Source organism: Nonomuraea sp. NPDC049714 (assembly GCF_044465295.1).
GTDB lineage: Bacteria > Actinomycetota > Actinomycetes > Streptosporangiales > Streptosporangiaceae > Nonomuraea.
In genome coordinates this window covers 552848-609171 of the sequence record NZ_JBITLM010000004.1, presented here as the reverse complement: position 1 = coordinate 609171, position 56324 = coordinate 552848, and the positions used below count along the sequence as shown (strand labels likewise).

The 56324-nt window shown below is 70.3% G+C and carries 48 protein-coding genes (2 of these 48 running past the window's edge); 21 read left to right on the top strand and 27 right to left on the bottom strand.

The annotated features are described in order from the left end of the window. A protein-coding gene (locus ACIBQX_RS20500) for a hypothetical protein (protein ID WP_397006650.1) crosses the window boundary here: on the top strand, nucleotides 1-174 show its 3' end. The gene continues 294 nt to the left of window position 1, outside the view; the window shows 174 of its 468 coding nt (coding positions 295-468); its start codon lies off the left edge, out of view; it ends in the stop codon at nucleotides 172-174. On the opposite strand, the gene ACIBQX_RS20495 is transcribed toward ACIBQX_RS20500, so the two are convergent. Together ACIBQX_RS20495 and ACIBQX_RS20490 are read right to left on the bottom strand one after the other, a co-directional pair. Then, nucleotides 175-387 (bottom strand): hypothetical protein, encoded by a 213-nt coding sequence (locus tag ACIBQX_RS20495; protein ID WP_397006648.1) that lies wholly within the window; start codon nucleotides 385-387, stop codon nucleotides 175-177. A gap of 157 nt (nucleotides 388-544) precedes the next feature. Beyond that, on the bottom strand, nucleotides 545-790 hold the full coding sequence (locus ACIBQX_RS20490) for a hypothetical protein (RefSeq protein ID WP_397006646.1): 246 nt from the start codon (nucleotides 788-790) through the stop codon (nucleotides 545-547). Between the two features lie 222 nt (nucleotides 791-1012). Between ACIBQX_RS20490 and ACIBQX_RS20485 the strand changes: the two genes are divergently transcribed. Beyond that, on the top strand, nucleotides 1013-1201 hold the full coding sequence (locus ACIBQX_RS20485; RefSeq protein WP_397006644.1) for a hypothetical protein: 189 nt from the start codon (nucleotides 1013-1015) through the stop codon (nucleotides 1199-1201). Between the two features lie 2 nt (nucleotides 1202-1203). Here ACIBQX_RS20485 and ACIBQX_RS20480 read toward each other — a convergent pair whose 3' ends face one another. Then, nucleotides 1204-2415, bottom strand: a complete 1212-nt coding sequence (locus ACIBQX_RS20480) for a saccharopine dehydrogenase family protein (RefSeq protein ID WP_397006642.1) — start codon at nucleotides 2413-2415, stop codon at nucleotides 1204-1206. A 93-nt stretch (nucleotides 2416-2508) separates the two neighbouring features. Here ACIBQX_RS20480 and ACIBQX_RS20475 point away from each other — a divergent pair, with 93 nt between their 5' ends. The 4 genes from ACIBQX_RS20475 to ACIBQX_RS20460 are packed head-to-tail and all read left to right on the top strand — an operon-like array spanning nucleotide 2509 to nucleotide 6892. After that, complete coding sequence (locus tag ACIBQX_RS20475) at nucleotides 2509-3237, top strand: TetR/AcrR family transcriptional regulator (RefSeq protein WP_397006640.1); 729 nt, start codon at nucleotides 2509-2511, stop codon at nucleotides 3235-3237. 42 nt (nucleotides 3238-3279) lie between these two features. Continuing rightward, nucleotides 3280-3930 (top strand): DUF998 domain-containing protein, encoded by a 651-nt coding sequence (locus ACIBQX_RS20470; RefSeq protein ID WP_397006638.1) that lies wholly within the window; start codon nucleotides 3280-3282, stop codon nucleotides 3928-3930. Nucleotides 3931-3986: 56 nt separating this feature from the next. Continuing rightward, nucleotides 3987-6518, top strand: coding sequence for a nitrate- and nitrite sensing domain-containing protein (locus ACIBQX_RS20465; protein ID WP_397006636.1), 2532 nt, complete (start codon nucleotides 3987-3989; stop codon nucleotides 6516-6518). After that, nucleotides 6515-6892: a DUF742 domain-containing protein gene (locus ACIBQX_RS20460; RefSeq protein WP_397006634.1), complete on the top strand. Its 378-nt coding sequence runs from the start codon at nucleotides 6515-6517 to the stop codon at nucleotides 6890-6892. Before ACIBQX_RS20465 ends, ACIBQX_RS20460 begins: the two co-directional genes overlap by 4 nt. On the opposite strand, the gene ACIBQX_RS20455 is transcribed toward ACIBQX_RS20460, so the two are convergent. The 5 genes from ACIBQX_RS20455 to ACIBQX_RS20435 all read right to left on the bottom strand — a co-directional run bounded on the left by ACIBQX_RS20455 (nucleotide 6889) and on the right by ACIBQX_RS20435 (nucleotide 12346). Further along, nucleotides 6889-7461 (bottom strand): ATP/GTP-binding protein, encoded by a 573-nt coding sequence (locus ACIBQX_RS20455; RefSeq protein WP_189142783.1) that lies wholly within the window; start codon nucleotides 7459-7461, stop codon nucleotides 6889-6891. The two genes, ACIBQX_RS20460 and ACIBQX_RS20455, sit on opposite strands and share 4 nt — an antisense overlap. Next, nucleotides 7442-7801: a DUF742 domain-containing protein gene (locus ACIBQX_RS20450; RefSeq protein WP_397006632.1), complete on the bottom strand. Its 360-nt coding sequence runs from the start codon at nucleotides 7799-7801 to the stop codon at nucleotides 7442-7444. Before ACIBQX_RS20450 ends, ACIBQX_RS20455 begins: the two co-directional genes overlap by 20 nt. Beyond that, nucleotides 7798-8202 (bottom strand): roadblock/LC7 domain-containing protein, encoded by a 405-nt coding sequence (locus ACIBQX_RS20445; RefSeq protein WP_397006630.1) that lies wholly within the window; start codon nucleotides 8200-8202, stop codon nucleotides 7798-7800. The genes ACIBQX_RS20450 and ACIBQX_RS20445 overlap by 4 nt, the downstream gene beginning before the upstream one ends. Further along, nucleotides 8199-10343 carry a nitrate- and nitrite sensing domain-containing protein gene (locus tag ACIBQX_RS20440; protein WP_397006628.1) on the bottom strand — a complete coding sequence of 715 codons (2145 nt, stop codon included), beginning with the start codon at nucleotides 10341-10343 and terminating at the stop codon, nucleotides 8199-8201. Before ACIBQX_RS20440 ends, ACIBQX_RS20445 begins: the two co-directional genes overlap by 4 nt. Before the next feature lie 197 nt (nucleotides 10344-10540). After that, entirely contained in the window at nucleotides 10541-12346 is a 1806-nt protein-coding gene (locus tag ACIBQX_RS20435; protein ID WP_397006626.1) for an NAD(P)-binding protein, read from the bottom strand. A 335-nt stretch (nucleotides 12347-12681) separates the two neighbouring features. On the opposite strand from ACIBQX_RS20435, the gene ACIBQX_RS20430 reads away from it, so the two are divergent. Continuing rightward, nucleotides 12682-13326 (top strand): hypothetical protein, encoded by a 645-nt coding sequence (locus ACIBQX_RS20430; RefSeq protein WP_397006624.1) that lies wholly within the window; start codon nucleotides 12682-12684, stop codon nucleotides 13324-13326. Between the two features lie 25 nt (nucleotides 13327-13351). Here ACIBQX_RS20430 and ACIBQX_RS20425 read toward each other — a convergent pair whose 3' ends face one another. Beyond that, entirely contained in the window at nucleotides 13352-15388 is a 2037-nt protein-coding gene (locus ACIBQX_RS20425) for a glycosyltransferase (RefSeq protein WP_397006622.1), read from the bottom strand. Nucleotides 15389-15453: 65 nt separating this feature from the next. Beyond that, complete coding sequence (wecB, locus tag ACIBQX_RS20420) at nucleotides 15454-16584, bottom strand: non-hydrolyzing UDP-N-acetylglucosamine 2-epimerase (protein WP_397006620.1); 1131 nt, start codon at nucleotides 16582-16584, stop codon at nucleotides 15454-15456. Between the two features lie 56 nt (nucleotides 16585-16640). Between wecB and ACIBQX_RS20415 the strand changes: the two genes are divergently transcribed. The 5 genes from ACIBQX_RS20415 to ACIBQX_RS20395 all read left to right on the top strand — a co-directional run bounded on the left by ACIBQX_RS20415 (nucleotide 16641) and on the right by ACIBQX_RS20395 (nucleotide 23345). Beyond that, the gene (locus ACIBQX_RS20415; protein ID WP_397006618.1) at nucleotides 16641-18326 is read left to right on the top strand and encodes a glycosyltransferase; all 1686 of its coding nucleotides are present in this window, start codon (nucleotides 16641-16643) and stop codon (nucleotides 18324-18326) included. 130 nt (nucleotides 18327-18456) lie between these two features. Further along, on the top strand, nucleotides 18457-19704 hold the full coding sequence (locus ACIBQX_RS20410) for a nucleotide sugar dehydrogenase (protein WP_397006616.1): 1248 nt from the start codon (nucleotides 18457-18459) through the stop codon (nucleotides 19702-19704). A gap of 19 nt (nucleotides 19705-19723) precedes the next feature. Continuing rightward, nucleotides 19724-20812: a glycosyltransferase gene (locus ACIBQX_RS20405; protein ID WP_397006816.1), complete on the top strand. Its 1089-nt coding sequence runs from the start codon at nucleotides 19724-19726 to the stop codon at nucleotides 20810-20812. 43 nt (nucleotides 20813-20855) lie between these two features. Beyond that, nucleotides 20856-22643: a DUF4434 domain-containing protein gene (locus tag ACIBQX_RS20400; RefSeq protein WP_397006614.1), complete on the top strand. Its 1788-nt coding sequence runs from the start codon at nucleotides 20856-20858 to the stop codon at nucleotides 22641-22643. Between the two features lie 36 nt (nucleotides 22644-22679). Then, nucleotides 22680-23345 (top strand): NUDIX hydrolase, encoded by a 666-nt coding sequence (locus ACIBQX_RS20395; protein WP_397006612.1) that lies wholly within the window; start codon nucleotides 22680-22682, stop codon nucleotides 23343-23345. 43 nt (nucleotides 23346-23388) lie between these two features. Here the strand turns inward: ACIBQX_RS20395 and ACIBQX_RS20390 are convergent, their stop codons facing one another. After that, on the bottom strand, nucleotides 23389-24801 hold the full coding sequence (locus tag ACIBQX_RS20390; protein ID WP_397006610.1) for an ATP-binding protein: 1413 nt from the start codon (nucleotides 24799-24801) through the stop codon (nucleotides 23389-23391). Nucleotides 24802-24915: 114 nt separating this feature from the next. Between ACIBQX_RS20390 and hisC the strand changes: the two genes are divergently transcribed. Then, a complete protein-coding gene (hisC, locus tag ACIBQX_RS20385) occupies nucleotides 24916-25977 on the top strand; it encodes a histidinol-phosphate transaminase (RefSeq protein WP_397006608.1) in 1062 nt (353 codons plus the stop codon). Here hisC and ACIBQX_RS20380 read toward each other — a convergent pair. The 5 genes from ACIBQX_RS20380 to purD all read right to left on the bottom strand — a co-directional run bounded on the left by ACIBQX_RS20380 (nucleotide 25964) and on the right by purD (nucleotide 32153). Beyond that, nucleotides 25964-26902, bottom strand: coding sequence for an EamA family transporter (locus tag ACIBQX_RS20380; RefSeq protein ID WP_397006606.1), 939 nt, complete (start codon nucleotides 26900-26902; stop codon nucleotides 25964-25966). The two genes, hisC and ACIBQX_RS20380, sit on opposite strands and share 14 nt — an antisense overlap. 354 nt (nucleotides 26903-27256) lie before the next feature. Beyond that, nucleotides 27257-28546 carry a GTP cyclohydrolase IIa gene (locus ACIBQX_RS20375; protein WP_397006604.1) on the bottom strand — a complete coding sequence of 430 codons (1290 nt, stop codon included), beginning with the start codon at nucleotides 28544-28546 and terminating at the stop codon, nucleotides 27257-27259. A 201-nt stretch (nucleotides 28547-28747) separates the two neighbouring features. Beyond that, complete coding sequence (murA, locus tag ACIBQX_RS20370) at nucleotides 28748-30013, bottom strand: UDP-N-acetylglucosamine 1-carboxyvinyltransferase (RefSeq protein ID WP_397006602.1); 1266 nt, start codon at nucleotides 30011-30013, stop codon at nucleotides 28748-28750. 92 nt (nucleotides 30014-30105) lie between these two features. Continuing rightward, complete coding sequence (locus ACIBQX_RS20365; RefSeq protein WP_397006600.1) at nucleotides 30106-30942, bottom strand: phosphoribosylaminoimidazolesuccinocarboxamide synthase; 837 nt, start codon at nucleotides 30940-30942, stop codon at nucleotides 30106-30108. Next, nucleotides 30939-32153, bottom strand: coding sequence for a phosphoribosylamine--glycine ligase (purD, locus tag ACIBQX_RS20360; RefSeq protein WP_397006598.1), 1215 nt, complete (start codon nucleotides 32151-32153; stop codon nucleotides 30939-30941). The genes ACIBQX_RS20365 and purD overlap by 4 nt, the downstream gene beginning before the upstream one ends. Nucleotides 32154-32466: 313 nt before the next feature. Here purD and corA point away from each other — a divergent pair, with 313 nt between their 5' ends. Beyond that, on the top strand, nucleotides 32467-33576 hold the full coding sequence (gene corA / locus ACIBQX_RS20355) for a magnesium/cobalt transporter CorA (RefSeq protein ID WP_397006596.1): 1110 nt from the start codon (nucleotides 32467-32469) through the stop codon (nucleotides 33574-33576). Between the two features lie 39 nt (nucleotides 33577-33615). On the opposite strand, the gene ACIBQX_RS20350 is transcribed toward corA, so the two are convergent. Then, on the bottom strand, nucleotides 33616-34521 hold the full coding sequence (locus ACIBQX_RS20350; RefSeq protein WP_397006594.1) for a glycerophosphodiester phosphodiesterase family protein: 906 nt from the start codon (nucleotides 34519-34521) through the stop codon (nucleotides 33616-33618). A gap of 212 nt (nucleotides 34522-34733) precedes the next feature. Here ACIBQX_RS20350 and ACIBQX_RS20345 point away from each other — a divergent pair, with 212 nt between their 5' ends. Further along, nucleotides 34734-35351 carry a GNAT family N-acetyltransferase gene (locus ACIBQX_RS20345; RefSeq protein ID WP_397006592.1) on the top strand — a complete coding sequence of 206 codons (618 nt, stop codon included), beginning with the start codon at nucleotides 34734-34736 and terminating at the stop codon, nucleotides 35349-35351. A 3-nt stretch (nucleotides 35352-35354) separates the two neighbouring features. Here ACIBQX_RS20345 and ACIBQX_RS20340 read toward each other — a convergent pair whose 3' ends face one another. From ACIBQX_RS20340 to fbaA, 3 genes are all read right to left on the bottom strand, one after another. Then, nucleotides 35355-36638 (bottom strand): adenylosuccinate synthase, encoded by a 1284-nt coding sequence (locus ACIBQX_RS20340; protein WP_397006590.1) that lies wholly within the window; start codon nucleotides 36636-36638, stop codon nucleotides 35355-35357. Between the two features lie 97 nt (nucleotides 36639-36735). Then, on the bottom strand, nucleotides 36736-37146 hold the full coding sequence (locus ACIBQX_RS20335) for a DUF3151 domain-containing protein (protein WP_397006588.1): 411 nt from the start codon (nucleotides 37144-37146) through the stop codon (nucleotides 36736-36738). 34 nt (nucleotides 37147-37180) lie between these two features. After that, entirely contained in the window at nucleotides 37181-38203 is a 1023-nt protein-coding gene (gene fbaA / locus ACIBQX_RS20330) for a class II fructose-bisphosphate aldolase (RefSeq protein ID WP_397006586.1), read from the bottom strand. A gap of 160 nt (nucleotides 38204-38363) precedes the next feature. On the opposite strand from fbaA, the gene ACIBQX_RS20325 reads away from it, so the two are divergent. Continuing rightward, nucleotides 38364-38786, top strand: a complete 423-nt coding sequence (locus ACIBQX_RS20325; RefSeq protein WP_397006584.1) for a hypothetical protein — start codon at nucleotides 38364-38366, stop codon at nucleotides 38784-38786. On the opposite strand, the gene pyrE is transcribed toward ACIBQX_RS20325, so the two are convergent. Beyond that, entirely contained in the window at nucleotides 38761-39294 is a 534-nt protein-coding gene (pyrE, locus tag ACIBQX_RS20320) for an orotate phosphoribosyltransferase (RefSeq protein ID WP_397006582.1), read from the bottom strand. The two genes, ACIBQX_RS20325 and pyrE, sit on opposite strands and share 26 nt — an antisense overlap. A gap of 129 nt (nucleotides 39295-39423) precedes the next feature. Here pyrE and ACIBQX_RS20315 point away from each other — a divergent pair, with 129 nt between their 5' ends. Beyond that, complete coding sequence (locus ACIBQX_RS20315) at nucleotides 39424-42090, top strand: sigma factor (RefSeq protein WP_397006580.1); 2667 nt, start codon at nucleotides 39424-39426, stop codon at nucleotides 42088-42090. A 178-nt stretch (nucleotides 42091-42268) separates the two neighbouring features. Continuing rightward, complete coding sequence (locus ACIBQX_RS20310; RefSeq protein ID WP_397006578.1) at nucleotides 42269-43546, top strand: NYN domain-containing protein; 1278 nt, start codon at nucleotides 42269-42271, stop codon at nucleotides 43544-43546. A 194-nt stretch (nucleotides 43547-43740) separates the two neighbouring features. On the opposite strand, the gene ACIBQX_RS20305 is transcribed toward ACIBQX_RS20310, so the two are convergent. Then, nucleotides 43741-44370, bottom strand: coding sequence for a two-component system response regulator (locus tag ACIBQX_RS20305; RefSeq protein ID WP_397006576.1), 630 nt, complete (start codon nucleotides 44368-44370; stop codon nucleotides 43741-43743). 3 nt (nucleotides 44371-44373) lie between these two features. Then, nucleotides 44374-48540, bottom strand: coding sequence for a HAMP domain-containing protein (locus tag ACIBQX_RS20300; RefSeq protein ID WP_397006574.1), 4167 nt, complete (start codon nucleotides 48538-48540; stop codon nucleotides 44374-44376). A 471-nt stretch (nucleotides 48541-49011) separates the two neighbouring features. On the opposite strand from ACIBQX_RS20300, the gene ACIBQX_RS20295 reads away from it, so the two are divergent. Next, nucleotides 49012-50205 carry a PP2C family protein-serine/threonine phosphatase gene (locus ACIBQX_RS20295; protein WP_397006572.1) on the top strand — a complete coding sequence of 398 codons (1194 nt, stop codon included), beginning with the start codon at nucleotides 49012-49014 and terminating at the stop codon, nucleotides 50203-50205. 63 nt (nucleotides 50206-50268) lie between these two features. Here the strand turns inward: ACIBQX_RS20295 and ACIBQX_RS20290 are convergent, their stop codons facing one another. The 3 genes from ACIBQX_RS20290 to rho form a co-directional block, all read right to left on the bottom strand. Next, nucleotides 50269-52035 carry a prolyl oligopeptidase family serine peptidase gene (locus tag ACIBQX_RS20290; RefSeq protein WP_397006570.1) on the bottom strand — a complete coding sequence of 589 codons (1767 nt, stop codon included), beginning with the start codon at nucleotides 52033-52035 and terminating at the stop codon, nucleotides 50269-50271. 146 nt (nucleotides 52036-52181) lie between these two features. Beyond that, nucleotides 52182-53189 carry a putative RNA methyltransferase gene (locus tag ACIBQX_RS20285; protein ID WP_397006568.1) on the bottom strand — a complete coding sequence of 336 codons (1008 nt, stop codon included), beginning with the start codon at nucleotides 53187-53189 and terminating at the stop codon, nucleotides 52182-52184. Beyond that, the gene (rho, locus tag ACIBQX_RS20280) at nucleotides 53186-54292 is read right to left on the bottom strand and encodes a transcription termination factor Rho (protein ID WP_397006567.1); all 1107 of its coding nucleotides are present in this window, start codon (nucleotides 54290-54292) and stop codon (nucleotides 53186-53188) included. Before rho ends, ACIBQX_RS20285 begins: the two co-directional genes overlap by 4 nt. Before the next feature lie 358 nt (nucleotides 54293-54650). Here rho and ACIBQX_RS20275 point away from each other — a divergent pair, with 358 nt between their 5' ends. After that, nucleotides 54651-54791, top strand: a complete 141-nt coding sequence (locus tag ACIBQX_RS20275; protein WP_397006565.1) for a hypothetical protein — start codon at nucleotides 54651-54653, stop codon at nucleotides 54789-54791. 9 nt (nucleotides 54792-54800) lie between these two features. After that, a complete protein-coding gene (locus ACIBQX_RS20270; RefSeq protein ID WP_397006563.1) occupies nucleotides 54801-55541 on the top strand; it encodes an MBL fold metallo-hydrolase in 741 nt (246 codons plus the stop codon). Here ACIBQX_RS20270 and ACIBQX_RS20265 read toward each other — a convergent pair. Beyond that, nucleotides 55538-56324, bottom strand: partial view of a nitrate- and nitrite sensing domain-containing protein gene (locus ACIBQX_RS20265; RefSeq protein WP_397006561.1) — the 3' portion only. It continues 1115 nt past the right edge of the window; only the last 787 of its 1902 coding nucleotides appear in the window; its start codon lies beyond the right edge, outside the window; it ends in the stop codon at nucleotides 55538-55540. The two genes, ACIBQX_RS20270 and ACIBQX_RS20265, sit on opposite strands and share 4 nt — an antisense overlap.

Genomic DNA, 56324 nt, shown 5'->3' with positions numbered 1-56324 from the left:
GTCGAGTTCGAGAACGGGGAGCCGGACGACTACGCCCCCTTCGACCTGCGGGCCCGCGACGCCCACTGGCGGACGCGGGTGCACGCCAAGTTCGGAAAGTATGATCATGGGCCCGACGTCCCCGCCGAGACCTATGACGTGGATTTCTATCGGGTGTGGCTGTGGCCGGAGTGACTAGGCCAGGCAGAGCTCGGTGAGGGATGGGGCCTGGTCCCCGTCGAGGCTGTCGAGGCCGTCGCTGCTGTCGAGGCCGTCGAGCAGGATGGCGGCCAACTGGCGGCGCTGGGCGCTGGTCAGCGTCATGGGCAGCACGATCGGCATGAGCTCGATCGCGTCGCCGGGCAGCTGCCGGACATGGCAGGGCAGGAGGGAGAAGGTGTGAACCACTCCCTCACTATCGCAGGCGCCACCGACAAGATCAGGCGGTTTTTCTAGAAGGACGGCCAGGTGGCGCCCAGCGACGTGATGACCGCCGCGGCCGACGCCATGCCGGCCGAGCCGGCCAAGCTCACGGGCGCGCGCTGCGGCCGATGCGCCTGGCCGGTTAGCGGTCGTCCTCCTCGTCGTCGACCAGGTTGTCCAGGACACGGGTGACGGCGTCGCCCAAGGGGCGGAAGGCCTGGGTGAGCGCGTTGGCGAGCGGGCCGAAGATGTCGGTCACCTCGCGCAGCAGGTCGTTGTCGCGCTTGCTCTCCGGAGGCGCCCAGCGCATGGCGTCGGCGCTCAACGTCTCCCACTCCTCGACGACGCCGTCGATGGCGTCGAGCACGTGATCAGGATCCCTCGGCATGACCGTTCTCCCAGAGAGGAATCGGATATTTCCACGGTAACCCGACGGGACCCCATGACGCCTTCCTCAACAGGGATGGAAATCCCAACGCCCGCCGCGCCGTTCAGGCTCGTGACCACCTCGAAGCCGAGCACCCCGCGGCGGAACACGCTCACGTCCTGGCGGGAAACTGTCGGTGGCAGGCCGTAGCGTTGCGCGGGTAACCGAAGCGAGGAGACGGGGATGCGCGACACCGAAGAGGCGCTGTTCATGACGGTCCACGGCATCGCGGAGCGGCTGGCCGGCCAGCCGGTGCCCGTGGTCATGGACGCGTTGACGAGACAGCTCCCTCCGGCGCCCGGCATCGCGGTGGCCGAGCTCCGCCGGATCGCCGAGGAGATCAGCGTCGGGCGCGACCCATCGGGCCTGTGAGGTCAATGCTCCCGCAGCCCCCATGGCGAGCCGTAGTCCCGCAGCAGGTCGAGGAAGGGGCGCGGCGCGAAGGCCTCGGGCCCGAGCACGCCGCTGCCCTTCCACCGGCCGGTGGCCAGCAGTTCCAGCGCCACCACCGGGTTGACGGCGGTCTGCCAGACCACCGCCTGGGAGCCGTACTCCCGCATCGACCACTGGTTGTCGACCACGTGGTAGAGGTAGACCTCGCGGGGCTCGCCGTCCTTGGTGCCCTTCACCCAGGTGCCGGCGCAGGTCTTGCCGTGCATCCGGTCGCCGAGGCCGGCCGGGTCGGGCAGGAGCGCGGCGACCAGGTCACGGGGTGAGACCCGGGCCGGCCCGTCCTCGGTGCGCACGGTGACCGGCTCGGTGCGGTCCAGGCCGAGCTCGTGCAGGGTCCTGAGCTTGGCGATGAAGTCCTCGCCGAGCCCGTACTTGAAGGTGACCCGGCCGGCGTCGATCCAGCGGGGCACCAGCAGCACCTCCTCGTGCTCGACGTTCACGCACTCGACCGGGCCGATCCCCTCGGGGAAGTCGAAGATCTCGGGCTCGCTGAACGGCTCGGTGGTGAACCAGCCGCGCTCCTGCTCGTAGATCAGCGGCGGGTTGAGGCACTCCTCGATGGTGGTCCAGATGGAGAACGACGGCGCGAAGTCGTAGCCGTCGACGGTGAGGTCGCCGCCGTCGCGTACGCCGATCTCCTCGATCTCGTCGAAGAGCTCGTCGGCGGCGTAGCGGGCGAACACGTCCGACAGGCCGGGCTCCACGCCCATCCCCACCAGGGCCAGCCGCCCGGCGTCCGCCCACGCGCCGGACCTGGCGAACTGCTCGTCGCCCAGCTTGACCCCGGTCTGCTCGTACGGCCGATCGGGGTGCGGGCTCGACATGGACATCGCCATGTCGAGGTAGTCGGCCCCGGCCGTGAGCGCGGCCTCGAACAGCGGCATCACGAAGCGCGGGTCGGTGGCGTTCAGCAGCACGTCGCAGCGGTGCTCGGTCAGCAGGCCGATGACGGCGGCCCGGTCGGAGGCGTCGACCCGGGCCGCGGTGAAGCGGGGCCCGAGGGTGGCGACCGCGGCCTCGGCGCGGGAGGGATCGTAGTCGGCGACCACCATGTGGTCGAAGAACGGCCGCCGGGTGGCGATCCGGGTGACGGCGGTCCCCACACCACCGGCGCCCACGAGAAGAATGCGCATGATCGTGGACCATCTCCTGATTTCTGGGGGATGCGTTCCCCAGCAAAGCCGCTACGCTCCATCAACGTCAATGGCGTTGGCATAAGGACGAGCATGGCCAAGCGAGTAGTGCCCGACGCGGCCAGGAAGCGTCGGCGCCCGACCCGGCAGGGGCAGGTCCTCACCCACGAGCTCATCGTCGAGACGGCCCTGCGGATGCTCCGCGAGCACGGCGCGGCCGGGCTCACCGCCCGCCGCCTGGGCCTGGCGCTGGGCGCCGACGCCAGCGCGATCTACCGTTACTTCCGCGGCATGGACGACCTCACCCTGGCCATCGCCGACGAGCTGTTCGCGCACGCGCTCGCGGACTGGCGCCCCATCGGCCACTGGCGGGCCGACCTGCGCGCCCTCGGGCTGAGCGTCCACGCCGCCTACCTGGCCCACCCGCAGGCGGCGGTCCTGACGGCCAGCCGGGTGGCCGGCCGCCCGCACGAGGTCACGGTGGACGAGACGATCCTGGCCATCCTGCGTACGGCCGGCTTCCCCGGCCCCGACGCGGTCCGGATCTACCACGCCTTCATCGACCAGAGCCTCGCCTTCGCCGTCCTGGACGCCGCCTCCCTGGCGCTGCCCACCGCCACCAGGCAGGCCGACGAGCAGGTGTGGCAGGCCACCTACGCCCGCCTGCCGGCGCGCACCCACCCGCACATCGCCGCCACGGCCGGCCTGCTGGTGGCCCACATGAACGACAGCGCCTACCCCACCGCCCTGGACATGCTGCTGGACAGCGCCGCCGCCCAGCTGGCCGGACTCAGGGACGGGTCAGGGTCGCCTCGGGGATGAGGCCCGATGCGGGGAAGACGAACCGTCTTCAAACTGTTGCACATGACCGCAGTGAAGAGGCTGTATCCGCTCATCGCGCTCGCCGCGATCACGTTCGCCGTGGCAGGGGTCCTGGCCGGGCCAGGCGCCTCGATGAACGTGACCGTGAGCGAGTACGCCGTGGCCGACCGCGGGGGCGTCACGGAGCTGGCGATGGCGGTCATGGCCTTGGGGTCTGTGGCCCTGCTGGCGGGGCTGCGGGGGGCGGGGGCGCCGGTCCGGGGGATGCCGGCGGGGTTGTTCATGGTGTGGTCGGGGGCGCTCGCCGTCGCGGCGGTCGTCCCGGCCACACCACTGGGCATGGAGTCGGCCGTACAGGTGCACAGGTGGGCGCTGGTCGCGGCGTTCGTGAGCCTCCCGGTTGCGGCGGCGCTGCTGGTGCCGAGGCTCGCGGCCGACGAGGGCTGGAAGCCGGTGGCCAGGGTGGTGGAGTGGCTGGCCCTGGCGGGTGGCCTCGGGGTGCTGGCGATGACGTACGTGGCGCTGCCCGGCGGCGGAGTGCTGATCGGTCTGGTCGAGTGGGCGCTGCTGGGGGCGGAGGTGGCGCTGCTCACCGTGCTCGCGGGATGGCTGGTCCGGGTGGTCTGGCTGGGCAGCGTGCGGCGTACCGCCAATTTCCCGACATATCACAGAATAATCGCTAGTCGATCTTAAAAGCGCCTCGTTCGATGCTATTCTCTCCGGCGATCTTCTATCCGGGAGCGGGTGTCATGGCATCGGGCAGATCCATTAGATTCAAGATCTCGACGCTGCTCGTCATCCCCCTGATCTCCCTGGTCGTGCTCTGGGGGTTCGCGGCGAGCACCACGTCGAAAGAGGCGCTGAGCCTGCTGAAGGTCGAGGCCATCTGGAGAGGGGTCATCGACCACACCGAGAGGCTCACCCTGCGCCTCCAGGAAGAGCGCCTGGCCTCCGCCGAGCTCATCGGCGGCGCCACCGACGCCGCCGCGCTCGCCGCCGCCCGCGACCGGGTCGACGAGGCCGAGAAGACGCTCACGGCGTCGGCCAAGTCCGACGGCACCCAGTCGGCGCTGACGCCCGAGATGCGGACCCAGCTCAGCGCCATGCTCAAGGCCGTCGCCCGGCTGCCGGAGATCAGGCGCCAGGCCGACAGCGGCCAGCTCACCCCGCACACCCTGATCACCGAGTACGCCACCATCCCCGACGCCATCGACGACCTCTACTCGGCGTTCACGGTCAGCACCGACGTCGAGCTGGCCAGGCAGGCGAACGGGCTGATCGTCGCCCAGCAGGTGCGCGAGCTGCTGAGCCGCGAGCACGCGCTGATCGTGGCGGGCAACGCCGCCCCCGGCGCGGACAAGTGGACCATGGACGAGGTGCACCTGCTCGCGGGCATCGACGGCGCCAGGACCTACCTGTTCCCCAAGGCCATGGCCAATCTCGACGACGAGCTCCGCGCCCCGCTGGAGGCCATGCGAGCCACCCCGCGCTACGCCACGATGGAGCGCTCCCTGGAGGGCTACGTCACCGGCAAGCCGATCGACATGCAGCTCTGGCGCGGCACGGTCGACCCGGTGCTGACGGAGTTCTCCCAGGCGCTCGGCGGCTCCGGTGACGTCCTGCTGGCGCGCATGGAGCCGGCCGGCATGGTCATCATCGTGCGGGCCGTGGTCACGGGCGCGCTGGGCCTCATCGCGGTCGTCTTCTCCATCTTCATCTCGATCCGGGTCGCCAGGCGGGTCTCCGGCGAGCTGACGGTGCTCCGCCACAGCGCCCTCGACCTGGCCGAGAACCGGCTGCCCACCGTCGTGACGAAGCTGCGTCAGGGCGAGGACGTGGACATCGAGGCGGAGGCGCCGCGCATCGAGGTCCGCTCCGACGCCACCCGCGAGGTCGCCGACCTGGCGACCGCCTTCGACAGCGTCCAGCGCACCGCTGTCGACGCGGCCGTCGAGCAGGCCCGGCTGCGTGAGGGCATCTCCGAGGCGCTGCGCAACCTGGCCAGGCGGACCCAGTCGCTGGTCCAGCGGCAGATCAAGCAGCTCGACGAGATGCAGCGCCAGACCGAGGAACCGGAGGCGCTGGAGCGGCTGTTCAAGCTCGACCACCTCACCACCCGCATGCGCCGGCACGCGGAGGGCCTGGTGCTGCTGGCGGGCGGTTCGGCCGGGCGCAGGTGGCGCGGCGTCATCCCCATGGAGGACGTGCTCAGCGGCGCGGCCGGGCAGGTCGAGGAGTACACCCGTGTCCGGGTCTACCCGATGCCGGAGGCGGGCGTCACGGGCGCCGCCGTGGCCGACCTCATGCACCTGTTCGCCGAGCTGATCGAGAACGCCGCCACCTTCTCCTCGCCGGGCAACGAGGTGTCGGTCCGGGGTGACCTGGTGGGCAAGGGGTTCGCGGTCGAGATCGAGGACCGCGGCCTCGGCATGTCGCAGGAGGCCCGCGACGCCATCAACCGCCGGCTGGCCCGCCCGGCCGAGTTCGACCCCGCGCAGAGCGAGCGCCTGGGCTTCTCCGTCGTCGCCATGCTGGCGGCCAGGCACGGCATCGGGGTGACGCTCAAGCCGTCCCCGTACGGCGGCACCACGGCCATCGTGCTGGTGCCCGCGGGCCTGGTGCAGCAACTGCCGGCCATGCAGCCCTCGCAGATGCCGGAGCTGGAGTCGATCTCGGTGTCGGTCGTCGGCGGCGACCCGGGACCGGGTGAGCTGCCCCGCCGTATCCGGACGCACAAGCGCGGCGTGGAAACGGCCTCGCCCCAGGCCCTGGCATCAGCACCCCCGGCCCAGGGGGACCTGCCCACCCGAACACGCACACAGCCCCCGGCGCAGGACGAGATCCCGGCGCGGCGACCCGTACAGTCCGTCGGCCCGGACGAGCTTCCGGCGCGGCGACCCGCACCGTCCTCTGACCACGGAGAACTCCCGGCGCGGACGCGCGCTCAGTCGCCGGCGGCGGGTGACCTTCCGGTGCGCGCAGGCGCACAGTCCTCTGGCGAGGCGGAGCTGGCGCCCGCGCCCGCGCCCGCGCCCGCGCCCGCGCCCGCGCCCGCGCCGGCGCCGGCGACCGCGCAGGCGCAGGCGGCGGGGGCCGGGCTGCCCCGGCGGGTCCGGCAGGCCAATCTGCCGCCGAAGCTGCAGAAGCCGCCGCCCGCCCCGGCCGGCCCTGTGGAGAGCCGCTCGCCCGAGGAGGCCAGGGCCCTGCTGTCCTCGCTCCAGTCCGGCTGGCAGCGCGGACGCCAGGACACCGAACAGAACGGCGGGGGATCGCGATCGTGAGCCATGAGCGGGAATGGGTGGACGACGAAGCAGGACCCGTCGTCCGCCCGTACGCGGTGGCTCGCGGACGCACGAAATCCACGTCCACCGCGCTCGACCTGCTGGCCACGGTGGCGCTGACGGGACAACCGGCGCCGGTCCAGGCGGACCTGGGCTCCCAGCATCGGCGGCTGCTCACCTGCGTCGCCGGTCATGCCAGGCCGATCGCCGAGGTGGCCTCCGAGCTGAACCTTCCGGTCCAGGTGGTCAGGGTGCTGCTCGGAGATCTGCTCGGCTACGGCCTGGTCACGGTGCGCCCGCCGCGTTCCAAAGAGGCGTCGTCTCCCACGGAGAGCCTGCTCCGCGAGGTCATCAACGGCCTGCGGGCGCTCTAACCGGCGGCGGTCAGCGTCCGGAGCGAGTGCTCGACGAGCGTGATCATGACTTCCTTGGCGGACGTGCGCCGCCGTACGTCGCACAGCATCACGGGCACGTCGTGGTCCAGGTCCAGCGCGATCCGCACGTCGTCGACGGTGTGCCGGTCGGCCCCGTCGAAGCAGTTGACGGCCACCACGAACGGCGTGCCACGCTGCTCGAAGTAGTCGACGGAGGGGAAGCAGTCGGTCAGCCGGCGGGTGTCGGCGATCACGACCGCGCCCAGCGCGCCGTAGGAAAGCTCGTCCCACATGAACCAGAACCGCTCCTGGCCGGGCGTGCCGAACAGGTAGACGACCAGGCCCTCGCGGATGGTGATCCGGCCGAAGTCCATGGCCACGGTCGTGGTGGTCTTGGTCTCGACGCCGTCGATGTCGTCGACGCCGATGCCGCGGTCGGAGAGCACCTCTTCCGTGCGCAGCGGCCTGATCTCGCTGATCGCCCCGACCAGGGTGGTCTTGCCCACGCCGAAGCCGCCGGCGATGAGGATCTTCAGTGCGACTGGGTCCTCAGAGAGCACGGAGTCCATTGATCACTTCCTTGAGAATGCCCTCATTCGGGCGCGACCCGGTGGCTGAGGGGGACGTCACCTTGATCAGGTCGTGGTCACGCAGGTCGCCGAGCATCACTCGGACGACCCCGACGGGCAGGTCGAGCTCGACGGCCAGGTCGGCCACCGAGATCGGGCTGCGCGCCGCGCGGTAGATCAGCAACTGCTCGGGGCCGAGGTCCGAAGTCGGCTCCCCGATCGTGCTGACGGTCGCGATGAGGTCGAACGTGTCCCCCGAGGACCTCGTGCGTCCGCGAATGAGGGCGTAGGGCCGGACGATGGGCCCCGCCTCGTCGTCTAACCACTGGCTCCCGCTCATGGGGCGGTTCGCGGGTTGGTGGTGATGTGCTGCCCCACCCGCTTCACCAGCATCGCCATCTCGTAGGCGATGTGGCCCACGTCGACGTTGGCGTCGGCGAGCACCGCCAGGCAGGTGCCCTGGCCCGCCGCCGTCACGAAGAGGAACGCCGACTCCATCTCGACGATGGTCTGGCGCACGTCTCCGCCGCCGAAGTGGCGTCCCGTGCCGCGGGCCAGACTCTGGAACCCGGACGCCACGGCCGACAGATGCTCGGCGTCCTCGCGTACCAGGCCCTTGGAGTGCCCGACCGCGAGCCCGTCGGTCGACAGGATCACAGCCTGCCTGACCGCGGCCACCCGCGTCGTCAGGTCGTCAAGGAGCCAGTTCAGTTCACCGGTGTTGGTCGTCGGCACACTCATGCCTCCCCCTCCTCGTTAGCTTCTTCTCGGGCGCGTTGCGTTCCCCGCTGGAACGCGGAGAACATGTCGCGTACCTCATCGGGAGAGCGTTCGTTGGTCCGCTCAGGCTCCGGCTCGGGCGGCGGGCCGTCCTTGAGCCGGGATGACAGGTTGGCCTGCCGCACGCGCCTTGGCAAGCCCGCGTGCGTGCCGCCGCTCACGACCGCGAGCGCTTTCTTTCTCGTACGGGCCGGCAGCGCGGCCGATTCCTCGGGCACGGCGGGAAGTTCGGCCTGGTCGGTGATGAGCGAGGCGGGCATGAACACGATGGCCGTGGTGCCGCCGAAGGGGGAGCGGCGCAGCAACACGTTGATGCCATGCCGCTCGGCCAGCTTCGCCACCACGAACAGGCCGAGCCGGTCGCTGTCGGCGAGGTCGAACTCGGGCGGGTTCGACAGGACCGCGTTGTAGGCCGCGTACTCCTCGGCCGATTGGCCGAGCCCCCGGTCCTCGACCTCGATCGTGTAGCCGTTGCTCACCCGGTCGCCGCGCACCTGGACGGTGGACTGCGGCGGGGAGTAGAGCGTGGCGTTCTCGACCAGTTCGGCGACCAGGTGGGTGAGGTCCGCCGCGGCGCCGCCGTCGACGGCGCTGCCGGGCATGTTCTGGACGTCGACCCTGGTGTAGTCCTCGACCTCGGCGACCGAGGCCCGGACGATGTCCATCACGGGCACCGGCTTGCGCCAGGCCCGGCCGGGCGCGGAGCCGGACAGGATGATCAGGCTCTCCGCGTGCCGGCGCATGCGGGTGGTCAGGTGGTCCAGCCGGAAGAGCTCTTCCAGCTGGTCGGGGTCGTGGGTGCGGCGCTGCATGGCGTCCAGCAGCGCGAGCTGGCGGTGCAGCAGCCCCTGCTTGCGCCTGGCGAGGTTGAGGAAGACCTGGCCGACACCGCGTCGCAGCGCGGCCTGGCCCACCGCGGCGAGCACGGCGGTGCGCTGCACGGATCCGAACGCCTTGGCCACGTCGGTGATCTCGGCGGAGCCGATGACCTTGATCGGTTTGGTGGCCTTCTCGACGTCCACCTCTTCGCCGCTGCTCAGCCGGGCCACCAGGGTGGGCAGGCGCTGCTCCGACAGCTCGACGGCCACGGACCGCAGGCCGGCCAGCTCGGCGGCCAGGCGGCGGCCGAAGCGCACCGAGATGATGATCGAGGCGAGCACGGCGACCAGCCCGACGCCGCCCGCGACGCCGATCTGCAGCTTGATGGAGTTGGCCCCGTCCGCCGCGCGGGCGGCGAGCGATTCGGCCGCCTCGGCGCCGAGCTTGTCCAGCTGGGTCGTCAGGTGGTCGATCGCGGAGTTCCAGGCCTGCACGTCCGGTGGCGGCGCGCCCGTCCTGATGATCCGCGCCTCCATCGTGGCGAAGCTCAGGAACGGCTCGCTCTGGAAGAGCTGCTCGTACGGTTTGCGGAGCTGGATGTCGAGCCCCGCCTGGCCGCCGGCGTGCAGGTACCTGCGGGAGGAGACGTATTCGGCGAAGGCGGCGGCCTCGGGCCCGGTCAGCCGCTTGTCGATGAGCACGGCCCTGATCAGCGCGTGCTCCCTGGCGACGAACTCGCGGGCGTTGCCCATCGTCTGCAGGGAGGAGGCCTGCTGGTAGACCGACAGGTCGGGCACGGGGGTCAGGTGGTCGTAGAACCTGAAGACCGCGTCCAGCACCTGGTTGTACCTCTCGAGCCCGGCCAGCCGGGAGCTCTGGCCGTCGTCGATGTCGGTGCGGATGAACTCGAGCCGGGACAGCTCGATGCGGAGCATGGCGAGGGGCACCCGCATGTCTTCGGTGATCTCGTCCTCGGCCTCGACGGTGGCCCGCTGGAAGGCCGCCACCGCACTGTCCGTGCGGGCGCGCTGATCGCCGAGGTCCTCGGTGAGCTCACGCGTGGTGACCGCGACGACCGAGCCCTCGCGCTCGGCCTGAAGTTGTAGTCCCAGGTCGGTCGAGGTGACGCCGACCGTCCGGTAAAGCGTGTCGCCACGCAGCAGTGACTGACCGTCGCTCACAGTGAGGTTGAGCACGAAGCCCCAGAGCGCGCTCAGGGACAGGAGGGGTAGCAGCAGTAATAAGAAGATCTTGAACCGAATTGACCGGTTTTGCGAGCCCATGTCCCAACCTCAGGAGTCGAGGGCATTTCCACACCTGGTGTAAATACACCTCCGGAAGATCGCACAGGAGACTAGCACCGATTATGCGTCTGGCGCAGGAGGGAGGAACAGGATGTTCCACGTTGTTACCGGGGCAACTCTCTGGCCCTTACCCACCCACGCCGGACACGGTCACAAAGGCGTCTTCTAAGGACGGTTCATCGGGACAGTTCCGCCACCGCTCGGCGTGCCGCGGCGACGGCGCCGTCGGTCCGGCCCACGGCGGTGTCGGAGCCGGCGATCGCGATCCGGCCGAACCGCCTGCGCGCCACCTCGGCCGGGAACGGGCCGTCAGGGTAGAACGCGTTCCAGGGCCGGCAGTACTCCGCCGCGCGCCCATGGCCCCACCTGCGGATCTCGATCCCCTCGATGTCCCTGGCGGGGTCGAACCCGCCCGGCCCGAGCAGCCGGGCGAGCTGATCGCGGGCGCTGTGCTCCAGGAAGCGGTACGGCGTCCTGTACAGCGCCCGCCGCCCGGCGACCGCGCCCTCGGCGGGCCCCAGCTCCGAACGGCAGGGCGCGGCCACCAGCCGCGCGGTGACCGGCCCCCCGCCTTCCGGCCCGTCCGGCTCGTCCAGCTCCGTCGTGCACCAGTAAGCCCCGGTCCAGCGGGTGCGGGTGACGCCGACCCGCTGCCACGCCCGCCCGTCGCGCAGCCGCACCACGGCCTCCACCAGCGGCAGCCGCACCGCGGCGGCCAGTGCCTCGCGCTGATCGGCGGGCAGGTCCGGCGCGAGGTAGGGGATGACCATGCTCCAGCAGGCCAGGATCACCGCCTCGGCGGCGACGGTCCTGACCTCGTGGCCGTCGAAGTAGCCGACGCTCGCGCCGCCCCTCGGGCCCTCGTCGCGCACGGAGACGACCGGGCTGGACAGCCGCAGCCGGACCGGGTCGCCGGGCCGGTCCAGCGAGGCGGTGGCGAGCAGGCCCGTCGGCGCCCCGGCCGGGCCCGGGATCAGCGGGTCCGCCGAGTCGCTCAGGTCACCGGGCCGGCGCCGCCAGTCCCGCTGCACACTGGGCGAGTTGAACCGCGACGGTTTCCCGGCGTCCAGCCCCAGACCGTCGAGCCCGGGATACTCCCAGCCCCCGTCCCGGCCCTGGTCCCGCCCTTGGTCCCGGCTCCGGCCCCGCCCTCGATCTCCCCCGTGGTCCCGGCCGTGAGCGCGGCGGTCGGCGCAACCCCAGGCGTCGATCGCGCCGAGGGCGCGGGTGTCGTAGGCCCACTCGGCGCTGGACATGGTCCGGCAGAACCGCTCGACGTCCGGGTGCGCCCGGCAGACCTTCAGCAGGAAGTCCGAGTACGTCGACCCGGCCAGCCGCTCCTCCTTCTCCTCGGGCGTCAGCCGGGGGAACCAGTCGGGCGCGTCCAGGTAGAGCCGCAGCAGGTCCTTCCTGGCCTGGTCGGCGACCGGCAGCCGGGAGATCCACCGCTCGGCGGGGCTCCCGGGCCGGTGCCGGATCAGCGTCTCCACGGGGAAGCTCTCCCGGTCGCACATCACGCTGTCGTACGGCGCGCGGCCGGGCTTGCGACGGCGCTCGCCGAGTTGTTCGTGGTTGTCCAGGATGAGCACCCGCGCGTCCGGGTCGGCCCGCAGCCACTCGGCCGCCGCGCTCAGCCCGCTGGCACCCGCGCCGACCACCACGAGGTCGTAGCGCTCCCCGGTGGGCACGGCGGGTCCCGCGTGCTCCCAGAACCGCCCGTCCCGCAGCGCGTGGGGCACGCTGAGAGCGTGTGCGGTGTCCCCGTGCCACCCTGTGCGGCCCGGGGTGGCCGTGGCCCCATGGGCCGTACCAGAGGCGGCCGTGCCCAGGGGCGTCTCCAGGGCCGGCGTGCCGCCGTCCCCTGAGCCGACGGCGGCCAGACCCGCGGTCATGGCGATCCCGTCGAGGAAGTCGCGGCGCGAAAGAGGCCGCTCCGGTCCGGGGGCGCGGGTCTGGCCTTCTGATGCCGAGATGTCGCTCATGCCGCGAGCATCATCACCGTGGCCGGATACCGTGGGGGGACGCGCAATGCTTCGAGCAACATTTAGCGCCACCTGGTGCCGAAATTATCCGGCGGATGTGACGTACGGAAATTTCTGGATAAATCCGAGTATGAGATGGTAAAGGGTGAAGCCGCTGCTCGGTAGGGATGGGGACGTACGAGTCCTCACCGCCGCCGCTGCCATGAAGCCGCCGAATTCCGCGAATAGCGACGTTGCCCGTCCTCGGGTTGGCCGTTTCCTCTAGCGTCTATTCACGGTCGCTGAAGTGAAATGGAGAACTCATGCTTAAGGCCTTTACGGGGATATGTCTGAGCATGACGGTCATAGCGGGATGTTCCGCGAGTGAGGTCGCCGAGCAGCCGGTCAGGACGGCCCAGGCGCCCTCGCCGTCCTCGGCCATGGCGGGCAAGCTGCGCGCCGCCCTGCTGCCCGTGCCCAAGGGGATGCGCGTGGTGCACGGCCCGGAGGTCGGCCCCTACGGCACGCTCAAGGCCACCAAACAGGGCCTGGAGGCCGTACGGCAGGCCAAGCTGAACCGGCCGGAGTGCGCGGGCGCGCCCCAGCTCGACCCGGCCAGGCCGGAGGTCGCGCGGGCGCCCGCGGCCGTGATCGCCTTCGCCTCCGACAGGGGCTCCATCAGCCAGGCCGTGGTGGCGCTCCCGCCGGCCGCGTTCCCGGGCCCGCTGCCCGGCCAGTGCGGCGCCTACTCGGCCGACGTGCACGGCACCGAGGTCACCTACCGCACCCGGGACCTGGACATGCCCAGGCAGGGCGACGAGTCGCGCGCCTACCTGACCACCGCGTCGGGCGGCGACAGGAACGCGCAGATCGGCTCGGTGGTGATCCGCCGGGGCAACGTCGTGATGAGCCTCATGGTGGTGGGCAAGGAGGTCAAGCGCGCCGGGCTGCTGGAGCTGGGGCGACTCGCGGACCAGAACCTCTCCCGCGTCGCCACCTGACTCAGATCAGCACCCGGATCAGCGCTTAGATCAGCACGTGGTCGTCGGGGCGGCCCGCGAAGGAGAACTGGGCGTTCCTGGTCAGCTTGATGTGGTCGGCCTGCCAGGTGTGCATGGCGGCGTCGGCGCTGCGCCAGTAGACGAAGTTGAACCGGTCCGCCGAGTAGATCTTCACCCCGTCCTCCTTCAGCCTGCGGACCAGGTGGGTGTCCTCGCCGCGGGTCAGGTCGGGGAAGCCGTAGGAGCGGAACATCTCCGCCGTGCCGAGGAACGTGCCGCCCTGCACCAGGAAGGAGTAGCGGTGCTCCAGGCCGGGCAGGCGCAGCATCGTGGTATTGCGGCCCTCGAAGTAGGCGTAGTGGGCGCCCTTGCCGACCAGCTCGGCGTCGGAGTAGTCGAAGGCGCGGACCAGGTCCGACAGGTAGTGCTCGCCGTACAGGTTGTCGTCGTCCATCTTGGCGATCAGCTCGCCCTCGGCGGCTGCGATGCCCAGGTTCATGCACGCCCCGAGCGACAGCTCGGGGGCGGCGGGCAGCACCGTGACGTCAGTGATGCCGGCCATGCGCGCCTTGTCGGCCACCACGACGGGGTCGATGTCGAGGCCGTGCAGCACCATGATCAGCTGCAGCGGCCGGTGGATCTGCTTGGCCACCGAGGAGATCGCGTGCTCGATCTGCGAGGCGCGGTTGGTGGGCAGCACCACGGAGATCGAGCGTGAGCGGAGCTGCGTGGGCCGGCCGAGCATCTGGAGGATCTGGTCCACGCGGTGGGAGAACAGGTGCTTGTCGAAGACCTCGCGCATCGCCAGGTGTCCCATCCTGGCGCGCAGCTCGGGGCTGTTGATCAGGTGCAGGACCTGGTTGTACGACTCGACCGGCTCGCGGGCGATGGGCACCAGGTCGCCGAATGTCTCCTCGATGGCCCTGGACCAGCCGGACACGACCGGGGTGGCGCAGGCCGACAGCTCGAAGACGCGGCGCGCGCACATGGTGGGCGAGTCCAGCACCGAGTTGACGTTGAGGAAGACCTTGTACATGCGGTAGGCGGCGAGCATCTGGTCGTAGGGGAGCTCGCCGACGATGTGCGGGCGGTACTTCTCCGGCCAGCCGTACTTGTCGTCCACCTCGCCGTTGCGGGCGAAGATGTGCAGGCCGAGCTCGCGCACGGGGTCGAGGACGGTCTCCATCTGCTCGCGGCGCTCGGGATGCTTGTCCCGGAAGTACATGCCGGCGAAGACCACGTCGTGCAGGCGGCCCTGCTTCTGCTGGATCGGGTTGTGCACGCGGGGCTGGGCCGCGAACTGCAGCACGTCCACCCGATCATGTCCCAGAACTTCGCGATATTTCGGCACCATGTCGCCGTCGCAGGTGAACACGTAGTCGAACAGCTTGGCCGTGTCGATGAAGAAGTCGAAGTTCGGCGGGTCCTCCTTGTTCCAGAAGACCGTCGGGATCCCCTCGGCCCGGCACCAGGCGACCAGGTCGCGCAGCGGCTCCTTGGGCGCGTTGGTGCCGGTCATCTGGTAGCGCCAGCGACCCTGGTTGCCGTGCCAGGCCGACTCGCAGAACAGCAGGTCGGGCCGCTTGTCGGCGAAGATCTCCGGCCAGTCCTTGAGCCCGAACTCGATCTGGTCCCACTCGTACTTGAACGCCATCCTGGAGAAGTCGTCCAGGATGACCGCCACCCGCAGGTCCGGCCGGTTCACCGGCCCGAGCGGCCACTTGGCCTTGGGCACCTCCACCAGCGGCGGCCGGTGGTTGGCCAGCTCGACCGCCTCGGTGACCGGCATCGGCGCCTTGGGGGCGCGGGACTTGGACCTGACCGCCTCCAGCACCTTGCCGGGGCTCTTGGACCCGATCGCCTCGCCCAGCTTGAAGGTCCGCTTGGCCTGGGTGGCCTCCAGCTTCCAGCCGGCGTAGGCGGCCTTGGCCTCGGCTATCTCCAGCCGCCTGCGCAGCTCCACGATCTCCGTCTCGTACCGTTCGACGAGCTTGCGCTCTTCGGGCAGCCAGTTGACGGGGCCGAGTCGCTGGAACGTGGGCTCTTCGGGGGATTCGGCCATGGGTACTCGCCTAACGCTCTGCGGGGTATGTCATGTTACGGCGGGAGCCGTACGAAATGTGGGGGTTATTCGGAACGCGTCCCCTGCGCGGCAGGCGAGAGGTTGTCCCCCTTGAGCCAGGCGGAGATCACCCTGGCGATGCGCGGTCCCGCGGCGCCGTCCCAGAGCGGGGGCAGCGCGCCGGAAGGGGTCACCGCCCCGTCGGCCAGCGCCTTCTCCGCCGCGGCGGGCAGCAGCGCGGGCGTGACCAGGCGGTTGGTGCCGTGGGTGATCGTGATCGGCCGCTCGGTGTTGGGCCGCACGGTCAGGCAGGGCACGCTCAGCATGGTCGTCTCCTCCTGCACGCCGCCCGAGTCGGTGACGACCAGCGCGGCGCCGCGTACGAGGGAGAGGAAGTCCACGTAGCCGAGCGGGTCCACGACCCGGACCGACGGGCCGTCCACCAGCCCCGCCTCGGCCAGCCGGGTGCGGCCGCGCGGGTGGATCGGCACCACGATCGGGATCTGCCGCGACACCTCCAGCACGGCCGAGACCAGCTCCTGCGCGGCCTCCGGGGTGTCGACGTTGGCGGGGCGGTGCAGCGTCGCCACGGCGTAGCGCTCCGGCAGGCCCAGCCGGGCCACCACCGGCGCCGGATCGAGCGAGGGCAGCGCCGAGAACAGGCTGTCGATCATGGGGTTGCCCACCAGGTGCACCTTCGAGGCGGGCACGCCCTCGGCCGCCAGGTGCGACAGCGCCTCCGGGGAGGTGGCGAAGAGCAGGTCGGACAGCGAGTCGGTGACGATCCGGTTGACCTCCTCCGGCATGCCGCGGTCGAACGAGCGCAGCCCCGCCTCGACGTGCGCGCTGGGGATGCCGAGCTTGGCGCAGACCAGGATGGCGGCCAGCGTGGAGTTCACGTCTCCGTAGACGACCACGAGGTCCGGGTCCTGCTCCTGGAAGGTGTCCTCCAGGCCGACGAGCAGCGCGGCGGTCTGCCTGGCGTGCGTGCCGGACCCGACGGCCAGGTTCGCCACCGGCTCGGGCAGGCCCAGGTCGGCGAAGAAGACGTCCGACATGAGCGTGTCGTAGTGCTGACCGGTGTGGATGATGCCCTGCCGCACACCGAGCTCGCCGAGTGCTCGCACCACCGGGGCCGCTTTCACGAAATTGGGACGAGCACCCAAAACGTGCAGGACCAGGGGGTTCTCCCTCATTGACCTCGCCTTTCATAGCGGAAGGGAAAAAACGCTGCCTATGGTACGGTCACCGCGTGGCATCCGACGCCAGTCGTCAAGACTCCTCCAAGGTTCCCGCTGGAGTTTCCGCGAAGTCTGCCCGTGCCGGCGTCGGTGGACTTCTCAAGGGTTTCATCCAGCATCCGATCATCGTCACCCGCGTCGTCTCGACGAAGGTGCGAGCCGACCCGGTCCGCGCCGCCCAGGCGGCGGCCGACGCCATGCCTCCCCGGTTGCGCCCGGTCGTCGGCAAGGTGGCCTGGCCGGCCGCGCGCCGCGCCAGGCGCATGGTGCGCAAGTTCGGCATGCGCCTGATCCGAGCGCCGTGGAACGACGCCAAGGAGCACTGGAACACCGGCCGTGTCACCCAGGCCGCCGAGGTGCTCGAACCCTTCGTCAAATACCCGTTCGTCAAGCGCAGGGCGGCCTACTACCGCGGCGAGCTGGCCGCGATCAGCCCCGACCCGATCCCGCCGGGGCCCAAGGTGGCCATCCTGGAGCGGGTGGCCGGTCGCGTGGTCCACCTGGTCACCAACGCGCTGCCCTACACCCAGGCCGGCTACACGGTCAGGACCCACCGCATCGTCACGGCGCAGAAGGCGGCCGGGCTCGATCCGCACGTGGTGACCAGCTGGGGCTGGCCCATGCTCCAGGGGCACGCCGACGCGTCGCCGTACGAGGAGCTGGAGGGGATCCCCTACTACCGGCTGATCCCCGACGGGCGCGGCGAGGTGCCGTTCGAGATGCACGGCCGCATGGTCAAGGGCGCGGACGCCGTCACCACGCTCGTCACGCAGCTGCGCCCGCAGGTGGTCCACGCGGCCACCGACCACCGCAACGGCTCGGTGGCGCACGCCGTCCGCGACCGGACGGGCACCCCCTTCGTCTACGAGGTGCGCGGCTTCCTTGAGGAGACGTGGGCCTCGCGTGACCCGGTGCGCATCGGCAGCGAGCGGCATCTGCTCCAGCGGGAGCGCGAGGCGTTCCTGATGCGCGAGGCCGACGCGGTCGTCACCCTGGCCGAGACGATGGCCACGGAGATCGTCGAGCGCGGCGTGCCGAGGGACAAGATCTATCTCGCCCCCAACGCGGTCGACGACACGCTGCTGACCGCCCACTACGACGGCGCGTCGTTCCGGCGCGAGATGGGGATCGACGACAAGGAGATCGTCGTCGGCTCGGTCTCCAGCCTGGTCGGCTACGAGGGTTTCGCGACCCTGCTGCGGGCGGCGGCGCTGCTGCGCGACGAGGGCACGCCGGTGCGGGTGCTCCTGGTGGGCGACGGCACCGAGCGGCCCAACCTCCTGGAGCTGGTCGAGGAGCTGGGGCTGGCCACGGCGATCCTGCCCGGCCGGGTGGGGCCCGAGGAGGCCCTGCAGGCCCAGGACGCCATCGACATCTTCGTCTGCCCCCGCGACGACCTCCGGGTGACCCGGCTGGTCACGCCGCTGAAGCCGGTCGAGGCGATGGCGCTGGGCAAGCCCGTGGTGCTCAGCGACCTGCCGGCCCTGTCGGAGCTGGTCGGCTCCGAGGGCGCGGGCCTGCTCGTGCCACCGGAGGATCCGGCCGCACTGGCCCAGGCGCTGGCCGCGCTCAGCCTCGATCCCGCCAGGCGGGCCGAGATGGGCGAGGCCGGGCGCGCGGAGGTCGCGGCCAAGCGCACGTGGAGCCGCGTTGCCGAGACTTACCGCACTGTCTACCGAACGCTTACCGAGTCATGACCTACCGATTGGCTGTCTGTTCTGACAGGTTCACTCGCATTAGGCGTGAGCTAGGTGGACTTGAGATAACCTTTGCGACCATGAAGTGTTGTTTCCGGCTCTCCAGGGCACAGCTGTGACAGAAATAGACTTGGCTGTCATCGGTCTGGGCTACGTCGGTATGCCGCTCGCCAAGGAGGCGGTGGCCGCCGGGCTCCGGGTCGTCGGCGTCGACGTCGACCCCGTCAAGGTCGAGGCGCTCAACGCCGGCCGGTCCTACATCGACGACCTGACCGACGCGGACCTCGATCACATGCTGGCCAACGGTTTCAGCGCCACGCTGGACGAGACCGTGCTGGCCAGAAGCGACACCGTCGTCATCTGCGTGCCGACCCCGCTGGACGAGGACCACCGCCCGGACCTGTCCTCCGTCGAGGGCGCCACCATGACCGTGGCCCGCAACCTGACCAAGGGGACGCTGGTCGTGCTGGAGTCCACCACGTGGCCCGGCACCACCGACGAGGTGGCCCGCCCGCTGCTCGAAGCCTCGGGCCTGGTCGCGGGCGAGGACTTCCACCTGGCCTTCTCGCCCGAGCGCATCGACCCGGGAAACCCCAAGTACGGCCTGCGCAACACGCCCAAGGTCGTCGGCGGGTTCACCCCCGGCTGCCGGGACCGGGCGACCGCCTTCTACGGGCAGTTCATCGAGCAGGTGGTGACCGTCAGCGGCACCCGCGAGGCCGAGATGGCCAAGCTGCTGGAGAACACCTACCGGCACGTCAACATCGCCCTCGTCAACGAGATGGCGATCTTCTGTGACGAGCTCGGCGTCGACCTGTGGGAAGCGATCGAGGCCGCGGCGACCAAGCCGTTCGGCTTCCACAAGTTCCTGCCGGGACCGGGCGTCGGGGGTCACTGCATCCCCGTGGACCCGTCCTACCTGTCCTACACGGTACGCAAGCTCGGCTACCCGTTCAGGTTCGTCGAGCTGGCGCAGGAGATCAACGAGCGGATGCCGTCCTATGTGGTGGCCCGCGTCCAGCGCTTGCTCAACAGGTACAAGAAGCCAGTGAACGGCGCCAGAGTCGTTATGCTCGGCGTCACCTACAAGCCGGACATCGCCGATGAGCGCGAGACCCCGGCCCTGCCAGTGGCGCGTGCGCTGCTGGAGCTGGGGGCCGAGCTCACGTTCGCGGATCCGTACGTCAAGGAGTGGTCGGTTGACGGCACCCCCGTGCCGCGAGAGGAAGATCTGGCCGAGGCCGTGGCCAATGCAGACGTGACGCTGCTGTTGCAGCAGCACGCCGCGTTCGACCTCGGCATGGTCGAGGCCAAAGCCAAGCTCGTGCTCGACACCCGCGGTGTTCTCACCGAGGGTGAACGCGTCGAGCGGCTGTAGCGACGGAGGGTTGCGCGCAGTGCACGTGCTCGTCATGACGGTGGTGCATAACCCCGAGGACGCGAGAATCCTGCATAGGCAGATCCGCGCCCTTGTGGACGCCGGTCATGAGGTCACGTACGCCGCCTCTTTCTCGGCTCACGGTGTCGTACCGCGACCTTGGGTGAACGGCGTGGATCTGCCCCGGGCCGCTCAGCGTAAACGGATCTCGGCCGTGTGGGCGGCCCGCAAGCTGTTCAAGCGCATGCGGCGCAAGGTCGACCTGGTGCTCATCCACGACCCCGAGCTGCTGTTCGCGGTCTGGGGGCTGCGCAACAGGCCGCCCGTGGTGTGGGACGTGCACGAGGACACCCCGGCGACGCTGTCGCTCAAGCCGTGGCTGCCCTCCTTGCTGCGCCCGCCGGTGCGGTTCCTGGCCCGCATGCTGGAGAGCATCGCCGAGAACCACCTCAACCTGCTGCTGGCGGAGACGGCCTACGCGGGCCGGTTCAAGCACGCCCACCTCATCGTGCCGAACGAGACGTGGGTGCCCGACGCGGTCACCCCGCCGGGCGACGACCGGGTGGTCTACCTCGGCTGGCTGTCCAGGGCCAGAGGGGTGCTGGAGGCCGTGGAGGTCGCCAAGCTGCTGCAGCCGTACCGGGTCGCGGTGGAGCTGATCGGCTACGCCGACCCGCAGAGCCGCCCGGTGCTCAACCAGGCGGTCACCGACGGCCTGCTGGAGTGGCGCGACTTCATGCCCAACGACGAGGCTCTCAAGCGCCTGGACGGCGCACTGGCGGGCCTGTCGCTGCTGCACGACGAGCCGAACTACCGGCACTCGATGCCCACCAAGATCGTCGAGTACATGGCGCACGGCATCCCCGTCATCACCACCCCGTCCCCCCGGGCGGTGGAGCTGGTGGAGCGCTACGGCAGCGGCGTCGTGGTGCCCTGGGAGGACCCCAAGGCCGTGGCGCAGGCGGTGCTGACCCTGCGGGACGACGTGCGCGAGCGGCGGGCGCAGGGCGCGCGCGGCTACACGGCCGCCCGGACGAACCACCACTGGCCCAACTCGGCCAAGCGGTTCGTGACCCAGCTCGAGGCGTGGGCCGGTGTCAAGCGTTAGCGGTTTATCTCCGGCAGATCACTAAGGCGGTAGGTTTCCCAACGTGCGCTGGCTCTTTGTACTCCTGGGCGCAGTGATCTTGACCGCGGTGGCCGTCGTGATCGTGGTCATGCCCGGGGACGACCCCGTCAGGACGGCCGCCCAGGAGCCGAACCCCACCCCGGCCCGCACCCAGCCGACGCCGAAGGTGAGCGAGTTCACCGACCCGTGTGGAACGTTCGAGACCCAGCAGAAGGCGCCGTACGCCATCACCGGCTACTGGATCACGCCCCGGTCCAACCCGTGCACCTGGCGCCGCCAGCTCCAGGAGATCCACGACGTCGGCGGCGACACCATCATCAGGATCGGCTACGGCCTGCAGTTCCGCTTCGTCGACGACGAGGGCTTCGTCAAGGCCAAGGACGGCGAGCTCGACCCGCTCTACGCCAAGTGCGTCGAGGACGGCCTCTCCTGCCACGACGCCGCCGAGCGCGACCTCAAGGAGGCGCACCCGGACAACCGCATCGGGCGCACGTACGTCTACCGCACCGACGAGTCGTTCGGCCCGAACCTCTTCAGGTGCGCCCCGATGGAGCGCGCGGTCCCCGGCGGCAAGCGCCTCTACTTCCGCATGCTGGCGCCTCCCGACGGCTCCGACGACGCCAGCTGCGACTTCAGCAAGGGCCGGACGTACGACCTGATCCTGGTCGCCGGCGCGCCCGAGGACAGCCTCACCAAGCTGCTCGACCTCGGCGACCAGTTCGGCATGCGGGTCTTCCCCGCCCTGCCGCTGGCCCCGCGTGACCCGAAGACGCCGACCAGGGCCAACCCGAAGCACATCGACGTCCTCACCACGCTGACCCGGCGCATCCTGCAGGACTACGGTGTCCGCTTCGCCGGCAGGGAGTCGCTCGGCGGCGTCTACCAGCCGTTCGAGGTGCAGATGAGCGACACGCTGGCCGACAACCGCACCCTTGAGGTGTACGCGGGCCAGCACCAGATCGTCGACCAGGAGTTACCGGACAAACCCATCCTGATCAGCCCCTACCTGGACGGGCGCAAACGCGTCGCCTTCGGCCAGACCCCTGAGCAGGTGGCCGAGGCGTTCAAGGCGCTGGCCAGGACCGGCGTCGGCATCATCGCGCCGCAGGACAGCCGGGGCACCGGCAAGGTGGGCCTGTTCTGGCCGGACGAGCGTGACGACGAGGTGGACGCGCGGCTGCGCCCGGTCGTCGGCGAGGCGACCTACGACACCGCCTACCACGGCTCCACCCGCGACTACTACCGCGAGATGGCCAAGGCCCGCGAAGAGATGCTCCAGGGCAACTACCAGGTGGAGCTGTGGGCGAACGTGGAGGCCTTCGAGCCGTCCGGCGACAAGCCCTGCGCCCCCCACGGCACCCGCGGCAAGACCGACAAGGAGCGCCTGGACCAGGCCGTCACCATGGCCGGCCGGTACGTGCAGAAGATCGTCTCCTACATGTGGAGCGACTTCATGACCTGTGGCGCCCCGTCGCCGGAGACCGAGATCACCAAGGACTGGCAGCGCCCCATCGCGGTGGACGCCATCAGGCGCGCCCGCGACCCCCAGGACGGCCTGGAGGTACGCGGCTACAACCTGGAGAACGGGACCGTCTCCATCACCTGGTCGGGCGGCACCGTGGATCTCGTGGTCGCCGAGGTGGGCTGGCTGGACAAGGACCCGCTGGAGGAGCTGCCCGAGCACATGCAGACCGCCTGGGTGCCGTTCGACTGGAGCAAGGTGACGCCCGGGGAGTGGCTCAAGGTGAACGTGAAGATCCCCTCGGGCCAGTCCACGACCGAGCCGCTGCACGTCCGGATCATCACCTGACCCTCGGTGATACCGCGAACGTGTAACGTGCCTGCCATGGTTCCGAGCATCCCGGTCAGCGTCGACCTGGTCGTGCTCACCGTGCGCTGCCAGGCCCTCAGCGCGCTCGTCTGGCGTCGCGACAACCCGCCGTTCCTGCGGCGCTGGTCGCTGCCCGGCGGCTTCATCCAGCTCGACGAGGACCTCCCACAGGCGGCCCAGCGCATCCTCGCCGAACGGGCCGGCCTCCCCGGCGCCCCCGTCCACCTGGAGCAGCTCCAGACCTACGGCTACCCCGACCGCGACCCCCGCCAGCGCGTCCTCAGCGTCGCCTACCTCGGCCTCGCCCCCGACCTGCCCGCCTCGGAGAAGGCCCACATGAGCTGGCAGCCGATCGACGCGCTGACCGCCATGGCCTTCGACCACCGCCGCATCATGCTCGACGGCGTCGAGCGAGCCAGGGCCAAGCTCGAATACACCTCGCTCGGCGTCGCGTTCTGCCCGCCGGAGTTCACGGTCGCGGACCTGCGCCGGGTGTACGAGATCGTCTGGGGCCGCCCGCTCGACCCGCGCAACTTCCACCGCAAGGTCACCAAGGCCGAAGGCTTCCTGGTGGAGACGGGCGCCACCACCACCCGGGACGGCGGCCGCCCGGCCAAGCTCTACCGCCGCGGCCCCTCCGAGCTCCTCCACCCCCCGATGCTCCGCTCCCTGAAGGAGTGACCCGTCAGCGAGCCGATCCTGCGGATCGCCCGCCGAGAAGTCGTCACTTCGTCCGGCTTGGGGTCGTCAGATCGACTGCATGGCCCCCAGGATCTGGGAAGATGTCAGCGGCGGTCACGCAGAGCGTGCCGGGGGGCGCGTGGCTGATCTCGTCGCGGGCGCACACCGCGAATCGGAGATCTCCGGCCTCTGACGTCAGATGGGCGGCCTTCGCCGCGAGCCCCGAGATGATGCGGGACGCGTTCACCTTCCTGCTCCATTTCGCCTCTCCCACCAGGACCGGCCGCCGGGAGCGCCCGGTCAGCACGGCCGCGTCGATCTGGTGCTGACCGTCAGCCTGCCACCAGGGCCCGATGGCGACGACCTGTGGGTGGATGTCGGCGGCCCGTAGCCGCAGATGATCGCGGAACGCCTCCTCCCAGGCGTCGCCCAGATGGTCATTGAGGGAGTCGACGAGCACCGGAAGCACGGTCTCGCCGAGACCGCGGTCGATCTCAGGGAGCACACGGGAAAGCGTGCCGAGATAGAAAGCGAGAAAGTTGTCCGCGATGCGGTAGATCTTCCGGCGGCTGCGACCGGTATCGGTCACGGGCTGGATGCGTTCGACCAGCCGGAGTGCCAGCAGGTCGTTCAGGGTTCGGCTCGGATCGGCCCGAATCGCGTCCGCGATCTCATTGTGCTTGGTGTAGCCCTCGGCGATGGCCTGGAGAGCCGCGGCCAAGTGGACACCTTTGCCGGCCTCTGTCGCTAGGACCAGATCTCCTTCCCTGATCATCTTGGCGTCGGGATGGCAGGCCAGGCGCGCGAGATTGCGTTCGATGGACAACTCGGAGCGCCACCAGGAGAGGTAGAGCGGCATGCCGCCGAGCAGGCCGTGGACCAGCGCCCGATCGGCAGGTGTGAGATCGGGCAGCATCTCCGCCGCCTCGTGCGGACGGAAGGGGTGAAGCTGCATGGTCAGGTCGAATCGCCCGTACAGGGGAGCTCGGTACTCCTGAACGGCCCTCATGGTCCGCACCGCCGAGCCGCACACGACGATCCGCAAGCGGGATCGGCCGTGGGCGTGGTCGAGGAAGGCACGGAGCACACCTTCGAGCTCAGGAGCCGAGGTGATCAGCTCGGGGAACTCGTCGAGGATGAGCAGGAGCGGCTCGCCCCCTGCTTCTCTGCTGAGGTTGTCCAGTGCCTCGTCCCACGTCTCATAGGGCCTATTGGCCAGGTCTCGAGTGGACGAGGTGACCGTTGAGGCGGCCCTGTTGGACAACTCCCGCAACTCCCGGGCAGGAGTGCGTCCGCCACCCGTGTGGAAGATCACCCGCTTGTCACGCGCGAAGTGCTGGAGCAGCGCAGTCTTGCCGACACGCCGTCGACCCCAGATCAGTGCCGGGCGCGGATTTCGCTCCTCCCACCAGTCCTGAAGCGTGCGAAGCTCGGCTTTCCTGCCGACGAAATCCATGACATCACCGTAACCGACATCTTTGTCAGTGACAGAGATGTCACCGACAAAGATGTCGCCAACGCTCGCGACCCATGGGTGTGGCGCTTCGGTCTGCTGCCTTATGGTGTGGCCATGCCTCGTTTCCGTCCGATTCTGGACACGATGCCCGCCTACAAGCCGGGCAAGGCCGTGATGACCCCCGACGGCCGGTCGTACAAGCTCTCCTCCAACGAGTCGCCCTACGGTCCGCTGCCTTCGGTGGTGGAGGCGATCGCGGAGGGGGCGCTGCAGGTCAACCGCTATCCCGACCCGGCCGCGGTCAAGCTGACCGAGGCCGTCGCGGAGCGGTTCGGCGTGCCGGTCGAGCACATCGCGCTCGGCGCGGGCTCGGTCACCGTGGCGCAGCAGCTCTTCGAGACCGTGGGCGAGCCCGGCGCCGAGGTGATCTACGCTTGGCGCTCGTTCGAGGCCTATCCGCTGCTGGCCGACCTGGCCGGGGTGCGGTCCGTACAGGTGCCGCTGGCAGGTGAGGACCACGACCTGGACGCCATGGCTGAGGCGATCACCCCCGACACCCGCATGATCTTCGTCTGCAACCCCAACAACCCGACGGGCACGGCCGTCAGGAGCCGGGAGCTGGTGGCGTTCCTCGACCGGGTGCCGGCGAACGTGCTGGTCGTGCTGGACGAGGCCTACCGCGAGTATGTGCGCGACGAGTCCGTGCCCGACGGCCTGGTCCTCTACCGCGACCGGCCCAACGTGTGCGTGCTGCGCACCTTCTCCAAGGCGTACGGCCTGGCGGGGCTGCGCGTGGGCTATCTGATCGGGCACGAGCCGGTGGCCACGGCCGTGCGCAAGACGATCATCCCGTTCGCCGTCAACCACCTGGCCCAGGTGGCGGCCGTCGCGTCGCTGAAGGCCGAGGACGAGCTGCTCGAACGGGTGGACACCGTGGTCAAGGAGCGCACCCGGGTGCGTGAGGCGCTCATCGCGCAGGGCTGGACGGTGCCGCCCTCGGAGGCGAACTTCGTCTGGCTCAGACTGGGCGAGCGCACCATGGACTTCGCCGCGGCGTGCGCGGTCGAGGGCGTGGCGGTGCGCCCGTTCGCCGGGGAGGGGGCCCGGGTCTCCATCGGCGACCCGGAGGCCAACGACGCGTTCCTGACGGCCGCGGCCGCCTTCAGGCGACCCTGACCTCCTCCGGCTCGGGCTCGGGCGTCTTGGGGCGCCGCTCGGTGGACACCACCAGGGCGACGCCCACCAGGATGATCAGGCCGCCGGCCAGGATTTGCCAGGTGACCTGCTCGCTCAGGATGAGCACGCCGAGGAGCACCGCGACGACCGGGTTGACGTAGGCGTAGGTGGACACCAGCGAGATGGGCGCGTTGCCGAGCAGCCAGCTGTAGGCGGTGAAGCCGATCAGGGAGCCCACCAGCACCAGGTAGGCGAGCGCCGCCCAGGACCGGCCGGAGACCGCGGCGATGTCGAGGTGCTCGCCCGCGGTCAGGCCCACCACGACCATCCCGGCGCCGCCGACGAGCATCTCGACGGTGCTGGCGGCGAGCGCGTTGGCGGGCATCGCGATCCGCGACGACAGGAACGAGCCGACCGACCACGACCCGGCGGCGAGCAGGATCACCACGATCCCGGCCGAACTGCCCGAGGTGCCGCCGCTCAGCGACACCGCAGCCACGCCACCGAAGCCGACCAGCACCCCGGCCAGGGTGAGCACCTGCGGCCGGTCCCGGAACGCGATCCTCAGCACCACCAGCCACAGCGGCACGGACGCGACGAGCAGGGCGGCCAGGCCGCTGGAGATGTGCTGCTCGGCCACGGCCACCATGCCGTTGCCGCCGGTCAGCAGCAGCAGTCCGACGACCGCCGCGCCGCCGAGCTGCCGCGCCGTCATCCTGAACGGGGCCAGCCCCTTCCTGATGACCAGGAATCCACCGAGCAGCACCGCCGCGGACACGAACCGCAGGGCGCCGCTGAGCATGGGCGGCATGGTCTCGATGACGATGGCGATGCCGAGATAGGTCGAACCCCACACCACGTAGACGACGCCCAAGGCTCCCCAGACGAGGAGCCGGCGCCGCTTGTCATCAGTGTCAACTGTCATGACTCATGACAATAGTCCCCGGCTCCGACATTTCGCGCGCGGATATCAGACGCTGAGATGGTGGCAGGCGGCCCTCGCACCAGTGGGGAAGGCTTCGCGGTCGACTCCGCCGCAGGCGGGTCGGCCGGTCGAAGGACCCGGTGCCGGCCGCGACGTCCGCCTGCAGGCGGAGGACCAGATAACGATTGGTGCCCCCGTCCGAATCCCGTCGATCGGGGGCGTCGAAAACATACCCCTCAATCAGTGCGGTCAATCGCTGAAATCAGAAGTGTCAACCCCCGATCCGCAAAAGTCCGTACACGAAGCTGGAGGCCCGCCGCCGTCTAGGGGGAAGGCAGACGGCGGGCCCCGGTATCAGCGCGGCCCCAGCTTCTCCACGATGAGCCGGTAGAGCTGCCTGGGGCGTCCCGGCTGCGGCGTGCGGTTCGGCGGAAGCGGCCACGCGAGTCCCTCGTCGACCAGCGTGCGCAGCAACCGCCGAGCCGTGCGCGGCGTCACCCCCAGCATTTTCCCCGCGCCCTCGGCGTCCACCACGGTGTCGCCGCCTTCGAGCTTGGCCGCCAGCCGGGCCAGCACCTCGACCCCCTTGGGCTTGAGCGCGGTGGTCCCCGTCGGCGGCATCCGGGGCGCCGGGATCAGCGCCCTCCCCTCCCGGTCGACGGCGAACCCCTGCGCCTGTTTACCCGTCTGGGTGCGTGCCAGCGCGGCCCGTGCGTGCGACTCGGCGTCGTGCGTCGTACGGCCCATGCCCACGCCCACCTCGACCGCCAGCCCCAGCTCGTCGCGGATCCTGCCGGCGAACGGCAGCACCCGGAACCCGTCGGTGGCCGCCGCCACCGAGCCCCTGGTCGCGGTGACCAGGTAGCTGTGATCGTCGATCGGCCAGACGGTGGCGTTGATCCGGTTCGCCTCCTGGACGAGCAGCCGGTGCAGCGACAGCCGCAGCTCGTCGCGCCAGTAGCGCGGCGCCGCGCGGCGCACGGGCTCGCGCAGCGTCGGCACCTCCACCAGCACGACGGTGAGCTGTGACTCCTCCAACCGGTGGTGCGCGCCCAGCAGCGCGGCGGTGTGCAGCGCGGTGCGCACGGCCGCCGACGTCGGCCTGATCCTGATCACGGGCACGCCCGAGGTCTGCAGGCGCTCCGCCACGGCGGGCAGACACGTCAGCGCTCCCGTGGTGATCCCCTGCCGGGACAGCCGCTCGTGGTAGGCGGCGATGGTTCCCGTCGCCCCCGGCTCGTCGCGGCTGTGCACGTCCGTCGCCGGAATGCCCAGATCGGTGTACGCCTCCTCGACGTCGGCGCGGCTGACCACGTCGACGCTGACCCGTTGTGGATCGACGCGTGGATCAAGCGCCGCCTTGGCCAGCGCCGCCACCAGTGCCGCCCCGCCGAGCTGGACGTAGGTGGCGGGCATCGTCAGCACGCCGGAACGCCTCGCCAGGTCGTACGGGACCGGACTGGCGAACAGGCACGCGTCCACGCCGGGACCGAGCCGGGTCACCTTGTCAGGCGCTTCCTGCTCGTCGCGGTACGCGGCTGCCACCAGCCGGCAAGGCAGCGGCGCTGCGGCGTGACCCATCAGCATGACGCGCTCGACCAGATCATGGGGTCCGACCACGCCAATAGTGAGGTCCGGTGTCATGGCGCCCGGGCGTGACACTCGGGGTGTTTCTTCGGCCCTCTCGACCAATGTTCGTCCCATCCTGCGGTCCGTTGCAGTGCTCTCTTTTGGAACGATCGCTCGCGGGGGCCGTAATGTCACGCCCGACTTTTCCGGAAAGCCGTTCTGGTTGACCACCCGAGAAGGCGTCTCAGCAGCTCAACGCGCCATTCCCCACGATTTTCAACCCTCGGAAATCTCTCGTGTAATGTCCGCTCCCAGTGCCCGCATTCGCGTGGCGAGATCTGCGTGGCCGCGATCGATGAGGTATCCCGAGTCGATGACGGTCTCGCCTTTGGCGGCCAGTCCGGCGAGCACCAGGGCTATACCCGAACGCAGATCGTGAGCCGTTACGCGAGTGCCGGTCAGCGGAGTGGCGCCGCGCACGACCGCCCGGCTGCCGTCCACCTCCACGTTGGCGCCCATCTTGTTCAGCTCGCCGGCGAGCGCGAAGCGGCCGTCGAAGATGCGCTCGTGGATGTAGCTGGTGCCGTCGGCGAGAGCCGCCACGGTCATCATCGGCGACTGCAGGTCGGTGGCGAAGCCCGGGTAGGTGTCGGTGATGATGTTGATCGGCCGCAGCGGGCCGTCGCAGCGGACGTGCAGCACCGCGCCCTGGCGGGCGAAGTCGACGCCCATCTGCTCCAGTTTGTAGCGCACCACGCCCAGGTCGAGGCCGGTGCCGACAAGGCTCAGCTCGCCCTGCGTGATGGCCGCGGCCATGGCGAACACGCCCGCGTCGAGGCGGTCCGGCATCACGGTGTGCTCGACGGCGTGGAGCTCGTCCACACCCTCGACGGTGATGAACCCGGTGCCGCCGCCGCTGATGCGCGCACCCATCTTGGCGAGCATGTCGATGACGTCGAGCACCTCCGGCTCCAGCGCCGCGTTCTCGATCACGGTGGTGCCCTTGGCCAGGGCGGCGGCCATGATCAGGTTCTCGGTGCCGGTGTGGGAGGGGGTGTCGAGGTAGAGGGTGGCGCCGGTCAGGCCGGAGGCCTTGACGTGGATGACGGTCTCGCCCTCGTCCACGATCGCGCCGAGCCGCTTGTAGCCGAGGTAGTGGAAGTCGAGGTTGCGGCTGCCGAGGTTGCAGCCGCCGACCCCCTCCACGATGGCCTCGCCCAGCCGGTGGAGCAGGGCCGGGGTGAACAGGACCGAGCCGCGGAAGCGCCGGGCGATCTCGGCGGGGAGCACCGGGCTGGTCAGGCGCGAGGCGTCGATCACCAGCGTGCGCTCGGACTCGTGCAGCTCGACGTACGCGCCGACGGCCTCGGCCAGCTCGACCGCGCGGCGTACGTCCTCGATCAGCGGGACGTTGCGCAGCACGGTGCGGCCCTTGGCGGCCAGCAGAGCCGCACCGATCATCGGCAGCACGGCGTTCTTCGCGCCCTGGATGAAGGCGGTTCCACGCAGTGCGTTGCCACCGCGCACGCGGTAACGGACCATTCGTGCTGCTCCTCGGGAAATTATCGATCGGGAAAGAGGGTGAGGGTCGATCCGGCCAACAGTAGCCGCTCACAACACCTGGCCCAGCCGAATCATCCGGTAAAGGAAGCCCCAGTGATGCGCTCGTATGCCTCCAGGTATCGCTGCCTGGTGCGCATGACCACTTCGTCCGGTAGGCGAGGTGGGGGATTTGTGGAGTTTTTGTCCCATCCGGATTCGGGCGACGTTAGCCAATCACGGACATACTGCTTATCGAATGACGGTTGCGGTCGCCCCGGCTGCCACTCATCGGCCGGCCAGAATCGCGACGAGTCGGGGGTGAGCACCTCGTCCCCCAGGGTCAGCACCCCGTCGGCGTCCCAGCCGAGCTCGATCTTGGTGTCTGCCAGGATGATGCCCCGCTCGCGGGCGATCTCCGCGCCGCGCGTGTAAACGGCGAGCGTGACGCGCCGCAGCTCCGCCGCCGTCTCCGCGCCGACCTGGTCCACCACCTGCGCGTAGGAGATGGGCTCGTCGTGCTCGCCCTGGGGCGCCTTCGACGACGGCGTGAAGATCGGCTCGGGCAGCCGGGACCCGTCGACGAGCCCCTCGGGCAGCCGTACGCCGGAGACCGTCCCGTCACGGTGGTACTCGCTCAGCCCACCCCCGGCCAGATAGCCGCGCGCCACGCACTCCACCTGCACCATCGTCAGCGGCTTGACCAGCACGCTGCGCGGGGCGTCGCCCGGCGCCACGACGTGGTTGGGCACCAGGTCGCGGAGCTGGTCGAACCACCACAGCGACATCTGGGTGAGAATCGCGCCCTTGTCCGGGATGTCGGGCTCAAGCACATGGTCGAAGGCCGAGATGCGGTCGGAGGCGACCATCAGCAGCAGACCGTCGTCGGTCTGGTAGAGGTCGCGGACCTTGCCGGAGTGGAGGTGCTTCATCGGGCGATGTCCGTCCTGTGGAAGGAGCCGCGCATCTCGATCCGCGACACCAGGTCGTAGGCGTTGCGGCGCGCGCTCTCCTGGTCGGGCCCGCTGCCCACCACGCTCAGCACCCGCCCGCCCGCGGAGACGATCTCGCCGTCCACCCGCGAGGTCCCGGCGTGCAGCACATAGGCGTGCTCGGCCGGCTCCAGCCCCTTGATCACGTCGCCCTTGACCGGGGCACCCGGATAGCCTTCCGCCGCGATGACCACCGTCACGGCGGCCCCGCCCGCGAACACCGGATCCGGCCCCAGCTCGCCCGTGGCGCACGCCATCAGCAGCCCGCCCAGCGGCGTCTCCAGCCGGTCGAGGATCACCTGGGTCTCCGGGTCGCCGAACCGCGCGTTGAACTCGATCACCTTCGGCCCCTTGGCGGTCAGGGCCAGCCCGACGTACAGCACGCCCTGGTAGGGGAGCCCGCGTCGGCTCAGCTCGCCGATCGTGGGGTGCACGACCTCCCGCATGACCTGCTCGGTCAGCCCCTCCGGCGCCCACGGCAGCGGCGTGTAGGCGCCCATGCCGCCGGTGTTGGGCCCCTGGTCGCCGTCGTGGGCCCGCTTGAAGTCCTGCGCCGGCTGCAGGGGCACCGCGGTGCTGCCGTCGCAGAGCGCGAACAGCGACACCTCAGGCCCGTCCAGGAACTCCTCGATGACGACCCGCTCGCAGGCCGCCGCATGGGCCAGCGCCACCTCGCGGTCGTCGGTGACCACCACGCCCTTCCCGGCCGCCAGCCCGTCGTCCTTGACGACGTACGGCGTCCCGAACTCCGCCAGCGCGGCCGCGGTCTCCTCGGCCGTCCGGCACACCCGCGCCTGCGCGGTGGGCACTCCGGCGGCCCGCATGATGTCCTTGGCGAAGGCCTTGGAGCCCTCGATCATCGCCGCCTGGCCGGACGGCCCGAAGCAGGCGATGCCCGCCTCGCGCACCGCGTCGGCCACCCCGGCCACCAGCGGCGCCTCGGGGCCCACGACCACGAGGTCGACCCGCAGCCGCCGGGCCAGCCCGGCGACCTCCACCGGATCGACGGGGTCGACGGGGTGCAGCCTCGCGACCTCCTCGATCCCGGGATTCCCCGGAGCACAGTGAAGCTCGCTGACCTGGGGATCGAGTTTGAGCGAACGACACAGGGCGTGCTCACGCCCACCGGAACCTACGACTAGAACGCGCACCCGCCCATTCTCGCAGCCCACCGTCCCTGCCCGTCCCCGCCCCGGCCACTCCCCGCCACGCGAATGCGGGCGAGTACCGTCGTGCCGTTACCTCTCTGTGGTAACTTGAGGCGGCTCTGTGGTCTCTTGTGTGATTGGAGGTGGTCCGGGATGAAACCTGGTGATCCCAGCAGTACGTGCTCGTACACGTACACCCCAGATACCCCCGACCACTCCAATCCGGCAGCCTGATCGTGCCTCCACGCATTCTTTTCGATTGAGGTGACATTTCATCGCGCGTGGAGCGTGCCAGGTCGGGCGGAAAGAGACTGCCATGCGCTCCTCGACACTCTTCCGTCGCATCAACCGTCACCCCGTACAGCGTCACCAGCCGCGCCAGCACGCGCAGCCGGTGCTTGAGGTCCGCGTGCCGCCCGTCGACTCCATCGTCGAGTACGCCGCCTACATCGACGGCCGCAAGACCACCGCCTCCGGCATCGTCGAGTGCCTGGACCTGGTCCGCAGCCACAACAAGGACTCCGGCGGCCCGAAGGCCTTCGTCTGGGTCGGGCTGCACGAGCCCGCGGCTCCCGAGGTGGAGTGGCTCGCCGAGGTCTTCGACCTGCACCCGCTGTCGGTGGAGGACGCCGTCAAGGCGCACCAGCGGCCCAAGGTCGAGCGCTACGGCGACTCCCTGTTCATGGTCCTCAAGACCATCGCCTACCTGGACCACGACGAGCTGACCGCGACCAGTGAGATCATCGCCACCGGCGAGATCATGGTGTTCCTCGGCGTGGACTTCGTGGTGACCGTGCGCCACGGCCGGCACTGCCCGCTCACGGAGGTGCGCGAGCGCATCGAGGACCGCCCCGAGTTGCTGGACCGCGGCCCGTCGGGCGTGCTGCACGCGATCTCCGACCATGTCGTGGACCGCTACCTTCAGGTGGCCGACCTGATGCAGATGGAGCTGGAAGAGGTCGAGGCCACCGTGTTCGCGGACGTCAGCTCCCGCGACATCAACCGGATCTACCAGCTCAAGCGGGAGATGCTGGAGCTCAAGCGGGCGGTCACCCCGTTGCAGGCGCCGCTGGCCGCCCTGCCCCAGCGCCGGGTGATCCCGTCGGAGATGCGCGAGTACTTCCGTGACGTCGGCGACCACCTGTCCCGGGTCTGCGAGCAGGTGGAGTCCTCCAACGAGCTGTGCAGCTCGATCCTGCAGGCGGCCCTGGCCCGCTCGAACGCGCTGGCCAACGAGGACATGCGCAAGATCTCGTCCTGGGTGGCGATCCTGGCCGTGCCCACGATGATCGCCGGCGTCTACGGCATGAACTTCGACTTCATGCCCGAGACCAAGCAGGTCTGGGGCTATCCGGCCGTCCTGGCCGTGATGATCACCGCCTGCGTCGTGCTGCATCGCGGCTTCCGCCGCAACGGCTGGTTGTAATCAGAGGCTGTAGTCGAATGTTGTAGCCAGACGCTGTAGTCAGACCCCGACCGGCTTGAGCGGGCCGACCGGCTCGGGCAGCTCGAGCCCGCGCTCCTGCCACACCTCACGCATGCGGTCCGGGTAGTCGGTGACGATGCCGGACACCCCGAGGTCGAGCATGCGCGCGGCGAGCGCGTGGTCGTTGACCGTCCAGACCGCCACGTCCAGGCCCGCCGCCGCGGCCTGGGACATCAGCCGCTCGTCCACCATGGCGTGCTCGGGCGAGAGCGTGGTGGCCCCCGCGTCGCGGGCGGCGGCGGGCACGTCGTCGCCCAGCGGGCCGTTCCAGTCCAGCGTGTCGAGCTCGATCAGCGCGAAACGCCGCGTGTCGGGAGCCAGCTCGGCCGCGCAGCCGAGGATCCGCCAGTCGAAGCTCAGGATCGCGGCGTTGCGCAGCCTGCCGTGCCGGTCGAGCTCGTCGATCACCATCTCGGTGAACAGCTCGGGGTCGGCGGTGAGCGCGGGCCTGGTCGGGTCGGACTTCAGCTCGACGTGCAGGCGTACGCCCTCGGCGGCGTAGGCGCCGGCCAGTCCGAGCACCGCGCCGAGCGTGGGCATCCTGGTGTCGGGCATCGCCACCTGCGTCACCGCGAACACGTCGTCGGGGTGCCGGGGCAGCCGCACGCCGACGTCCAGGGTGCGCAACTGCGCGAGGCTCAGCGAGTTGATGGGCTTGCCGACGTACGGGAAGGCGGGGTCGTCCGGTGTGACCGGTCGTGTGTCAGCGCTGGTCACGGCCGAGACCGTGAGGTCGTGCGTCAGCACGAGCCGCCGATCGGCGGTGAGCGCGACGTCGAGCTCGAGCGCGTGCACTCCGAGCTCCAGCGTACGGCTCATGCCGGGCAGCGTGTTCTCGGGCCAGAGGCCTCTCGCTCCCCGATGACCATGTATCTCAACGCGCACACCGGGGACACTACCGGGCGCGGGTCACCTCCACGCGCCGCCACGCCGTGTCCTTTTTGCGGTGATACGCGGAGTCCCTACCGCTGGTCGAGCGGCCAAGAGGCGACAACCTTCGCTTAACTTTCCGTACCCGATATTGAATCGATAAGTGCAACATCGTTGCAATAAGCTGGGGAACCATGACGGAGGCTCTCGTAACTACCCAACTCGACATGGTTCGGGCATGGGTGGACGGCTGGGTCATCTCTCGCAACACCCCGCCACCGGTGCCCGAGCCCTGGGGCTTCCGCGTCGACGTCGGCCTGCCCGGCCACGTGGCACGGCACATCCTGCCCACGCCGACGCCCGCCCTCGTCCAGCACCTGACGGCGGCCATCACCACCCCCGGCACCTGGCTGAAGCTCTGCGCCCCGGCGGAGCTGATCGCCCCATGGCTCCCGCCCACCTGGTCGATCGACCCGCCGGAGTTCATGATGACCAGCCCGCTGACACGCGAACGCGCAGAACCGCCCGCCGGCTACACGACGGCGATCACCACCCGCTCCGACGTCACCGCCGCCCGCCTGCTGACGGAGGCCGGCGAGATAGCCGCCCGCGGCCAGCTCGCCGTCGCCGGCCGGGTGGCGGTGGTGGACCGGGTCGAGACCGCCCCCGAGCACCGCCGCCGCGGCCTCGGCGGCGCCGTCATCCGGACGCTGATCGCCACCGCCGTCGCCAGAGGCGCGACCACCGGCGTCCTGGTGGCCACCCCCGAGGGCAGAGCGCTGTACGAGAGCCTCGGCTGGCGGCTGGTGACACCGGTGACCGCGGCGGTCCTGTCACCCCGTTAGGGGTCAGATCAGCGAGCGGATGACCAGCGTCTGGTCGCGGCCCGGCCCCACGCCGATGGCCGAGATCGGCGCGCCGCTCATCTCCTCCAGCGTGCGCACGTACGACTGCGCGTTCGGCGGGAGGTCGTCGAACGTCTTTGCGCCCGTGATGTCCTCCTGCCAGCCGGGGAACTCCTCGTAGATCGGCTTGGCGTGGTGGAAGTCCGTCTGCGTCATCGGGATCTCGTCGTGCCGGACCCCGTCCACGTCGTAGGCCACGCACACCGGGATCCGCTCCAGCCCGGACAGCACGTCCAGCTTGGTGAGGAAGAAGTCGGTGACCCCGTTGATGCGGGTCGCGTAACGGGCGATGACCGCGTCGAACCAGCCGCAGCGCCGGTTGCGCCCGGTGGTGACGCCGTACTCGCCGCCCGTCTGCCGCAGCCACTCGCCCATCTCGTCCTCCAGCTCCGTGGGGAACGGTCCGGAGCCGACGCGGGTGGTGTACGCCTTCAGGATGCCGATGATCCGGGTCAGCCGCGTCGGCGGGATGCCGGAGCCGGCGCAGGCGCCGCCCGAGGTGGGCGAGGAGGAGGTGACGAACGGGTAGGTGCCGTGGTCGATGTCCAGCAGCGTGCCCTGCCCGCCTTCGAGCAGCACGAACTTGCCCTCGTCCAGGGCGTTGCTCAGCACCAGCGAGGTGTCGGCGATGTGCGGCTTGAGCCGCTCGGCGTAGGCGAGGTACTCCTCCACGACCGCGTCCGGCTCGATGCCGCGGCGGTTGTAGAGCTTGGTGAGCACCTGGTTCTTCTCCGCCAGCGCCACCTCGATCTTCTTGGCCAGGATGCCCGGGTCGAGCAGGTCCTGGACCCGCACGCCCACGCGGTAGATCTTGTCGCCGTAGGCGGGGCCGATGCCGCGGCCGGTCGTGCCGATCCTGGCCTTGCCGAGGTAGCGCTCGGTGACCTTGTCCAGCGACTTGTGGTGCGGCATGATCAGATGCGCGTTGGCCGAGATGAGCAGCCGCTCGGCCGAGATGCCGCGCGCGGCCAGGCCGTCGATCTCGCCCAGCAGCACGCCGGGATCGATCACCACGCCGTTGCCGATCACGGGCACCACGTCCGGCGACAGGATGCCCGTCGGCAGCAGGTGCAGCGCGTATTTCTGGTCACCGATGACCACAGTGTGACCCGCGTTGTTACCGCCCTGGTAACGGACGACGTAGTCGACGTCGCCACCGAGAAGGTCGGTGGCCTTGCCCTTGCCCTCATCGCCCCATTGGGCTCCTACGAGAACGGCAGCCGGCATTGTGAGTCTCCCGAACACAAAACGAAACCCCTGGCGCAAGCACGACAGGGGCTCTTGCGTACAGAGACTACCCGAGTGGGCCCATTCGTCCCAAGCGCTAGCTCTTGGCCAGCGCGTCGTAGGCCTCCTGACTGCTGTCCTTGAGGAACTGGGTGCAGCGCTCGGCCTCGTCCTTCTCACCGATGGACTGGGCGGCCTTGGCCAGTGCGGCCAGGCAGCGCAGGAACCCCCGGTTCGGCTCGTGGTCCCAGGGGATGGGCCCGTGCCCCTTCCAGCCACTGCGGCGCAACTGGTCCAGGCCCCGGTGGTAGCCGGTGCGGGCGAAAGCGTAGGAGGTGACCGCGTGGCCCTGCGCGAAGTACTCCTCCGCGAGCTGGGCCCAGGCCGCGGGATATGCGGGGAACCGGGCGGCCACGTCAGCGGCCTTGGCGCCTGCTTCGAGCGCCTCCCTGGCCTCGGGCAGATCCGGCAGATGCGTCGGGGGCGGCCCGGCGAGAAGGTTATCCATAGGACAAGTCATACCCGCCGGGCCGTCAATGTGGCTAGGAGATCTTCGTCCCACTGCTCTTGAGGTGCTCACAGGCCTCGACGACACGGGCGGCCATGCCGGCCTCCGCGGCCTTGCCATAGGCGCGCGGGTCGTAGGCCTTCTTGTTGCCGACGTCGCCGTCGACCTTGAGCACGCCGTCGTAGTTGCGGAACATGTGGTCCGCCACCGGGCGGGTGAAGGCGTACTGCGTGTCGGTGTCCACGTTCATCTTGACCACCCCGTAGGAGATGGCCTCGTGGATCTCCTCCATCAGCGAGCCGGAGCCGCCGTGGAAGACCAGGTCGAACGGCTTCTCCTTGCCGTACTTGGCGCCGACCGCCTCCTGGATGTCCTTGAGCACGCTGGGCCGCAGCTTGACGTGACCGGGCTTGTAGACGCCGTGCACATTGCCGAACGTGGCGGCCAGCATGTAGCGGCCCCGCTCGCCCAGCCCGACGGCCTCGGCGGTGGCCAGGGCGTCACCCGGGGTGGTGTAGAGCTTCTCGTTGATCTCGCCGACGACGCCGTCCTCCTCGCCGCCGACCACGCCGATCTCCATCTCCATGATGATCCTGGCGCGGGCGCACTTGTCGAGGAGTTCCTCGGCGATCTGCAGGTTCTCCTCCAGGGGTACGGCCGAGCCGTCCCACATGTGCGACTGGAAGAGCGGGTCGAGCCCCTTGGCCACCCGCTCCAGCGAGATGTCGATCAGCGGCCGCATGAAGCCGTCGAGCTTGTTCTTCGGGCAGTGGTCGGTGTGCAGGGCCACGGTCACCGGATACTTGGCGGCCACCACGCGGGCGTACTCGGCCAGCGCGGTCGCGCCCACCACCATGTCCTTGACCGTGGCGCCCGACAGGAACTCGGCGCCGCCGGTGGACACCTGGACGATGCCGTCGCTCTCCGCCTCGGCGAAGCCGCGCAGCGCGGCGTTCAGCGTCTGGGAGGAGGTCACGTTGATCGCTGGGTAGGCGAACCCGCCAGCCTTGGCACGGTCGAGCATCTCGGCGTAGACCTCTGGGGTCGCTATAGGCATGAGTCATCTCCCTGAGAAGTACGGCTTCGCGGTGCCAGTATCCCGGTCTGCTACCCGCCGTGGTAGAGACAACGCCCGCTCGGCTTTCGCGGCTGCTCAGGAGGGGACGCCACCGGCGGGCAACGGGAAAGCCGCCTTACCACCAGGTACGCTCCCCACTGTGGGACGCCACAGGTCAGCCCCGATGGGCCTCGCCCGCCTGATGCTCGCCGTGCTCGCGGCCGTGGCGGTGGTGACGCTCCTGGTGATCGGCGGGCGGGCGCTGTTCGCCTCGGCCGGCGGCGAGCGGGTGCCCGTGCGCGAGCCCGCCTCCGGCAGTCCCTCCAGCAGCGCCCCGGTGCCGACCGTGCGCATCGAGTGCGTGGCCGACACCTGCCCCCTGGTGACCGTACGGGTGCCCGGCGGCGACGTGCTGCAGCACCGCGACATGAGCAGGGGCGAAGAGGTCAGCTACTTCGAGCCGGAGCTGGACGTGGTGCTGTCCGACGCCGGCACGGTCCGCGTCACCGAGAACGGCGAGCGGCGGCCTCAGGGAGAGCCGGGGGAGCGGGAGGCCTTCACAGCCCGAGGTCCTGGAGAGTGAAGGCCGTGCGGTAGTCCAGGCCCTCCTCCGCCATCCGGGCGCTCGCCCCCCTGTCGACGATCGTGGCGACCGCCACCACCTCGGCGCCCGCCTCGCGCAACGCCTCGACGGCGGTCAGCGGGGAGGAGCCGGTCGTGGAGGTGTCCTCGACCGCCAGCACCCGCCGGCCCTTCACCTCCGGTCCCTCGATCCTGCGCTGCATGCCGTGCGCCTTCTGCGCCTTGCGCACCACGAACGCGTCCAGCGTGCGGCCCCGCGCCGCCGCGGCGTGCAGCATGGCCGTCGCCACCGGGTCCGCGCCGAGCGTGAGCCCGCCCACCGCGTCGAACTCCAGATCCGCGGTGAGGTCGAGCATGACCCGCCCGACCAGGGGCGCGGCCACCCCGTCGAGAGTGATGCGGCGCAGGTCGAGATAGAAGTCGGCCTCCTTGCCGGAGGAGAGCACCACGCGGCCGTGCACGACGGCCTTCTTCTTGATCTCGGCCAGCAGGCTGTCGCGGTCTGTCATGGAACCAAGCTTAGAGTCCGAATCAGGTGATCCAAGCCCCTCCCATAGGCAAAGAGGCGCGTTCGGTTTAACCATGGGGGTGGGTGCGGAATGACTGTGCGGGCAACGGTTCGTAACCGCGAGGTCACTATGAGTGTGGAATCACCGCAGAGCGACACAGAGCTCCTTCATGCCGTCAGAGCGGGCAATGCCCCCGCCTACGGCCGGCTCTACGAGCGCCACGTCGCGGCCGCCCGCGCCCTGGCCCGCCAGCTCGTCCACGGTGAGGACGAGGTCGAGGACGTGGTCGCCGAGTCCTTCACCAAGATCCTGGACCTGGTGGGCCGCGGCGGCGGGCCGGACACCGCCTTCAGGACCTACCTGCTGACCGTGGTCCGCCGGACCGTCCACGACCGCTCCCGGGTCCAGATCCACCAGGTGACGAGCGGCGAGGTCGAGCTGTTCGACCCCGGCATGCCCTTCACCGACCCGGCGCTGACCGGGCTCGAAGGCTCGCTGATCGCCAAGGCCTACCTGTCGCTGCCCGAGCGGTGGCGCGCCGTCCTCTGGCACACCGAGGTCGAGCGCGCCCGGCCCGCCGACGTCGCGCCCCTGCTGGGCCTGTCGACCAACGGGGTGGCCGCGCTCGCCTACCGGGCCCGCGAAGGCCTGCGCCAGGCCTACCTGCAGGCCCACCTCGCGAGTTCGCCGCCGCCCGAGTGCAGGCCGGTGCTCGGCAGGCTCGGCGCGTACGTCAGGGGAGGGCTGACCCGGCGCGACGCCAAGGCCGTGGACGAGCACGTGAGCGACTGCTCCGGCTGCCACACCGTCCTGCGGGAGCTGACCGAGGTCAACCGGAGCCTGCGCGCCGTCGTCGGCCCTCTCGTCCTCGGCACGGCCGCCGCCGGCTACGCCACCGCGATGACCGAGCCCGGCTTCGCCCACGGCTGGCTGATGACGAGCGGCCTGCCACGCGCCCTCGGCCTGATGCGGCGGCTGCCCGGCCGGCAGTGGCTCGTCGTGGCCGGCGGGGCCGCCACGGTGCTGGCCGTGGCCGCCTCCTTCGCCCTGGTCCCCGCCGACCCGCCGGCCCCGGTCACCCGATCCGCGGGGTCCGTCCAGCCGTCACCCCTCCAGGCGCCGCCCCTGACCCCCTCCCACGTCCTGCCCACGCCCCTTCCCGAACGCGTCCCCGCCCGCGAACCCGCCGCGCCTCCCGCCCACGACCGCCCCGAACCGGCCGGAGCGGGCCTGCGCGCCACGATCGCCGTCATGGGCTCGCTGGTACGCGCCCAGCGCGGGATCGTCGCCATGCGCCTCCACAACGACGGCGACGCACCCAGCGAGGGGATCTACACGGCCATCGAACTGCCACCGGGCGTCACCCTGGTGACCCCCCGCCCCGACAGCGTCACCCCGATCACCCAGCCTGCGCCCGCCGATGGCCTGCGAGAAGCAGGAGCGCCCCCCGAGACCCACTCGGCCCGGCCGGGCCGTGTCGGCAGGGTGGCGCAGGTCGCGTCAGGTGGTCGTACCGGGAGTGGGGTGGCGGTCGCGGCGGGCGGCTGGGGCGCTCCCGTACGGCCGGTGGGGATCGCGGACGGCTGGTCGTGCCGTCCGGCCGGGAGCGGAGCGAGGTGTGCCAGGAGGCCGCTGGCTCCGGGGCGCAGGACGGCGGTGTTCCTGCGGGTGCAGGTGGCCGCCGAGGCGCCGGTGGGTAAGAGGCCTGCCCTGCGGGTCGAGGCCGGCTCCGTCAAGCTCACCGCGAGGGCCGCCACGGGGGTGCGGCCCTCCGGTGTCCCCGCCAGATTCGCCGCCGACGGCAAGGTCACCGTCAGGGCGGTCGGCAACTCGTTCCTGACCTGCCCGGCCGAGCGCGAGGACTGCCTGGAGGCCCGGCTCCGCAGGGGAGACCAGCGTGACAACGACCTGTGGCCGATGCGCCTGCTCGACGAGGACAGGGCGGCCGGCACCCACGCCTCCAGCGGAGCCGAACTCGCCCTGCCCAAGGGGGGCCGCGTCGTCTGGGCGGGCCTCTACTGGTCCGCGACCGCCACAGAAGCCGGCCCCATCAAGCTCAGGCCCCCGGGCCGCAAGCGCTACGTGACCATCCTCCCCAGCCAGGTGGCCCACCGCGACCTGCCCGCAGGACCCGCCTACCAGGCGTACGCGGACGTCACCGGCCTGGTCGGCGGCGTCCGCCGCCAGGGAACCTGGTGGGCGGCGGACGCACCGATGGGCGCCCTGCCATCCGACTACGAATCCGACTACGAATCCGATCCGTCATCCGACGAGGCGGCTGCGCCGATGGGCGACCCGCAGTCCGACCCTGGGACACGCCCGCCGGCGGAAGCCGTCGCGCCGGTGGGGGTGGCTGTTCGTGCTGGGCTCGGGGGGCACGCGGGGTGGAGTCTCGTGGTGGTCGTCACCGACCCGCGCAGGCCGTACAGCCAGGCTGTCGTGCTCGACGGCGCCGCCGTGATCGGCGGCGGGACGGGGCCGGTACGGATGCCGCTCGGTGGGCTGGAGCCCGCCGGCTCGCCCGCGAGGGCGGAGCTGGTGACCTGGGAGGGCGACGCCGACCTCGGCGGTGACAAGGTGTCGCTCGGCTCCGGCCCACTGGAGCCGGCCGGGGGCGACCGGGATCCGGCGAACGTGTTCGACGGCTCCTCCAACGGTGTGGCGGAGATGACGTTCGGTGTCGACGTCGATACGGTCAGCGCCGAACTCAGGGCCCGCCCGGGGCTGGCGATCGTCGCGGAGAAGGACGTCGTGCTGTTCGGAGTCGCCGCCGTGAGTGTGCGAGCACGACCGTGACCGATATCAGGACAAACTGGTACGGTTCGCCTAATTGGCGAGGCACCGCGCAGGTCCAGGGGCGAATCGTCGGGATTAACCCTCGCACGATCACCAGCTTTCATTACCCTGAGACAGGGCCGCCGAGTCCGGCTCTGACGGTGCAGAGCCAGCAAGTCGGACCACCAAGAAAGGGGCGGTGTCAGTGGATCGCTGCGCGCTGTTCGTGGACGCTGGCTATCTGCTGGCCGACGGCGCGATGGCCGTACATGGGACCCGCCATCGCGAATCCGTCTCCTGGGACTACCCAGGTCTGCTGCAGCTCCTGTCGGGCCTGTCAGGTGAGCGTACCGGCCTGCCGCTGCTGCGCTGCTACTGGTACGAAGCGACGGTCGAAGGCCGCCGCACCCCCGAGCACGACGTGCTCGCCGACATCCCCGGCCTCAAGCTGCGCCTGTCGCGCATCCGGCCGGGCCGCCGCGAGGGCGTCGACGCGCAGGTCCACCGCGACCTGATGACCCTGGCCCGCAACAGCGCCATTTGCGACGCGGTCGTGGTCAGCGGCGACGAGGACCTGGCCCAGGTGGTCTGCGATGCGCAGGACCTCGGCATCAGGGTCACCGTGGTGCACATCGCCGCCGACGCGAGCTGGGCCGTGTCCCGCACGCTCAGGCAGGAGAGCGACGACCTCATCGAGCTCGGCGGCGCCAACCTGCGCCCCTACGTCACCCTGGTGACCGGCACGAGCGAGGCGTCCAACGGCCACCACCAGGCGGTCAGCAACGGCCACGGCTCCCACTCGCTGCCGCCCGCCACCTCGTCGCCGCCGCCTTCGCTGCCGGCCCCGTCGCTGCCGTCGGCGATGCAGTCGTCGCTGCCGTCCGCCTCGTCGAGCACCGGCAGCCACGCCTCGCCGCACTCCGGCAGTCACGCCGCCCACCACTCGGGCGCCCAGGCGCAGAGCCAGCCGTCCTCCAACGGTCCCTCCGCCGGCCGCGGGCAGTCCTCCAATCCGCCCGCGCTGCCCACCTACTCCTATCCCGATCCGCCCTCGCCCTCGCCTTCGCAGCAGTCGGCGCCGGCCACCGGCCCCATGCAGCAGCAGTCGCCGACGACCGGCCAGTTCTCCTCCCCGGCCAGCAGCGGCACCTACCAGCCGTCACAGCTCGGCGCCTACACGGGCCCGCAGTCCGCGCCCGTCGCGCCGCCGTCCGCCGCCACGGCCGGAGCCACCACGCTGTCCGACGCGGTCAAGTCCGCCCACCGGGAAGGCCACGACTTCGGCGAGTCCGTGGCCCGCGACGCCCCCGCCCTCTGGCTTGAGGCCGTCCTCGCCCGCAAACCCCGGATGCCCTCGGACCTGGAGGCCCGCCTGCTCCAGGGCTCCTCCCTCCCGATCGACTTCCTCCTGCACGACGAGGTCCGCCACGCCCTGCGCCGCGGCTTCTGGGACGCCCTCGAACGCGCCAGACACTGACAGCAGCGACCCCCCAGACGGCGTCGCCGGCGGGCGGGCCCTCCCGGGCAGGCCGTAAAAGCATCTCCTCCGAGAGGAGAGGTCTCCGCCAGAGCGGCCCCGAGAGGCGAGAAGTTCCTTTGGGAGGAGGGGCTTTCCCAGAGTGGCCCCGGAGGAGAGGGGCTTGCCGAGGGAAGGTGCCCGAGGAGGGGTTGTTACGCGAGGGCGTCGAAGCCGGAGCGGAGGCTGGCGACGCGGTCGGCGAGGTCGGTGAGGGGGCTGGTGAGGGCGGGATCCTGGGACTTGCGGGCCAGCTCGCGCACCCGGGCGAGCTCCTCCTCGACGGCTGTGAGCCGCCGGGACAGCTCCGGCAGGACCGCGCCCTGTTCGCCCGCGCCCGGCGGCAGCTCGCCGGCGAGGCGGTCGCGCAGGAGGGAGGCCTGCTCGGCGAGCCGCTTGTTCATGTTGTACAGCTCGCTGAACACCGACACCTTGGCCCGCAGCACCCACGGGTCGAACGGCTTGGTGAGGTAGTCGACGGCGCCGGCCGCGTAGCCCCGGAAGGCGTAGTCGGGCGCGCTGTCGACCACCGTCAGGAAGATGATCGGGATGTTACGGGTGCGCTCACGCCGCTTGATGTGCGCGGCGGTCTCGAACCCATCCATGCCGGGCATCCGCACGTCCAGCAGGATGAGCGAGAACTCGGTGTTGAGCAGCGCCTTGAGCGCCTCCTCGCCGGACCTGGCGCGCACCGGCACCAGGTCGAGCGAGCTGAGGATGGCCTCAAGCGCGATCAGATTCTCCTCGCGGTCATCGACCAGGAGGATCTTCGCTCGATCGGACATCGATCACGACCCTTCGGGTGATGAGTCGGTCACGGGGGTCCGCCCTCGGCTGAGCCAGCCGCGCAGCCTTTCGAGCAGGCGATCCACATCGACCGGCTTGGGCACATAGTCCGATGCGCCCGAGGCGATGCTCTTCTCACGGTCTCCGCGCATGACCTTGGCGGTCAGCGCGATGATCGGCAGGTCGGCGAACTGCGGCATGCGCCGGATGGCGGACGTCGTCGCCCAGCCGTCCATCTCCGGCATCATGATGTCCATCAGCACGAGCGCGACATCCTCGTTCCGTTCGAGCTGCTCGATCCCCTCACGTCCGTTTTCAGCGTAGACGATCGTGGAGCCGTGTCGCTCCAGCACGCTGGTCAGCGCGAACACGTTGCGGATGTCGTCGTCGACGATGAGGATCTTCGCGCCGCTGAGCGGGTCGTCGCCCTGCCACTGGCTGCTCTCGACCGGCGCCTCGACCAGCTCGGGCAGCGGCAGGTCCAGCGGCATCGGGGGCTCCGGCGCCTCGGGCTCCTCGACGGAGGCGGTCATGAGCTGCCTGCGGGGCGCGCCGCCGTCGGTGGCCGCGAGCGGGCCGGTGTAGGAGGCGGGCAGGTAGAGGGTGAACGTGCTGCCCTTGCCCAGCTCGCTGTCCACGTGGATCTCGCCGCCGAGCAGCCGGGCGATGTCCCGGCAGATGGCCAGGCCGAGGCCGGTGCCGCCGTACTTGCGGCTGGTGGTGCCGTCGGCCTGCCTGAACGCCTCGAAGATGACCTCGCGCTTGTCCGGCGCGATGCCGATGCCGGTGTCGACCACCTGGAAGGCGAGCAGGTCGTGGGCGGCGTGCAGGGTCTCGTCGTCGAAGTCGACGTCGTCGGGGGCCGGCACCACCCGCAGCTTCACCTCGCCCTTCGGGGTGAACTTCACCGCGTTGGACAGCAGGTTGCGCAGCACCTGCTGCAGGCGCTGCTCGTCGGCGCGCAGCTCCTGCGGCACGTCCGGATCGACGTCCACGGTGAGCGTCAGGCCCTTGTCGGCCGCCAGCGGGGCGAACGCCGCCTCCAGCAGGTCGACCAGCTTCGGCAGCGACACCTGGATCGGGTGGATGTCCATCCGGCCCGCCTCGACCTTGGACAGGTCGAGCATGTCGTTGATGAGCTGGAGCAGCGCCGAGCCGGCGCCGTGGATGGTGCGGGCGAACTCGACCTGCTGCGAGGTCAGGTTGCCCTCGGCGTTCTCGGTGAGCAGCTTGGCCAGCACCAGGAGGCTGTTGAGCGGCGTGCGCAGCTCGTGGGACATGTTGGCGAGGAACTCGGACTTGTAGCGGGAGGAGACCGCGAGCTGCTCGGCGCGCTCCTCCAGAGTCCGGCGGGCCTGCTCGATCTGGAAGTTCTGGATCTCGATCGCGCGGTTCTGCTTGGCCAGCAGGGCCGCCTTGTCCTCCAGCTCGGCGTTGGACCTGCGCAGCTCCTCCTGCTGGCGCTGCAGCTCGTGGGAGCGCTCCTGCAGCTCGCGGGTGAGGCGCTGCGACTCGGTCAGCAGGTCCTCGGTCCGCGAGTTGGCGATGATCGTGTTCATGGTGACGCCGATGGTCTCCACGAGCTGCGTCAGGAAGTCCAGGTGGACCTCGCCGAACGGGGTGAAGGAGGCCAGCTCCAGCACGCCGAGCACGCGGCTCTCGAACAGGATCGGCAGCACCACGATCTGCGCGGGGGTCGACTGACTGAGCCCGCTGTCGATGGTGATGAACTTCGGTGGCACGTCGTCGAGGATGATGTGGCGGCCCTCCGCGGCCGCCTGGCCGACGATGCCCTCGCCGATGGCGAAGCGCTGGCGCGGGCCCCGTTCGGGCCGTACGCCGTAGCCGCCGATCAGCAGCAGCTCGTGCTCGCCCTCGGGGTCGACCCCGTAGAAGGCGCCGTAGCGGGCCGACACCAGTGGCGTCAGCTCGCTCATCGTCAGCTTGGCGACCTCGAACAGGTCGCGGTGACCCTGCATGAGCCGGGAGATGCGGGCCAGGTTGGACTTGAGCCAGTCCTGCTCCTGGTTGGCCTGGGTGGTCTCGCGGAGGTTGGCCACCATCGAGTTGATGTAGTCCTTGAGCTCCGCCAGCTCGCCCTGCGCCTCGACGGCGATCGAGCGGGTCAGGTCGCCGCGCGCCACGGCGCTGGTCACGGTGGCGATGGCGCGGACCTGGGTGGTGAGGTTGCCCGCCAGCTCGTTGACGCTCTCGGTGAGCCGCTTCCAGGTGCCTTCGACGCCTTCGACGCGGGCCTGGCCGCCGAGCTGGCCCTCGGAGCCCACCTCGCGGGCGACTCGGGTGACCTCGGAGGCGAAGGACGACAGCTGGTCGACCATCCGGTTGATGGTGGTCTTCAGCGCGAGGATCTCACCCTGCGCGTCCACGTCGATCTTGCGGGTGAGGTCGCCGTTGGCGACCGCGGTGGTCACTTCGGCGATGTTGCGCACCTGGTACGTCAGGTTGTTCGCCATGAAGTTGACGTTGTCGGTGAGGTCCTGCCAGACGCCCGACACGCCCTGCACCCGCGCCTGGCCGCCGAGCTGCCCCTGCGTGCCGACCTCGCGGGCGACTCGGGTCACCTCGTCGGCGAAGGAGGACAGCTGGTCCACCATCGTGTTGAGGGTGTCCTTGAGCTGGAGGATCTCGCCCTGGGCGTCGACGGTGATCTTCTTGGACAGGTTGCCCTGCGCCACCGCCGACGACACCGCCGCGATCTGGCGCACCTGGGAGGTCAGGTTGTTGGCCATCGAGTTGACGTTCTCCGTGAGGTCCTTCCAGACCCCGGAGACGCCGCGTACCTGCGCCTGGCCGCCGAGCTGGCCCTCGGTGCCGACCTCGCGGGCGACTCGGGTGACCTCGGAGGCGAAGGACGACAGCTGGTCGACCATCGTGTTCATGGTCGACTTGAGCTCCAGGATCTCGCCCTGGGCGTCGACGTCGATCTTGCGGGTGAGGTCGCCGTTGGCGACGGCCGTGGTCACCTGGGCGATGTTGCGGACCTGGTACGTCAGGTTGTTGGCCATCGAGTTGACGTTGTCGGTGAGGTCCTTCCAGACGCCCGACACGCCCTTGACCTCGGCGCGACCGCCCAGCTTGCCCTCGGTGCCGACCTCGCGGGCGACTCGGGTCACCTCGTCGGCGAAGGAGGACAGCTGGTCCACCATCGTGTTGAGGGTGTCCTTGAGCTGGAGGATCTCGCCCTGGGCATCGACGGTGATCTTCTTGGACAGGTTGCCCTGCGCCACCGCGGTCGCCACGGTGGCGATGCTGCGCACCTGGGAGGTCAGGTTGTTGGCCATGAAGTTGACGTTGTCGGTGAGGTCCTTCCAGACGCCCGACACGCCCGTCACCTGCGCCTGGCCGCCGAGCTGACCCTCGGTGCCGACCTCGCGGGCGACTCGGGTCACCTCCTCGGCGAAGCCGGACAGCTGGTCGACCATGGTGTTGACGGTGTTCTTCAGCTCGAACATCTCGCCCACCGCGTCGACCGTCACCTTGCGGCTCAGGTCGCCCTTGGCCACCGCGGTGGTCACCACCGCGATGTCGCGCACCTGCGCGGCCACGCGGGACGACATGGTGTTGACCGCCTCGGTGAGGTCGCGCCAGCTCCCGGACATGCCCCGCAGGTTGGCGCTGCCGCCGAGCCGTCCCTCGGTGCCGGCCTCCCTGGCCACATGGGTCACCTCGGAGTTGAACAGGGCGAGCTGGTCCACCATCCCGTTGATGGCCTTGCCGAGCCGGCGCACCTCACCGCGGGCCGAGCGGTCGAGGTCGATCCGGCGCGAGAGGTCACCCTTCGCAACCGCGTCGATGACGTCCGCGGCGCCGCTCACCGGGCTGACGAGGGCGTCGATCAGCGCGTTGACCGACTCCACGCTCTCGGCCCAGGCCCCCACGCCCGGCCCCGGCGTCAGCCGCTCGCCGAACCGGCCTTCCTTGACAACCTCTCGGCGTACTCTGCTCAGTTCGTTGGTGAGGTGCTCACGACGGTCTGCCACCTCGTTGAGCAGCAACCGCACCTCGCTGAGCACGCCGTCAGGCGCGTGCGGGACCCGACGCCGGAAGTCACCGTCACGCCAGGAGAACAGCGTCTCCAGGATCGGGACGAGATCCGCCTCGGTGTAGGTCCTCTCCTCAGCAGTCGGCACGGTCTTGGCCGTTGTCATGGGGCCTCCTTCACTCGCGGGTGACTCCGACGAGTGATTCAAGTCTGTCACGATGAGTAGCTCGTAGTCCTGTCCTTGGATTTACCCCAAGTCAACGGGAAGTGTGGTAGGCACGGTGGGATGACTGCTTCTGCTCATGCGGTGCTCGCGGCTACGTTCGCGCCCGACGAGACCGCTGTGATGGATGCGATGAGGTTCACGCGCGAGGTGATGACCGCGTGGGCCACCGGAGGCATGCTCCATATCGCCGAGCAGGTCGCGGGCGATCTTGCGGCACAGGTCGTAGACGAGCCGTTTGAGATGATCTGGAAGCATTACGGAGATGCTGTCCAGGTCGAGCTGAGGCAGCGAAGCACGTCACAGGGCGATCCGAAGGCTCCTTCCGTCAACGTGGAGCAGTGGGGGATCACCTTCGCGGGCGATTCCCGTGTCCACTGGGCTAGGCTCACGCTACCTGGCTCTCCGGACCAAGTGGGTTCGGAGTGGCTGGAGCACACCTCCAGAGGGCCACACTGGCTGGGCTTCCTCGCCGACGCCAGCGATCTGCTGGCCGGCACGCTCGATCCCGACATGGTGCCCGCCATCATCGCCCAGATCGTGGTGCCCCGGCTGAGCAGTTGGTGCGCCGTCTACACCGCCGACAGCGCGTCCGGGCCGCTGCGCCTGGTCTACCTGTGGCACGCCGACGAGGCCAGGATCGACGGGCTGCGCGAGCAGCTCGCCGAGATGGACGTGAGCGCCGTCGGCACCCGCGTCGCCTCGACCTTCCACCTGGCCGACTCCCAGGTGCTCGCCGTCCCGCTGACCGCCAGGGGCCGCGGCCTCGGGGTGATGTGCCTGGGCCGGCCCGACCGCTTCACCGACGAGGTCATCCAGTTCGCCGAGGACATCGGCAGGCGCGCCGCGCTGGCCACCGACAACGCCAGGGTGTACGCCCAGCAGGCCGCCGCCAACCGCGCCCTGCAGCGCAGCCTGCTGCCACCGAGCGAGCCGGAGGTGCCCGGCCTCGACTACGGCGTCGTCTACGAGCCCGCAGGCGAGGTCAACGAGGTCGGCGGCGACTTCTACGACCTGTTCAAGGCCGGCGACGACTGCTGGCGGTTCGCGATCGGCGACGTCTGCGGCACCGGTCCCGAGGCCGCCGCCGTCACCGGTCTGGCCCGCCACACACTGCGGTTGCTCGCCCGCGAGGGCTACGGCGTGGCCGCCGTGCTCGGCCGCCTCAACCAGGCGATCCTCGAAGAGGGGGAGCGGGCCAGGTTCCTGACCCTGCTGCACGGCGACATCACGCCGGTGGAGACGGGCCTGGAGGTGCGGCTGGTGTCCGCCGGTCACCCCGAGGCGCTGTGCCTCAGGGCGAACGGCGAGGTGGAGGCGGTGACCACCCCGCAGTCGCTGCTCGGCGTCTTCCAGGAGGTGGTGTTCGAGGCCGACACCATCCACCTCGACCACGGCGACGTGTTGCTCGCGGTCACCGACGGGGTGACCGAGCGGCGGTCGGACGGCCGCCTGCTCGACGACGACGGCGGCCTGGCCAAGATGCTCGCCGAGTGCGCGGGGCTGTCGGCCAGAGCCGTGGCCGAGCGGATCCGCAGAGGGGCCGCGGACTTCGCGGTCGAGCCGAGCGCCGACGACCTGGCCATCCTGGTCCTGCGCGCCCGCTGACCGCCGGGTCACACGTCAGCGCTCGTCAGTGCCCCCGTGCCCGTCAGTGCTTGCCAGTGCTCGTCAGCGGCCGTTCACGTGCTTGCGGGCGAACTCCAGCTGCAGCGTCGTCTGCGCGAGGCGCTCGGCGACCACCAGGCTCTCCCGGACGGCGTCGTAGGTGTAGACCTCGTGCTCGCGGCCGTGCTCGGCCAGCTGGCTGACGTACTGGTTGATCTGACGCAGCGGGCAGCGCAGGTCGTTCTCGCCGGACAGGATGAGCACGGGGCTCTTGACCTGGTCGACGTAGGTGATCGGCGAGCTGGCGGCGTAGCGCTCCGGATGCTCGTCCGGCGAGCCGCCGAACAGCGCCCGGTGGTGCGCGCGCAGGCTCCCTGTCTCGTCCTCGTAGGAGGTGCGGTGGCAGGCGATCGGGACGGCCGCGATCCCGGCGGCCCACAGGCCCGGCTGGGTGCCGAGGCCGAGCAGCGTCAGATAGCCGCCCCAGGCGGTGCCGGCCAGGATGAGCCGCCCGGGATCGGAGATGCCGCGATCGACGACGTACTGGCGCACCGCCGCGACGTCGGCGAGCTCGATGTGCCCGACCTCGCCGTACAGGGCGTCGCGCCACTTGGAGCCGTAGCCGGTCGAGCCGCGGTAGTTGACCCGGACCACGGCGAAGCCGGCGTCGACCCAGGCCGCCACCTCCGGGGAGAAGGCGTCACGGTCGTGCTTGGACGGGCCACCGTGCAGGAGGAAGACGGTGGGGAAGGGCGCGACGGCGTTCTCCGGCCGCGAGACGAGCGCGTGGATGCGCCCGCCGGGGCCTTCGACGTCGAGGTCCTCGACCGGGACGCTCGGCGGCGCGGCGGGACCGCCGGCGTTCAGCACGACCTGGCCGTTGGTGGAGCGGATGACGGGCGGGCGGGAGGCGCTCGACCAGGAGTACTCGACGTAGCCGCCGGGGCGGGGCGTCGCCTCCTCGATCACGCCGAGCGGCGTCTCGATCAGGGTCAGCCCGCCGCCTGCCAGGTCGTAGCGGTGCAGGTAGGTGCGGGCCCGGTCGTCGCGGCGCAGCAGCAGGCCACGGCCGTCGTGGTACCAGTCGGCGGTCAGGTCGCCGGTGTCCCGCAGCCAGATCTCACGCTGCTCGCCGGTCTCCGGATCCCACACCAGGGGCTCGGAACGGTGGCGGCGCTCGTGCAGGGCGAGCATGCGGTGGTCGCCCGGCACGGGGGCGAAGGTGAGGCCGGCCACGCCCTTGCCGGGGCCGTCGTGGAGCTCGCCGACGACCTCTCCGGACTGCCGGACGACGCGGAGCGCGGGGTGGCGGAAGTCGCCGTACTCGCCGTGGTTGATCGCGACGAGCTCGCCGTCCAGCGACATGTCGGCGACCCAGGCGGCCTCCGTGTGCTCGTACAGCAGGCGGGACGGCTGGCCCTTGGAGACCAGGTGGATGGTGAAGGCGCCCTCGCCGGCCAGGCTGATCGCGGTGACGCCGGTGGCCGACAGGGCGATGCCGCTCGGCTGGCCGGGTGCCAGGTCGGGGGCGGCGGGCTCGTCGGGGCCGCCGTTGAACGGCTGGCGCTGCCACACGCCGACCTCTTCGCCCTCGGTGTCGGCGAACCAGTAGATCCACTGGCCGGTCGGGTCGATTGCGGCGTGGACGGTGCCGCGGGGCCTGTCGGTGACCTGGCGGGTGGCGCCGGTCGCGCGGTCCCAGGCGTAGACCTCCCACGTCCCGGTGACGTTGGAGCGGTAGATCGAGCGGTTGGGGGCCAGACGTGCCCAGGATGGCAGCGACATGCGCGACGCCCGGAACCTGGCGTGCCAGCGTTCCTCGGCCTTCATCCGGTCGCGCCCCCTCCCTCTGCTAACCCGTGCCTTCAGGGCGTGGGCTGCCGTCCAGTATTGCGCCTGCGTCGCGGAAATACTCCAGGAATGTGGGGGAATTTCGGACTAAATGCCCCATCAGTAACATGTGCCTCATACGCCCGTCAAGCGACATCCCTTGACTCAGATGTCACCTCGAAGGTAGATAGGTGAAATCTCGCCCTCGCGACCACTTTTTCCCGCCTTTTCCCGCCGTTGCGGGAGAAAAAGGACGAAATCCGTTGCTCTAGCTGGGCTGTGTCAGTGTGCCACGCGCTGGGCCCCATCCCCACCACTCCGAGGATGTCGGCAGGTCCCAGCTCCATGTCGAACGCCACCTCCCGCCGCCGCGCCTCGGTGAACCCTTCCAGGCTGCGAGCCAGCCGGCTCTCTTTCTCGGCGTCCACCGAGAGCAGTCCCAGCTCCTCGACCAGCGGACTCAGGTGCTCCGGCGCGGGGGTCACGACGATCACCGCGCCACCGGGCCGCAGAATCCTGCGGAACTCGGGCCCGTTCCTGGGTGCGAACACGTTGATCACCACATCCGCCGTCCCGTCCAGGATCGGCAGCGGCCGCCAGACGTCCGCCACGAACGCGCCCAGCCGGGGATGCGCCCGCGCGGCCCGGCGTACGGCATGTTTGGACACGTCGAACGCCATCCCGATGCCCTGCGCCGTCGCTTCGAGCACGGCCGCCAGGTAGTAACCGGTCCCGGTGCCCGCGTCGACGACGACCGGCCGCCTTCCCAGCCACGCCTGTCGCCTTTCATGACCAATGCTCACTTCCGCCCCACCGTACGCCTCCGTCGCGCTGCCGTCAGCCGGGTGTGCGAACGATTCGGCGGGAAAATCACGCGTGACCCTGGCGCTCACGGCCTGGGCGAGGGCTCGGGCGAGCGGGGCGTAGTGGCCCGCGTTCAGGAAGTCGGCGCGGGCGGCGACCATGGCCGTGCTGTCGGCCGTGCCCGGTGGCCGGGAGCCGACCAGCAGGCTGACGTATCCCTGCTTGGCGACGTCGTAGCCGTGCCCGTTCGCGCACCTGAGCGCGGGGTGCTCCAGCCGCAGCGGCCGTCGGCAGACGGGGCAGGCGAGATGTTCGACGATGTCGGCCAGCATGTGTTCATTGTCGGTCACATACTCGCCTGCAGGATGAACTCGGCGTTGGAGGTGGTCTCGCGGAGCTTGCCGATGAGCATCTCCAGGCCCTGCTGCCTGCCCAGCGAGCCCAGCATGCGGCGCAGCCGCCACACGGCCCGGCGCTCCCGCTCGGGCAGGAGGATCTCCTCCCGCCGGGTGCCGGAGGCGTCGAGGTCGACGGCGGGGTACAGGCGGCGCTCCGCCAGGTCGCGCACCAGGTGCAGCTCCATGTTGCCGGTGCCCTTGAACTCCTCGTACAGACTGTTGTCCATCCGGGAGCCGGTGTCGACCAGCGCGGTGGCGAGGATCGTCAGCGAGCCGCCGCCCTCCACGTTGCGCGCGGCGCCGAAGAAGCGCTTGGGCGGGTACAGGGCGGTGGCGTCGAGGCCGCCGGTGAGCACGCGCCCGCCGCCGGGCGCCACGTTGTTGTAGGCGCGGCCGAGCCGCGTCAGGGAGTCGAGCAGCAGGACGACGTCCTCGCCGTTCTCGACCAGCCGCTTGGCCCGCTCGATGGCCAGCTCGGCGATGCGGGTGTGGTCACGGTCGGGGTGGTCGAAGGTGGAGGAGAAGATCTCGCCGCGCACCGAGGCGCGCATGTCGGTGACCTCTTCGGGCCGCTCGCCGACCAGGAGCAGCATGAGGTGCACGTCGGGGTGGTTACGCGTGATGGCGGCCGCCATCGCCTGCAGGACCATGGTCTTGCCGGCCTTGGGCGGGGCGACGATGAGGCCGCGCTGGCCCTTGCCGATGGGCGCGAACAGGTCGATGACGCGGGTGCTGAGCGACTCGGTCTCCAGGTGGAGGCGTTCGCGCGGGTGCACGGGCGTCAGGTCGCCGAAGTGCGGCCGGTGCCGCCACTCGGTCCGGCCGTTGACGGCCTCGACGCCGACCAGCTTGCCGCCGCTCGCCGAGGCGACGACATGGTCGCCGGGGCGCAGCCCGAGCTGCTTGGCCTTGTCCGGGTGCAGCCGGACGTCGTCGGGTGCGGGCAGGTTTCCGGTGCGGATGAAGGCGGCCCGGTCCTGTACGTCCAGCAGGCCCGCGACCTGACTGGTGTCGGACGTGTGGGCACGCTGACGGGGAAGGGTGTTGACAGACATGGTGACCCCTTGAGGGTGCGCCGAACGGAGTCGGCGGTGAAGTGATGAAGAAGCCCGTGCCGGCCTCTGCAAGGGGGCCCGGGGAAGGAAACAGCGGAGCCTGAGCTCAACGCTGGACGCAACGTATCACACGTCGCTGCCCAGTCAACGCCTAGCCCTGTTGAGCTATTCCCGGGCGGTTCTCGTGTCTTTACCCGCGCTTGGGGTAGCAGTCCGTAACAATGTTCTTGTCACTCCACCGCGGGCGGGACGTCGCCACGCCGGGTGTGAAGAACGACACGAAGCCCTCAAGCGTTCTGCAGGACCTTTGCAATGCGTACGGGCTTCCATGGAAGAAGAAGAATCCTAGGGGGATGACATGAACACCACCCACTGCCCACGTTGTCACAACGAGCTCGACGAGGGCCCGATCATGTACCGGTGCGCCCACTGCTGCCGCGCCGTCTTCGCCGCGGACCTGGAGAACGAGTACGTTCCGCGTCACCCCGTGGCCGCCTAGTCTGGGCGGATGCCGCACCAGTCGAAGGTCATCGCGGGCGTCGAAGTGACGCCGCTCTGTGACGCCGTGGGCCCCATGGGGGAGGCGATCCGCCGCCCGCTGGCGGAGATGTTCCCGGGAGGGAGTCTCGCCGAGGCGCAGTGGACCCTCCATTTCCACTGCTACCTGCTCCGCGATCCCGCCGGCCGTCTGACGCTCGTCGACACGGGCATCGGCGGCGTCGACTCACCGGCGTCGAGTTGGGCGCCGGTTCCCGGCACCCTGCGGGGCGAGCTGGCCGCCGCGGGCGTCGAGCCCGCCGAGATCGGCACCGTGATCCTCACGCACCTGCACAGCGACCACGCCGGTGGGGCCGTCGCCGACGGGCGGCCGCTGTTCGAGAACGCCCGCTACGTGCTCCAGCAGGCCGAGTTCGACGCCGCCCGCGGCCCGATGCTCGACCAGGTCGTCACCCCGCTCAAGGGGCAGCTGCAGGTCGTCGACGGCGACGCGGAGATCGCGCCGGGCGTGCGCGTCCACCTGGCGCCCGGACACACGCCCGGGCACCAGATCGCCCGGGCCGGCGACCTCGCCATGACCGGTGATCTCGTGCTCCACCCGGTGCAGCTCGACGACCCGGCCGTGCGCTACCTCTACGACGACGACCCGGACCGGGCCGCCGCCACTCGCGCCGAGGTGCTCGCCGAGCTGCGGGCCGAGCACGCCATCCTCGCCACCGCCCACTTCAGCGAGCCGTTCCTCAGGCTCTAGCGCCCGGCCGGCACCGCCAGGTCCGTCAGCAGGGACGACGGCAGGAACACGCTCGCGGTCAGACCGCCGTAGGGCGACGGGCTGAGCGAGACCTTGATCCCGTGCCGGGACGCCAACCGGCCGACCACGAACAGGCCCAGCCGGTCGCTCTGCGCCAGGTCGAACTCCGGCTTCTCGGCGAGACGGGTGTTGAGCTCGTCGAGCTCGGTCCGGGGCAGGCCCAGGCCGCGGTCCTCCACCTCGACGGTGAGCCCGTTCGGGGTGGCCGTGGTGCGCAGGTCCACCCGGGTCCGCGGCGGCGAGAACAGCGTGGCGTTCTCGACCAGCTCGGCCATCAGGTGCGCGACGTCGGTGACGGCGGCGCCGGTCAGCGCCAGCGGCGGCGGCTGCAGCACCTCCACCCGCTGGTACTCCTCCACCTCGGCCACGGCGGCGCGCAGCACGTCCATGATCGGCACGGGGTTGCGCCAGCCACGGCCCGGCGTCTGGTCCGACAGGATGATCAGGCTCTCCGCGTGCCGGCGCATACGGGTGGTCAGGTGGTCGAGCTTGAACAGGTCCTCCAGCACCGTCGGGTCCTCGGTGCCCCGCTCCATGCCGTCCAGCTGCAGCAACTGGCGGTGCAGCAGCGACTGGTTGCGCCTGGCCAGGTTGACGAAGACCTGATTGACGCCGTGGCGCAGCCTGGCCTGGCTCACCGCGGCCTCCACGGCCGTGGACTGCACGTTGTTGAACGCCTGGACGATGTCGCGTACCTCGGAGGTCTCGGCCTTGACCTCCAGC

What these genes read in the sequence shown, in the direction of transcription:
- ACIBQX_RS20390 (WP_397006610.1), bottom strand. Translation starts at nt 24,801, where the DNA reads ATGGATTTCGTCGGCAGGAAAGCCGAGCTTCGCACGCTTCAGGACTGG.
- ACIBQX_RS20335 (WP_397006588.1), bottom strand. Translation starts at nt 37,146, where the DNA reads ATGGATAACCTTCTCGCCGGGCCGCCCCCGACGCATCTGCCGGATCTG.
- ACIBQX_RS20445 (WP_397006630.1), bottom strand. Translation starts at nt 8,202, where the DNA reads ATGAGTGTGCCGACGACCAACACCGGTGAACTGAACTGGCTCCTTGAC.
- ACIBQX_RS20465 (WP_397006636.1), top strand. Translation starts at nt 3,987, where the DNA reads ATGGCATCGGGCAGATCCATTAGATTCAAGATCTCGACGCTGCTCGTC.
- ACIBQX_RS20435 (WP_397006626.1), bottom strand. Translation starts at nt 12,346, where the DNA reads ATGAGCGACATCTCGGCATCAGAAGGCCAGACCCGCGCCCCCGGACCG.
- ACIBQX_RS20275 (WP_397006565.1), top strand. Translation starts at nt 54,651, where the DNA reads ATGAACACCACCCACTGCCCACGTTGTCACAACGAGCTCGACGAGGGC.
- wecB (WP_397006620.1), bottom strand. Translation starts at nt 16,584, where the DNA reads ATGAGGGAGAACCCCCTGGTCCTGCACGTTTTGGGTGCTCGTCCCAAT.
- rho (WP_397006567.1), bottom strand. Translation starts at nt 54,292, where the DNA reads ATGTCTGTCAACACCCTTCCCCGTCAGCGTGCCCACACGTCCGACACC.
- corA (WP_397006596.1), top strand. Translation starts at nt 32,467, where the DNA reads ATGCGCTCCTCGACACTCTTCCGTCGCATCAACCGTCACCCCGTACAG.
- hisC (WP_397006608.1), top strand. Translation starts at nt 24,916, where the DNA reads ATGCCTCGTTTCCGTCCGATTCTGGACACGATGCCCGCCTACAAGCCG.
- ACIBQX_RS20315 (WP_397006580.1), top strand. Translation starts at nt 39,424, where the DNA reads ATGAGTGTGGAATCACCGCAGAGCGACACAGAGCTCCTTCATGCCGTC.
- ACIBQX_RS20365 (WP_397006600.1), bottom strand. Translation starts at nt 30,942, where the DNA reads ATGAAGCACCTCCACTCCGGCAAGGTCCGCGACCTCTACCAGACCGAC.
- ACIBQX_RS20270 (WP_397006563.1), top strand. Translation starts at nt 54,801, where the DNA reads ATGCCGCACCAGTCGAAGGTCATCGCGGGCGTCGAAGTGACGCCGCTC.
- murA (WP_397006602.1), bottom strand. Translation starts at nt 30,013, where the DNA reads ATGGTCCGTTACCGCGTGCGCGGTGGCAACGCACTGCGTGGAACCGCC.
- ACIBQX_RS20375 (WP_397006604.1), bottom strand. Translation starts at nt 28,546, where the DNA reads ATGACACCGGACCTCACTATTGGCGTGGTCGGACCCCATGATCTGGTC.
- ACIBQX_RS20485 (WP_397006644.1), top strand. Translation starts at nt 1,013, where the DNA reads ATGCGCGACACCGAAGAGGCGCTGTTCATGACGGTCCACGGCATCGCG.
- ACIBQX_RS20440 (WP_397006628.1), bottom strand. Translation starts at nt 10,343, where the DNA reads ATGGGCTCGCAAAACCGGTCAATTCGGTTCAAGATCTTCTTATTACTG.
- ACIBQX_RS20455 (WP_189142783.1), bottom strand. Translation starts at nt 7,461, where the DNA reads ATGGACTCCGTGCTCTCTGAGGACCCAGTCGCACTGAAGATCCTCATC.
- ACIBQX_RS20470 (WP_397006638.1), top strand. Translation starts at nt 3,280, where the DNA reads ATGACCGCAGTGAAGAGGCTGTATCCGCTCATCGCGCTCGCCGCGATC.
- ACIBQX_RS20475 (WP_397006640.1), top strand. Translation starts at nt 2,509, where the DNA reads ATGGCCAAGCGAGTAGTGCCCGACGCGGCCAGGAAGCGTCGGCGCCCG.
- ACIBQX_RS20425 (WP_397006622.1), bottom strand. Translation starts at nt 15,388, where the DNA reads ATGGCCGAATCCCCCGAAGAGCCCACGTTCCAGCGACTCGGCCCCGTC.
- ACIBQX_RS20430 (WP_397006624.1), top strand. Translation starts at nt 12,682, where the DNA reads ATGACGGTCATAGCGGGATGTTCCGCGAGTGAGGTCGCCGAGCAGCCG.
- ACIBQX_RS20305 (WP_397006576.1), bottom strand. Translation starts at nt 44,370, where the DNA reads ATGTCCGATCGAGCGAAGATCCTCCTGGTCGATGACCGCGAGGAGAAT.
- ACIBQX_RS20300 (WP_397006574.1), bottom strand. Translation starts at nt 48,540, where the DNA reads ATGACAACGGCCAAGACCGTGCCGACTGCTGAGGAGAGGACCTACACC.
- ACIBQX_RS20340 (WP_397006590.1), bottom strand. Translation starts at nt 36,638, where the DNA reads ATGCCGGCTGCCGTTCTCGTAGGAGCCCAATGGGGCGATGAGGGCAAG.
- ACIBQX_RS20395 (WP_397006612.1), top strand. Translation starts at nt 22,680, where the DNA reads ATGGTTCCGAGCATCCCGGTCAGCGTCGACCTGGTCGTGCTCACCGTG.
- pyrE (WP_397006582.1), bottom strand. Translation starts at nt 39,294, where the DNA reads ATGACAGACCGCGACAGCCTGCTGGCCGAGATCAAGAAGAAGGCCGTC.
- ACIBQX_RS20290 (WP_397006570.1), bottom strand. Translation starts at nt 52,035, where the DNA reads ATGAAGGCCGAGGAACGCTGGCACGCCAGGTTCCGGGCGTCGCGCATG.
- ACIBQX_RS20380 (WP_397006606.1), bottom strand. Translation starts at nt 26,902, where the DNA reads ATGACAGTTGACACTGATGACAAGCGGCGCCGGCTCCTCGTCTGGGGA.
- fbaA (WP_397006586.1), bottom strand. Translation starts at nt 38,203, where the DNA reads ATGCCTATAGCGACCCCAGAGGTCTACGCCGAGATGCTCGACCGTGCC.
- ACIBQX_RS20480 (WP_397006642.1), bottom strand. Translation starts at nt 2,415, where the DNA reads ATGCGCATTCTTCTCGTGGGCGCCGGTGGTGTGGGGACCGCCGTCACC.
- ACIBQX_RS20345 (WP_397006592.1), top strand. Translation starts at nt 34,734, where the DNA reads ATGGTTCGGGCATGGGTGGACGGCTGGGTCATCTCTCGCAACACCCCG.
- ACIBQX_RS20490 (WP_397006646.1), bottom strand. Translation starts at nt 790, where the DNA reads ATGCCGAGGGATCCTGATCACGTGCTCGACGCCATCGACGGCGTCGTC.
- ACIBQX_RS20450 (WP_397006632.1), bottom strand. Translation starts at nt 7,801, where the DNA reads ATGAGCGGGAGCCAGTGGTTAGACGACGAGGCGGGGCCCATCGTCCGG.